Origin of the sequence: Vibrio ostreae, assembly GCF_019226825.1 — a bacterium.
GTDB classification, from domain to species: domain Bacteria; phylum Pseudomonadota; class Gammaproteobacteria; order Enterobacterales; family Vibrionaceae; genus Vibrio; species Vibrio ostreae.
Genome location: NZ_CP076643.1, coordinates 1,787,551 through 1,845,221 on the forward strand (window position 1 = coordinate 1,787,551; position 57,671 = coordinate 1,845,221).

At 51.8% G+C, this 57,671-nt stretch carries 51 protein-coding genes, 4 tRNA genes and 2 pseudogenes (1 of these 57 running past the window's edge); 39 read left to right on the plus strand and 18 right to left on the minus strand.

Annotation, left to right across the window (positions count from 1 at the left end; genetic code table 11):
- A protein-coding gene (locus tag KNV97_RS14245) for a SelT/SelW/SelH family protein (RefSeq protein ID WP_136487815.1) crosses the window boundary here: on the plus strand, positions 1-121 show its 3' portion. 158 nt of this gene lie to the left of the window's left edge; the window shows 121 of its 279 coding nt (coding positions 159-279); the start codon falls outside the window, past its left edge; the stop codon is at positions 119-121.
- 3 nt (positions 122-124) lie between these two features.
- Here the strand turns inward: KNV97_RS14245 and KNV97_RS14250 are convergent, their stop codons facing one another.
- The 4 genes and pseudogenes from KNV97_RS14250 to KNV97_RS14265 all read right to left on the minus strand — a co-directional run bounded on the left by KNV97_RS14250 (position 125) and on the right by KNV97_RS14265 (position 2,471).
- The gene (locus KNV97_RS14250) at positions 125-532 is read right to left on the minus strand and encodes a CBS domain-containing protein (protein ID WP_136487814.1); all 408 of its coding nucleotides are present in this window, start codon (positions 530-532) and stop codon (positions 125-127) included.
- Complete coding sequence (locus KNV97_RS14255; protein WP_136487830.1) at positions 529-879, minus strand: P-II family nitrogen regulator; 351 nt, start codon at positions 877-879, stop codon at positions 529-531. The genes KNV97_RS14250 and KNV97_RS14255 overlap by 4 nt, the downstream gene beginning before the upstream one ends.
- Positions 869-1,722: pseudogene (locus tag KNV97_RS14260) on the minus strand (DUF1538 domain-containing protein). Before KNV97_RS14260 ends, KNV97_RS14255 begins: the two are co-directional and overlap by 11 nt.
- Positions 1,723-1,735: 13 nt before the next feature.
- Positions 1,736-2,471, minus strand: a pseudogene (locus KNV97_RS14265) (DUF1538 family protein).
- Positions 2,472-2,660: 189 nt separating this feature from the next.
- Here KNV97_RS14265 and KNV97_RS14270 point away from each other — a divergent pair.
- From KNV97_RS14270 to KNV97_RS14290, 5 genes are all read left to right on the plus strand, one after another.
- The gene (locus KNV97_RS14270) at positions 2,661-3,575 is read left to right on the plus strand and encodes a TIGR01777 family oxidoreductase (RefSeq protein WP_136487811.1); all 915 of its coding nucleotides are present in this window, start codon (positions 2,661-2,663) and stop codon (positions 3,573-3,575) included.
- A 36-nt stretch (positions 3,576-3,611) separates the two neighbouring features.
- Positions 3,612-4,439 carry an SDR family oxidoreductase gene (locus KNV97_RS14275; protein WP_218562177.1) on the plus strand — a complete coding sequence of 276 codons (828 nt, stop codon included), beginning with the start codon at positions 3,612-3,614 and terminating at the stop codon, positions 4,437-4,439.
- Between the two features lie 402 nt (positions 4,440-4,841).
- Positions 4,842-5,696, plus strand: a complete 855-nt coding sequence (locus KNV97_RS14280; RefSeq protein WP_218562178.1) for a co-chaperone YbbN — start codon at positions 4,842-4,844, stop codon at positions 5,694-5,696.
- Positions 5,697-5,937: 241 nt separating this feature from the next.
- Positions 5,938-6,867 (plus strand): SPFH domain-containing protein, encoded by a 930-nt coding sequence (locus KNV97_RS14285; RefSeq protein ID WP_136487808.1) that lies wholly within the window; start codon positions 5,938-5,940, stop codon positions 6,865-6,867.
- Entirely contained in the window at positions 6,864-7,343 is a 480-nt protein-coding gene (locus KNV97_RS14290; protein WP_136487807.1) for an NfeD family protein, read from the plus strand. The genes KNV97_RS14285 and KNV97_RS14290 overlap by 4 nt, the downstream gene beginning before the upstream one ends.
- 76 nt (positions 7,344-7,419) lie before the next feature.
- Here KNV97_RS14290 and cueR read toward each other — a convergent pair whose 3' ends face one another.
- From cueR to zipA, 3 genes are all read right to left on the minus strand, one after another.
- The gene (gene cueR, locus KNV97_RS14295) at positions 7,420-7,845 is read right to left on the minus strand and encodes a Cu(I)-responsive transcriptional regulator (protein WP_136487806.1); all 426 of its coding nucleotides are present in this window, start codon (positions 7,843-7,845) and stop codon (positions 7,420-7,422) included.
- A 221-nt stretch (positions 7,846-8,066) separates the two neighbouring features.
- Positions 8,067-10,076 carry an NAD-dependent DNA ligase LigA gene (gene ligA / locus KNV97_RS14300; protein WP_218562179.1) on the minus strand — a complete coding sequence of 670 codons (2,010 nt, stop codon included), beginning with the start codon at positions 10,074-10,076 and terminating at the stop codon, positions 8,067-8,069.
- Between the two features lie 84 nt (positions 10,077-10,160).
- Positions 10,161-11,087 carry a cell division protein ZipA gene (zipA, locus tag KNV97_RS14305; protein WP_218562180.1) on the minus strand — a complete coding sequence of 309 codons (927 nt, stop codon included), beginning with the start codon at positions 11,085-11,087 and terminating at the stop codon, positions 10,161-10,163.
- A gap of 240 nt (positions 11,088-11,327) precedes the next feature.
- On the opposite strand from zipA, the gene cysZ reads away from it, so the two are divergent.
- The 5 genes from cysZ (at position 11,328) to crr (ending at position 16,215) form a co-directional block, all read left to right on the plus strand.
- On the plus strand, positions 11,328-12,074 hold the full coding sequence (cysZ, locus tag KNV97_RS14310) for a sulfate transporter CysZ (RefSeq protein WP_136487803.1): 747 nt from the start codon (positions 11,328-11,330) through the stop codon (positions 12,072-12,074).
- A 146-nt stretch (positions 12,075-12,220) separates the two neighbouring features.
- Positions 12,221-13,189, plus strand: a complete 969-nt coding sequence (gene cysK / locus KNV97_RS14315; protein WP_218562181.1) for a cysteine synthase A — start codon at positions 12,221-12,223, stop codon at positions 13,187-13,189.
- A gap of 290 nt (positions 13,190-13,479) precedes the next feature.
- Positions 13,480-13,737 (plus strand): HPr family phosphocarrier protein, encoded by a 258-nt coding sequence (locus tag KNV97_RS14320; protein ID WP_136487801.1) that lies wholly within the window; start codon positions 13,480-13,482, stop codon positions 13,735-13,737.
- A 139-nt stretch (positions 13,738-13,876) separates the two neighbouring features.
- A complete protein-coding gene (ptsI, locus tag KNV97_RS14325) occupies positions 13,877-15,601 on the plus strand; it encodes a phosphoenolpyruvate-protein phosphotransferase PtsI (protein ID WP_136487800.1) in 1,725 nt (574 codons plus the stop codon).
- Between the two features lie 104 nt (positions 15,602-15,705).
- Positions 15,706-16,215 carry a PTS glucose transporter subunit IIA gene (gene crr / locus KNV97_RS14330; protein WP_136487799.1) on the plus strand — a complete coding sequence of 170 codons (510 nt, stop codon included), beginning with the start codon at positions 15,706-15,708 and terminating at the stop codon, positions 16,213-16,215.
- A 169-nt stretch (positions 16,216-16,384) separates the two neighbouring features.
- Here crr and KNV97_RS14335 read toward each other — a convergent pair whose 3' ends face one another.
- Positions 16,385-17,536, minus strand: a complete 1,152-nt coding sequence (locus tag KNV97_RS14335; RefSeq protein WP_218562182.1) for a 2-octaprenyl-3-methyl-6-methoxy-1,4-benzoquinol hydroxylase — start codon at positions 17,534-17,536, stop codon at positions 16,385-16,387.
- A 352-nt stretch (positions 17,537-17,888) separates the two neighbouring features.
- Between KNV97_RS14335 and miaB the strand changes: the two genes are divergently transcribed.
- The 5 genes from miaB to lnt all read left to right on the plus strand — a co-directional run bounded on the left by miaB (position 17,889) and on the right by lnt (position 23,565).
- The gene (gene miaB, locus KNV97_RS14340) at positions 17,889-19,313 is read left to right on the plus strand and encodes a tRNA (N6-isopentenyl adenosine(37)-C2)-methylthiotransferase MiaB (protein WP_136487797.1); all 1,425 of its coding nucleotides are present in this window, start codon (positions 17,889-17,891) and stop codon (positions 19,311-19,313) included.
- 127 nt (positions 19,314-19,440) lie between these two features.
- Positions 19,441-20,550: a PhoH family protein gene (locus KNV97_RS14345; RefSeq protein WP_136487796.1), complete on the plus strand. Its 1,110-nt coding sequence runs from the start codon at positions 19,441-19,443 to the stop codon at positions 20,548-20,550.
- A complete protein-coding gene (gene ybeY / locus KNV97_RS14350) occupies positions 20,547-21,011 on the plus strand; it encodes an rRNA maturation RNase YbeY (RefSeq protein ID WP_218562183.1) in 465 nt (154 codons plus the stop codon). The genes KNV97_RS14345 and ybeY overlap by 4 nt, the downstream gene beginning before the upstream one ends.
- 77 nt (positions 21,012-21,088) lie before the next feature.
- On the plus strand, positions 21,089-21,988 hold the full coding sequence (corC, locus tag KNV97_RS14355) for a CNNM family magnesium/cobalt transport protein CorC (protein WP_136487794.1): 900 nt from the start codon (positions 21,089-21,091) through the stop codon (positions 21,986-21,988).
- A gap of 44 nt (positions 21,989-22,032) precedes the next feature.
- Complete coding sequence (gene lnt, locus KNV97_RS14360) at positions 22,033-23,565, plus strand: apolipoprotein N-acyltransferase (RefSeq protein WP_218562184.1); 1,533 nt, start codon at positions 22,033-22,035, stop codon at positions 23,563-23,565.
- A 123-nt stretch (positions 23,566-23,688) separates the two neighbouring features.
- Here the strand turns inward: lnt and KNV97_RS14365 are convergent, their stop codons facing one another.
- Complete coding sequence (locus KNV97_RS14365; RefSeq protein ID WP_218562185.1) at positions 23,689-24,159, minus strand: zinc ribbon-containing protein; 471 nt, start codon at positions 24,157-24,159, stop codon at positions 23,689-23,691.
- Between the two features lie 122 nt (positions 24,160-24,281).
- Here KNV97_RS14365 and leuS point away from each other — a divergent pair, with 122 nt between their 5' ends.
- The 13 genes from leuS (at position 24,282) to KNV97_RS14430 (ending at position 37,254) form a co-directional block, all read left to right on the plus strand.
- Positions 24,282-26,858 carry a leucine--tRNA ligase gene (leuS, locus tag KNV97_RS14370; protein ID WP_218562186.1) on the plus strand — a complete coding sequence of 859 codons (2,577 nt, stop codon included), beginning with the start codon at positions 24,282-24,284 and terminating at the stop codon, positions 26,856-26,858.
- 108 nt (positions 26,859-26,966) lie between these two features.
- Positions 26,967-27,569 carry an LPS-assembly lipoprotein LptE gene (locus KNV97_RS14375; RefSeq protein ID WP_136487790.1) on the plus strand — a complete coding sequence of 201 codons (603 nt, stop codon included), beginning with the start codon at positions 26,967-26,969 and terminating at the stop codon, positions 27,567-27,569.
- A gap of 8 nt (positions 27,570-27,577) precedes the next feature.
- Positions 27,578-28,603 (plus strand): DNA polymerase III subunit delta, encoded by a 1,026-nt coding sequence (gene holA / locus KNV97_RS14380; RefSeq protein WP_218562187.1) that lies wholly within the window; start codon positions 27,578-27,580, stop codon positions 28,601-28,603.
- Between the two features lie 66 nt (positions 28,604-28,669).
- Complete coding sequence (rsfS, locus tag KNV97_RS14385) at positions 28,670-28,987, plus strand: ribosome silencing factor (protein ID WP_218562188.1); 318 nt, start codon at positions 28,670-28,672, stop codon at positions 28,985-28,987.
- Between the two features lies 1 nt (position 28,988).
- Positions 28,989-29,459 (plus strand): 23S rRNA (pseudouridine(1915)-N(3))-methyltransferase RlmH, encoded by a 471-nt coding sequence (gene rlmH / locus KNV97_RS14390; RefSeq protein ID WP_136487787.1) that lies wholly within the window; start codon positions 28,989-28,991, stop codon positions 29,457-29,459.
- 6 nt (positions 29,460-29,465) lie between these two features.
- Positions 29,466-31,355, plus strand: coding sequence for a penicillin-binding protein 2 (gene mrdA, locus KNV97_RS14395; protein WP_136487786.1), 1,890 nt, complete (start codon positions 29,466-29,468; stop codon positions 31,353-31,355).
- Positions 31,352-32,473, plus strand: coding sequence for a rod shape-determining protein RodA (gene rodA / locus KNV97_RS14400; protein ID WP_136487785.1), 1,122 nt, complete (start codon positions 31,352-31,354; stop codon positions 32,471-32,473). The genes mrdA and rodA overlap by 4 nt, the downstream gene beginning before the upstream one ends.
- Positions 32,474-32,475: 2 nt before the next feature.
- Entirely contained in the window at positions 32,476-33,264 is a 789-nt protein-coding gene (locus KNV97_RS14405) for a septal ring lytic transglycosylase RlpA family protein (protein ID WP_136487829.1), read from the plus strand.
- Positions 33,265-33,358: 94 nt separating this feature from the next.
- Positions 33,359-34,534, plus strand: coding sequence for a serine hydrolase (locus KNV97_RS14410; protein ID WP_136487784.1), 1,176 nt, complete (start codon positions 33,359-33,361; stop codon positions 34,532-34,534).
- A gap of 140 nt (positions 34,535-34,674) precedes the next feature.
- Positions 34,675-34,953 carry a DUF493 family protein YbeD gene (gene ybeD, locus KNV97_RS14415; RefSeq protein ID WP_136487783.1) on the plus strand — a complete coding sequence of 93 codons (279 nt, stop codon included), beginning with the start codon at positions 34,675-34,677 and terminating at the stop codon, positions 34,951-34,953.
- A 194-nt stretch (positions 34,954-35,147) separates the two neighbouring features.
- On the plus strand, positions 35,148-35,810 hold the full coding sequence (gene lipB / locus KNV97_RS14420; protein WP_136487782.1) for a lipoyl(octanoyl) transferase LipB: 663 nt from the start codon (positions 35,148-35,150) through the stop codon (positions 35,808-35,810).
- Positions 35,807-36,772: a lipoyl synthase gene (lipA, locus tag KNV97_RS14425; RefSeq protein ID WP_136487781.1), complete on the plus strand. Its 966-nt coding sequence runs from the start codon at positions 35,807-35,809 to the stop codon at positions 36,770-36,772. The genes lipB and lipA overlap by 4 nt, the downstream gene beginning before the upstream one ends.
- Before the next feature lie 155 nt (positions 36,773-36,927).
- Positions 36,928-37,254 carry a hypothetical protein gene (locus KNV97_RS14430; protein ID WP_218562189.1) on the plus strand — a complete coding sequence of 109 codons (327 nt, stop codon included), beginning with the start codon at positions 36,928-36,930 and terminating at the stop codon, positions 37,252-37,254.
- A 217-nt stretch (positions 37,255-37,471) separates the two neighbouring features.
- On the opposite strand, the gene glyA is transcribed toward KNV97_RS14430, so the two are convergent.
- Positions 37,472-38,722 carry a serine hydroxymethyltransferase gene (glyA, locus tag KNV97_RS14435; RefSeq protein ID WP_136487779.1) on the minus strand — a complete coding sequence of 417 codons (1,251 nt, stop codon included), beginning with the start codon at positions 38,720-38,722 and terminating at the stop codon, positions 37,472-37,474.
- Between the two features lie 428 nt (positions 38,723-39,150).
- Here glyA and KNV97_RS14440 point away from each other — a divergent pair, with 428 nt between their 5' ends.
- A complete protein-coding gene (locus KNV97_RS14440) occupies positions 39,151-39,750 on the plus strand; it encodes a YitT family protein (protein WP_218562190.1) in 600 nt (199 codons plus the stop codon).
- Positions 39,751-39,842: 92 nt separating this feature from the next.
- Here KNV97_RS14440 and vexH read toward each other — a convergent pair whose 3' ends face one another.
- Both vexH and KNV97_RS14450 read right to left on the minus strand, forming a co-directional pair.
- Positions 39,843-42,956 carry a vibriobactin export RND transporter permease subunit VexH gene (vexH, locus tag KNV97_RS14445; RefSeq protein ID WP_136487777.1) on the minus strand — a complete coding sequence of 1,038 codons (3,114 nt, stop codon included), beginning with the start codon at positions 42,954-42,956 and terminating at the stop codon, positions 39,843-39,845.
- Positions 42,956-44,008, minus strand: a complete 1,053-nt coding sequence (locus KNV97_RS14450; RefSeq protein ID WP_218562191.1) for an efflux RND transporter periplasmic adaptor subunit — start codon at positions 44,006-44,008, stop codon at positions 42,956-42,958. The genes vexH and KNV97_RS14450 overlap by 1 nt, the downstream gene beginning before the upstream one ends.
- A 274-nt stretch (positions 44,009-44,282) precedes the next feature.
- Here KNV97_RS14450 and KNV97_RS14455 point away from each other — a divergent pair.
- The 4 genes from KNV97_RS14455 (at position 44,283) to KNV97_RS14470 (ending at position 44,876) form a co-directional block, all read left to right on the plus strand.
- Positions 44,283-44,367, plus strand: a tRNA-Tyr gene (locus KNV97_RS14455).
- Between the two features lie 85 nt (positions 44,368-44,452).
- Positions 44,453-44,537, plus strand: a tRNA-Tyr gene (locus KNV97_RS14460).
- 85 nt (positions 44,538-44,622) lie between these two features.
- Positions 44,623-44,707 (plus strand) — tRNA-Tyr (locus KNV97_RS14465).
- A gap of 84 nt (positions 44,708-44,791) precedes the next feature.
- Positions 44,792-44,876 (plus strand) — tRNA-Tyr (locus KNV97_RS14470).
- 128 nt (positions 44,877-45,004) lie between these two features.
- Here the strand turns inward: KNV97_RS14470 and treC are convergent.
- The 4 genes from treC to gmhB form a co-directional block, all read right to left on the minus strand.
- Positions 45,005-46,687 (minus strand): alpha,alpha-phosphotrehalase, encoded by a 1,683-nt coding sequence (gene treC / locus KNV97_RS14475; protein ID WP_218562192.1) that lies wholly within the window; start codon positions 46,685-46,687, stop codon positions 45,005-45,007.
- Positions 46,688-46,778: 91 nt separating this feature from the next.
- Positions 46,779-48,203 carry a PTS trehalose transporter subunit IIBC gene (gene treB / locus KNV97_RS14480; protein ID WP_218562193.1) on the minus strand — a complete coding sequence of 475 codons (1,425 nt, stop codon included), beginning with the start codon at positions 48,201-48,203 and terminating at the stop codon, positions 46,779-46,781.
- A gap of 281 nt (positions 48,204-48,484) precedes the next feature.
- The gene (treR, locus tag KNV97_RS14485) at positions 48,485-49,456 is read right to left on the minus strand and encodes a trehalose operon repressor TreR (RefSeq protein WP_218562194.1); all 972 of its coding nucleotides are present in this window, start codon (positions 49,454-49,456) and stop codon (positions 48,485-48,487) included.
- Positions 49,457-49,484: 28 nt separating this feature from the next.
- Entirely contained in the window at positions 49,485-50,042 is a 558-nt protein-coding gene (gmhB, locus tag KNV97_RS14490) for a D-glycero-beta-D-manno-heptose 1,7-bisphosphate 7-phosphatase (protein WP_136483578.1), read from the minus strand.
- A gap of 357 nt (positions 50,043-50,399) precedes the next feature.
- Here gmhB and metN point away from each other — a divergent pair, with 357 nt between their 5' ends.
- From metN to KNV97_RS14505, 3 genes are all read left to right on the plus strand, one after another.
- On the plus strand, positions 50,400-51,434 hold the full coding sequence (gene metN / locus KNV97_RS14495) for a methionine ABC transporter ATP-binding protein MetN (protein ID WP_136483577.1): 1,035 nt from the start codon (positions 50,400-50,402) through the stop codon (positions 51,432-51,434).
- On the plus strand, positions 51,424-52,101 hold the full coding sequence (locus KNV97_RS14500; RefSeq protein WP_218562195.1) for a methionine ABC transporter permease: 678 nt from the start codon (positions 51,424-51,426) through the stop codon (positions 52,099-52,101). The genes metN and KNV97_RS14500 overlap by 11 nt, the downstream gene beginning before the upstream one ends.
- Positions 52,102-52,179: 78 nt before the next feature.
- Positions 52,180-52,989 (plus strand): MetQ/NlpA family lipoprotein, encoded by an 810-nt coding sequence (locus KNV97_RS14505; RefSeq protein ID WP_136483575.1) that lies wholly within the window; start codon positions 52,180-52,182, stop codon positions 52,987-52,989.
- Between the two features lie 126 nt (positions 52,990-53,115).
- On the opposite strand, the gene KNV97_RS14510 is transcribed toward KNV97_RS14505, so the two are convergent.
- Both KNV97_RS14510 and syd read right to left on the minus strand, forming a co-directional pair.
- Positions 53,116-53,892 (minus strand): Zn-ribbon-containing protein, encoded by a 777-nt coding sequence (locus KNV97_RS14510; protein WP_218562196.1) that lies wholly within the window; start codon positions 53,890-53,892, stop codon positions 53,116-53,118.
- A 3-nt stretch (positions 53,893-53,895) separates the two neighbouring features.
- Entirely contained in the window at positions 53,896-54,441 is a 546-nt protein-coding gene (syd, locus tag KNV97_RS14515) for a SecY-interacting protein (RefSeq protein ID WP_136483573.1), read from the minus strand.
- Between the two features lie 97 nt (positions 54,442-54,538).
- Here syd and queF point away from each other — a divergent pair, with 97 nt between their 5' ends.
- Together queF and KNV97_RS14525 are read left to right on the plus strand one after the other, a co-directional pair.
- Positions 54,539-55,384, plus strand: a complete 846-nt coding sequence (gene queF / locus KNV97_RS14520) for an NADPH-dependent 7-cyano-7-deazaguanine reductase QueF (RefSeq protein WP_218562197.1) — start codon at positions 54,539-54,541, stop codon at positions 55,382-55,384.
- Positions 55,385-55,400: 16 nt separating this feature from the next.
- Complete coding sequence (locus KNV97_RS14525; RefSeq protein WP_218562198.1) at positions 55,401-57,668, plus strand: tetratricopeptide repeat protein; 2,268 nt, start codon at positions 55,401-55,403, stop codon at positions 57,666-57,668.
- Positions 57,669-57,671 lie beyond the last annotated feature (3 nt).

The window sequence follows — 57,671 nt, forward strand, 5'->3', positions numbered from 1 at the left end:
CGGTGAACAGATCTGGGAACGCAAACAGGATGGCGGTTTTCCGGAGGCTAAAGTGCTCAAGCAACGCGTGCGTGATTTGATTGATCCGCAACGCGACCTCGGCCATTCAGACCGTAAATAATCACTATTCCTCATCTCGCGCCATGCCGTTGATCACGATATTATTGTAACTAACCATACCGATGACCCGACCATTTTCGATCACCGGTGCCCGGCTGATACCAAAGCGCTCGAACAGACGGGCGCAATATTTGACGTTCATATCCGGCGAGACCGATAACGCTGGCTTGGTCATGATTTCATAGATGTTGGTCCGCTTGGGCGAACGGTTGGTGGCCAGGACTTTTTTGGCAATATCGTTCATCAGGACAATACCGTACTCATCGTCCTCATGACGTTTATTGACGATTAACGCCTTCACCTGGTGCTGCTTAGCGAGACAGATCCCGTCATGGACCGTGGTTAAACCATCAACCATGACATAAGTATTCGCCATGACATCGCGAACGTGAATATTGTCGTGCCGACTCATAGGTTGTCCTCAATCACTTTGGTTAATGTTTCGACCTGATGCGCGACTCCGACTGCGTCTTCTATATCAATCTGAATCGCAATCCCCTGCCCCGATTCCTGATCAAACTCACCGACTTCGGCGATGGTTTCCAGAATATGGCGCGACAAATGCTCCTCCACCATCAGCAGCACCACATCTTTCTGCACTTCCAGGGTCAGGCCAAAAAAGGTGCGTTTTTTATTGAGCCCCTCGCCACGAGCATTATTAATCACTGTTGCCCCGGTAGCTCCGGCCTCACGCGCCGCGTCCAGCACCTCGTCGGTTTTGCTGTCCTCAACAAATGCGATAATCAGTTTAAACCTCATCATCTTTCTCCTTGCGCAACCTTGCTGCTGTCAGGTCAGGCTGACCAGAAACCGGCGCACTTTGCGCCGCCCGGCGTTCAGCCCTTCGGTTAAGCCACAGGGTTAACTGGGCATAGCCCATCACTGAAATCATCGGAAACAGGCTGGCAAAGGCAATCAAACCAAAACCATCCATCACCGGGCTGCGTCCGGGCACCGTCGACGCCAGTCCGAGCCCAAGAGCAGCCACTATCGGTACGGTCACCGTTGATGTAGTGACCCCACCGGAATCATACGCGAGCGGAACAATCAGCTTCGGGGCATAGAAGGTTTGCACCACCACCACGATATAACCGCCGATAATGTAAAAATGCAGCGCATCGCCGACCACAATCCGATAGCAACCCAGCGTGATCCCGAGCGCAACCCCGAACGCCACGGCCACCCGCAGCCCGTTAACCCGGATACTCCCCCGGACACCTGATTAGCCTTAAGCGCCACCGCGATCAGCGACGGCTCGGCAATCGTGGTACTAAAACCAATCATAAAAGCAAACAGATACACCCAGTAGTAATCAACCCAGTGCAGGCTTTGTCCTGCGCTGAGCCTGAACTGCTGCAAAAACTGCAGATTGGTCAGTTGTTGAGCCATGGTTTTACCAAGCGGAAACAGTGCCAGTTCCAGGCCGAGTAAAAACAGCGACAAACCCAGAATCACATAAATAAAACCCACCGCTATTTTGACCGGATGCGCGACCGGTTTACGCAGCACCACCAGTTGAAAGCCAAAAATAATCACCACAATCGGCAGCACATCGCGCATGGTTGTAGTCAGGGTCTGGATAAATTCCGTGAGTCCTATCATGACGTGCCAGCCTTCATGTCATCATCATCCCGAAGACCATCACAAACATCATCGGCAACAGGGAAGCAAACGCAATCAGGCCGAATCCGTCCAGCATCGGGTTGCGCCCCTTAATGGATGAAGCCAGCCCCACTCCCAGCGCCGTGACCAGAGGCACAGTGATGGTCGAGGTCGTCACCCCACCGGAATCGTAGGCGATACCAATAATAAACGGAGGCGCGAACAGAGTCAGAATCACGACGCCGAGATAGCCAAACGCAATCATGTAATGAATCGGCCAGCCACGCAGAATGCGCAGCACACCAATCACAATCGCCAGTCCAACCGAGAACGCCACCGTCACTCTCAGACCGTGGGCATACTCATCACGCGTCAGCTCACTGTCCGCGATAACGCCTCCGAGCGCGGCGACCCGCGCGGCTTCTTCCGCCACGGCCGTCAGCGCCGGCTCGGCAATGGTGGTACCAAAACCAAGACAAAAGGCGAACACCAACAGCCATACCACACTGCCTTTACGGGCCAGCGCCTGAGCCATCGACTCCCCCAATCGGAAACAGGCCCATTTCCAGGCCGAAGATAAAGAAAGTCAGGCCGAAGACCACCAACACCAGGCCGGTCAGTACACTGACCAGATGGGGCAAAGGCTCCTGCAGCACCAGCAACTGGAAAAAAGCAATCACAGCGATAATCGGCAGCAGGTCACGCAGACTGCCCATTAACGCTTTTAACAGTGCTACTACCCCAGCCATACCTGCTCCGATACAAATAGTTACACTTATGATGGCAAAGGATACATCACACTGATGTGACCCACCCGGCGCCGTGGCGAAAAAGTCAGCAAAGGTTAAAAAACAGAATGTTGGAACTTGAGCCAGATTCCTCTAAGCTGATGAGGCGGACGTGACAGCTATACTTAAACGAGCAAGCAAGGAGGCGACATGAAAATATTGATCACCGGGGGAACCGGCTTTATCGGACGTGAACTGATTAAGCTGCTGATGACTCATGATTTGGTCTGCCTGACCCGCAACTCTCATCACGCCCGCCAGCGGCTTGCCCACGTACATAATGACAAACTGACGTTCATCGAAAGCCTGGACGATCTGCACGATCTCAATCGCTTTGACGCTGTGATCAATCTGGCCGGCGAGCCGATTGCGGATAAACGCTGGACCGAACAGCAAAAGCAGCGTATCTGCGACAGCCGCTGGAATCTGACAGAACGCCTGGTCGAACTGTTTCACGCCAGCACCAAACCCCCTCATGTGCTGATCAGCGGCTCAGCAGTCGGCTATTACGGTGACCAGCAGGAACACCCGTTTGACGAAAGCCTGCAGGTCAGTTCCCAGCGTTTTTCACATCAGGTTTGTGCAACCTGGGAGCAGATCGCTCTGCGCGCCCAGTCGGATCAAACCCGGGTATGTATTATGCGCACCGGTGTCGTTCTGGCTCCGGAAGGCGGAGCGCTGAAAAAAATGCTGCCGCCTTATCGTCTCGGCCTCGGCGGCCCAATTGGTTCCGGCCAGCAATACATGCCTTGGATCCACATGAGCGATATGGTCAAAGCGATTGTTTACGTACTGGAAACCGAACATGCGCAGGGTATTTTTAACTTCAGTGCTCCGCACCCGGTCACCAATCGCAGGTTCAGCCGCTGTCTGGCACAAACGCTAAAACGTCCACATATTTTAACCACGCCCAAGTGGGCCATCCGTCTGCTGATGGGTGAAGCGAGTGAATTGTTGTTTGACAGTATCCGTGCCAAGCCGAAGAAACTGACTGAACTGGGTTTCCAGTTCACTTACTCACGCGTCGAGCCGGCGCTCAAACATCTCCTGCAACATCACGTCTGACGATTTGACCTGAAATAATCCCTGTCTGGAACTTGCATGACCCAATCGATATTAATTACCGGCTGTTCATCCGGTATTGGCTACATGGCTGCGACCGAATTACATCAGCGCGGCTACCAAGTGATCGCCTCCTGCCGCAAAGCAGAAGATGTACAACGCCTGCAGGCTGAAGGCCTGACCTGTATTGAGCTCGACCTCAGTGACGAAGCGAGCATTCGCCGCGGCGTCGAACAGGCCCTGCTGCTGTCGGACAATAAACTGTATGCCGTGTTCAACAATGGCGCCTACGGCCAGCCGGGCGCGTTAGAAGACCTGCCGACCGACGGACTGCGCGCTCAATTTGAAACCAACTTTTTCGGCTGGCATACCCTGACCACGCTGCTGATGCCGCACTTTCGCCGTCAGGGCTATGGCCGCATCGTGCAAAACAGCTCCATTCTCGGTTTCGCCGCAATGAAATACCGCGGCGCCTACAACGCGTCAAAATTTGCGATTGAGGGCTGGAGCGATACTCTGCGCCTTGAACTGCACGGCAGCGATATCCACATCAGCCTGATAGAACCGGGCCCGATAGAAACCCGCTTTCGCGCTAACGCTCTGAGTGCATTTAAACATTGGATCGACATCGACCATTCATTCCACAGCGCCAGTTACCATGCCCAGCTCAACCGGCTCGGTAATGATAAATCCAATAATGCCTTTGTGCTGCCTCCGGAGTCCTGCCTGAAACCTCTGCTGCACGCCCTGAGCTCGCCCAAACCGCGCTTACGTTATCGGGTCACCACTCCGACCAAAGTGTTTGCGCTGTTAAAACGCCTCCTTCCTGGTCGAACTTTGGACAAACTGCTGAATAAAGCAGCGTGAAATTACAATTCTGTCATTAATACGTCACAATCCGATGCAATGATGATGGCCGAATCGTAGGATTCGTTTAACCGATTAATCAGCATTGCATTGGGTACACATCTATGACTTTAAACCAATGGAATTGGCTCGGTGTTGGTATCGCGCTGACACTCTTTCTTGTTTTATAGCGTTCTGATTGAATTGCTTACCGCGCTTTGCGCTTCAACAGCTACCCTTACGGTAGCTGTTTGCTTTTCTGTGACTGCACAGCGCGCGTGACCTCTTTTGCGCAGCGGCCAGCCCTGGCTGTGATTCAGAACCATTTCAGCACGAAAAACTTTACCATCGCCTTGCTATGACTTGTGTTTTCAATTCATGCCCCCATCTATGGCTTAAAGCGCAAGCGTAAAAGGAATCATCATGCAATCACCTCATATTACTGACGTTACCCAACACAATTTCCGCGAAGTTATCGAAAGCTCAGCGTCCCGCCCTATTCTGTTTTACTTCTGGGCACCGATGAGTGAAGAAAGCGTACAACTTATTCCGCAATTGCAGCAGTTAACTCAGCAGTACAATGGTGCATTCCAGCTTGCCCAGCTTAACTGCCAGGACGAGCAAGCCATCGCGTCACAATTTGGTATTCAGGCTCTGCCGACCATCGCGCTGTTTTTCAACGGCCAGCCGGTTGATGGTCTGGGTGGCCCGCAGCCGATTGAAGCGATTCAGGACATGCTTAACCGTCACCTGCCAAGTCAGGATGAACAAAATCTGCAGTACGCACAGCAACTGATCAAAAACCAACAGCACCAGCAGGCACTGACTCTGCTGCTGGCGTTGCCGGAGCAGTGGAAGAGTAAAGGGGATACCAAACTGGCTCTGGCCGACTGCTTCCTGGAAACCGGTCAGTTTGACGCTGCTAAAGCAGAGCTGAGCGCGATTCCGCTCGAATATCAGGACAGCTACTACAAAAGCCTGATCGCAAAACTGGAACTGCATGAACAGGCGGCTGACAGCCCGGAAATCCAGGCACTGGAAACCGCGCTGGCTCAAAACAGCAATGACGCCAAAATCGCTGTCGAACTGGCCACCCAGTACCATCAGGTCAAGCGTGATGAAGAAGCACTTGAGCTGCTGTGGAACTTCCTTAAAAGCGACCTCAACACACTCGATGGTGAAATGAAGAAAGTATTTATGGACATCCTCAGCGCGATTGGCCAGGGGAACAGCGTCGCCGCGCGTTACCGTCGCCAGCTGTACTCTCTGTTGTACTAACTCGGCTGTTGTACTAACTCGGCTTTTGTACTAACTCTGCCCGACGGAGCCCGCAGTACCTCGCCAGGCTGACATCGAATCGATTCCGTCAGCTTGCTCCGTCAGGGAAGCTCACTATGTTTTTGATCATTAAGGCAGGATATCCTGCCTTAATTTTTTCTGGCGGCGATTAATTCATCACATAACATTGCCTATCCTGCCGCTATACTTGTTAATCTTTCACCTTTGCAAGGATAGGAACATGGCAATGGAATCTTTGATTACCATCGGCATTTTTGTCTTCGTCGTTATCGTGTTCATCGCCTCGGCGGTCAAGACGGTACCACAGGGCGATAACTGGACCGTTGAGCGCTTTGGCCGCTACACCCATTCACTCAGTCCCGGTCTTAACTTCATCATTCCTTTCATCGACCGCGTCGGGCGTAAAATTAATATGATGGAGCGGGTGCTGGACATTCCGGCTCAGGAAGTGATCAGTAAAGACAACGCCAATGTGGTGATCGATGCGGTCTGCTTTGTGCAGGTGATTGATGCCGCGCGGGCAGCTTATGAAGTCAATGATCTGGAAAATGCGATCCGCAACCTGACACTGACCAACATGCGTACCGTACTTGGCTCAATGGAACTGGACGAAATGCTCAGTCAGCGCGATATGATCAACACCAAATTGCTGACCATCGTTGACCAGGCAACTAACCCCTGGGGTGTCAAAGTGACCCGGATTGAGATTAAAGATGTCCAGCCTCCGGCGGATCTGACTTCAGCGATGAATGCGCAGATGAAAGCCGAGCGTGAAAAGCGCGCCTCTATCCTTGAAGCCGAAGGAGTGCGTCAGGCGGAAATCCTCAAAGCCGAAGGGCAAAAACAGTCAGAGATCCTCAAGGCTGAGGGGGCCAAACAGGCCGCCATTTTACAGGCCGAAGCCCGTGAGCGCGCCGCTCAGGCGGAAGCCAGAGCCACTGAAATGGTTTCGAATGCCATTGCCCAGGGCGATATGAAAGCGGTCAATTACTTTATCGCTCAGGGCTACACCGAGGCACTAAAAGCCATCGGCAAGGCTGAGAATGGTAAAATCATTATGTTACCGCTGGAAGCGACCGGTTTGATGGGCTCGATTACCGGCATTGCCGAAATGTTTAAACAAACGGATACCCGTAAGGTGGATTCTTGATCGACTGGTTAACCCAATTTAATCACTGGCACTGGCTCGGACTCGGGCTGGCCTTGTTGGCGACCGAGCTGCTCGGGATGGCCGGTTATTGCCTGTGGCTCGGGCTGTCGGCGTTACTGGTGGCCGGGCTGATGCTCGGCATTCCGCTTAGCTGGCAACTGCAATGGTGCAGCTTTGCGGCTTTTTCGCTGGTCACGACCTGGCTGTGGTGGCGCCGTCAGCTCACTCACGACAAGCGCAGTGATGCCAGCCGAACACTCAATCAGAAGCAGAAACAGTTGATCGGGCGCAGCGCAACGGTCGCAGAAGATGTACCGGTTGGCCAGTTTCGTCTCCAAATTGGCGACAGTACCTGGATAGCAGAATGCGATACGCCGCTCAGCGCCGGACAGAGGGTCGAAGTCATTGCCGTCGATGGCACGGTACTGAAAGTCCGCCTACAACACGTCAGCCTACACCAACCCGCTGATCACTGAACTGTGCCTTTCCGCACCGTTATCCGGCCGCAACAGTGATGACGACAATAAAAGTGATCACGACAATAAAGACACTTTAGCCATCAGATGAGGCTGCCAGTGAATGCTGGCAGCAATGCCCTTTGAGATTATCGATGATTGGGCACTCACTGTTTTCATCGCCGGGACACTCATTCACCCACTCTTCAAGCTGCTGCTTAATCAGGGTCAGCTCTTCCAGTTTTCTGCTCACCTGCTCCAGCTTGAGCTGGGCCTTTTCTTTGACCGCATGGCTGGTGCGCTGCGGGTTATTGGCCAGGGCCAGCATCGCCTTACATTCGTCGAGGGAGAAACCGACGCTCTTGCAGCGCGCTATCAGCAACAGATCATCCACATGACTCTGATTGTACTGACGATAGCCATTGCCAGAACGCACAGGGGCGGCAATCAGCCCTTTCTCTTCATACAACCGCACCGACTTAGCCGTCAGGCCGGTTTTTTTTGCCACTTCACTGATGTTCATCTTTCCTCCGTCGGGGCACTGCAGACAAATAGCCACTTGTCTGCAACGTAACCACTTGCCTCCAGCGGCTGCGGCCAAATCCGGCACACAGTAACAAACAAAAAGGAGACAGGGTTAAACCATGCCTCCTTCCGGGGGTAATTGCAATGATTTGGCTCAGGTTACCGGCCAGGCGGCTTATCGCGCTTAACCCGTTCACGCAGGTAACCAGACCAGCACCATCAGCGGATCATATCAATCAGATCCTGTTCGCCACGCACTTCAATGCCAAGTTCCTGCGCTTTGGCCAGCTTAGAGCCCGCCGCTTCACCGGCAAACAGAATATCGGTTTTCTTCGATACGCTGCCGGTTACCTTAGCACCCAATGCCTGCAAAGCCGCTTTGGCATCACTGCGTGACAGCTGTGACAGGGTCCCGGTCAGAACCACCACTTTACCGGCCAGCGGCTGCGGCGTATCTTCGCTTTTCGCTTCGATATCCGGCCAGGTAATACCGAGATCGATAAGATCGCGCACTACGTTCTGGTTGCGTTCCTGAGTGAAGAAAGCATGGACATGGCTGGCGACTATCATACCGACATCCTGCACTTCAATAAGCGCTTCCACCGGCGCCTGCATGATGGCGTCCAGATTGTAGAAATGGTGCGCCAGGTTCATTGCCGTGGCTTCACCGACTTCACGAATCCCTAATGCGTACAGGAAACGTGGCAGTGTGGTCTGTTTGGCCGCCTGCAGCGCATTGACAATATTCTGCGCCGATTTTGGCCCCATGCGCTCCAGAATCGTCAGCTCCCCAGCGCGCAAGCGGAACAGATCCGCTGGCGTGGTGACCATCTCTTTGTCCACCAGCTGTTCGATCACTTTATCGCCCAGACCATCGACATCCATCGCTTTACGCGACACAAAATGTTTCAGCGCCTCTTTACGCTGCGCCTGGCATACCAGGCCACCGCTACAGCGTGCAACCGCTTCACCTTCTACCCGCTCAATGTCTGACTGACACACCGGGCACTGGGTCGGAAACACGATATCGCGTGCGCTGTCAGGGCGCATTTCATTCACCACCGACACAATCTGCGGGATCACGTCACCGGCACGGCGGATGATCACCGTGTCGCCGACTTTAACGCCGAGACGTTCAATCTCATCCGCGTTGTGCAGGGTCGCATTACTGACCGTGACCCCGCCGACAAACACCGGCTCCAGTTTCGCTACCGGAGTAATGGCACCGGTACGCCCGACCTGGAATTCCACATCATTGAGCAGCGTCATCTCTTCCTGAGCCGGGAACTTATAGGCAATCGCCCAGCGCGGCGCGCGGGCCACAAAGCCCAGCCGCTCCTGCAGGTCAATCGCGTCGACTTTGATCACCACGCCGTCAATTTCGTAGGCCAAATCGGCACGACGCGTCATGATGTCCTGATAGTACGCTTTCACCTCTTCCAGCGAATCGACCCGTTTGGTTTCCGGGCTCATCGGTAATCCCCAGCCTTTCAGCTGCAGAAAACGCTCATAATGGCTACCGACCAGTTCACCGCCTTCAATCACCCCCACGCTGTAGGCATAAAATGCCAGCGGGCGCTTGGCGGTAATGCGCGAGTCGAGCTGGCGCAGGCTGCCTGCCGCCGCGTTACGCGGGTTCACAAACACTTTTTCGCCTTTTTTCAGCGCAGCGGCATTCATTTTGTCAAAGCCGGCTTTCGGCATAAACACTTCGCCACGGACTTCAATCCGGGTTGGCCAGCCACTGCCGCTCAGACGCAGTGGAATCGATTTAATGGTACGTACATTCTCGGTAATGTTTTCACCGGTCGCGCCATCACCACGGGTCGCCGCACGTACCAATACACCATCAACATACAGCAGGCTGACCGCCAGGCCGTCCAACTTAGGTTCACAACAGAAACGGGCCGATTTGGCCGCCGGAACGCGATCACTCATGCGGCGATAAAAGCTGTCCAGCTCGCCGTCATCGAATGCATTATCGAGCGACAACATCGGAATATCATGGGTCACCGGCTCAAAACCGCTCAACGGTGCACCGCCGACACGTTGGCTGGGTGAGTCCGGCGTGATCCAGTCCGGATGCTCAGCTTCAATATCCAGCAGCTCACGCATCAGACGATCGTACTCGGCGTCCGGAATGGTCGGGGCATCTTCGACGTAATAACGTATCGCATGATCATGCAGTATTTCTTTAAGCTCTTGTAAGCGTTGCTCTACGTTTTGCATTGCGTTTCTCTCGCAGTCAATCAGGTTCTATCATGAAAAAAGGCCCCGACACGGGGCCTTTCTTAACCAAACAAGGTTATGGAATCAATTATGTGCTGTCCGGTTCCGAAAGTCAGTAATTTGCTTACGGTAAGCGGCCAGGCGATCCGGTGTCATCAGGTTGCGCGCGTCATCGAGGACGTTGCCGCCCATATCATCGGCGATCTGCTGGGCCGTTTTCAGCATCAGCTTAAAGTTATGATCCGCTTCACCGAAGCATGGCAAGGTCATAAAGAATGAAATGCCCTTGGTGGTGAATTCTGCCGGATCATCGTGTTTCAGCGTCCCGGGATGCATCATGTTCGCGACACTAAACAGCACCTTGCCGGTACCGGACAAATCAGCATGGCGATGAAAAATATCCATTTCGCCGTACAACAGGCCGTTCTGCTGCATACTATCGAACAGCTTAGTACCAACAAAGGGTTCGTTGCCGGCACAATGTACATTCAACACGATAACCTGCATCTCATCCTGGGCCGGTTCTGCGGCCTGAGGAGCCGGTTCTGGCTGCGCTTGAGGCTCCTCTACCACAGGTTCAGCATCGACACCTGCTCGCGCAGTGCTGAACATCGGCTCGGATGGTGCTTCATAGACAGTCACAGGCTCTGGCTGGGCTTCATCAACTGGCGCAGTTTCAGGCGCTTGAAATTCTGAGCGCACCTCACTCTGCTCTGTCAGCGGTTCTTCAGCAGCGGTGTAGCCACCGATCAGAGGATCCACCTCAGGCTCATCTTTAATCCCGAAGTCCGGCTGGTTGCGATCCTTACGAATGATTTCATAATCATCTTCCGGAGCAAAAGCACGCGCTGCCGCTACTTCATCTTCTTCAGGCTCTACGTCAATCCGGCCAAGTGGTTTATCACCAAACTTAGACTTCCCTTCTTTTTTACTGGTCCACAGACCATGAAATAGCAAAGCGGCTATCGCTAGCGCGCCAACAATAATGAGTACGAATCGCAATTCCTGCATCTTAAACTCTCAGTTTCTCGATTTTTGATGTCCTGAGCTTCAACGCTTGTCGTTAACGTTGCCAAAGGTAGGTTTTATCGGCTTATCAGTTTACTTTACCAAAAGTCAGCCCCTGTTTAGAACAACTTAATGTTAAAAGGTGCGTTAATGGTGTGATTTTTACCACGCTTTTCTTCCTCTGTTGCTCAGTTACAATAGAATGCAACTTTCACCGCTGGCAAATCGTATACGGAATACACTATGCAAAATCATAAGCGCTCAGGCTTTGGCTATTTTTTCTACGGCCTGGAACTGGCTTTATCACCCGGCATCCGCCGATTCGTGATTATGCCACTGTTGGCTAATATCCTCTTAGTTGGTGGCGCCCTGCTCTATCTGTTTTCACACCTCGACAGCTGGATTAATCAATGGATGGGACAAATCCCGGACTGGTTGTCCTGGCTGAGTTACATTCTGTGGCCGCTGTTGGTACTGACCATTCTCGCCACCTTCTCCTACTTTTTCAGCACGCTGGCTAACTTTGTCGCCGCACCGTTTAACGGTCTGCTGGCAGAAAAGGTTGAAGAAAAACTCACCGGTCACACGATTAATGACGAGGGTATACTGGCCGTCATCAAAGATGTGCCACGCATCATGGCACGGGAATGGCGTAAACTGCTTTATACCTTACCCAAAGCCATCGGTCTGTTTCTACTGCTGCTGATCCCGGCCCTTGGCCAGACCCTGGGGCCGATTCTGTGGTTTTTATTTACCGCCTGGATGCTCGCCATTCAGTACTGCGACTATCCGTTTGATAACCATAAAGTCGCATTTAATGACATGCGTAATAATTTGAAACAAAAACAGGGCAAAGCGTATGGCTTCGGCATGCTGGTGTCGGTTCTGACAACGATTCCGATCATCAACCTATTTGTCATGCCGGTAGCGGTTTGTGGCGCGACCGCGATGTGGGTCAGCGAGTTTAAAGGGCATTATGTGACCCGATAGACATTTTGGCGGTGAAAGCCGCCGATACCTATAAGTTATAACTTTTTAATCCTTTTACCTTTTTAACCGAGCACATATTCTCTAAATCGTATCCGCAACGTATCGACTTATCGATAGCAAAACATGCGAAATGAAGGAACATCACAATGAGCAAAATTTACGAAGACAATTCTCTTACTATTGGTAACACGCCACTGGTTCGTCTGAACAAAGTCAGCAAAGGTAACGTACTGGCTAAAGTTGAATCACGTAACCCAAGCTTCAGTGTTAAATGCCGTATCGGCGCCAACATGATTTGGGATGCAGAGAAGCAAGGTAAACTGAAACCAGGCATCGAACTTGTGGAACCAACCAGTGGTAATACAGGTATTGCTCTGGCCTTCGTTGCTGCAGCGCGCGGTTACAAACTGACGCTGACTATGCCTGAGTCAATGAGTCTTGAGCGCCGTAAGCTGCTGAAAGCGCTGGGTGCAAACCTAGAGCTGACTGAAGCGGCTAAAGGCATGAAAGGCGCGATTGCTAAAGCGGAAGAAATTGTCGCCAGCAACCCTGAAAAATACCTGTTGCTGCAGCAGTTCGATAACCCGGCTAACCCACAGATTCACGAAAAGACCACAGGTCCTGAAATCTGGGAAGCGACTGACGGCCAGGTTGACGTATTCGTTGCTGGTGTTGGTACCGGTGGTACTCTGACGGGTACCAGTCGTTACATCAAAGGCGAGAAAGGCAAAGCCATCACTTCTGTTGCAGTAGAACCGGCTGAATCTCCGGTCATTACGCAAGCACTGGCAGGCCAGGATATTCAACCAGCTCCACATAAAATCCAGGGTATCGGTGCCGGATTCATCCCTGGCAACCTGGATTTGGACCTGATTGACCGTGTTGAAACTGTGACTTCTGAAGAAGCGATCGAGATGGCTCGTCGTCTGATGGAAGAGGAAGGTATCCTGGCTGGTATCTCATCTGGCGCAGCCGTTGTTGTTGCTAACCGCCTTGCAGAACTACCTGAATTTGAAGGAAAAACTATCGTAGTTATCCTACCAAGCTCAGGCGAACGTTACCTGAGCACTGCCCTGTTCGCCGGCATTTTCTCTGAGAAAGAAAACCAGCAGTAATATGTGGTGAAATCAAATTTTGGTTTAAAAAAGCCCCCTTGAGGGGCTTTTTTGTTGATCCTAGCCTCACCTTTGGTAATATCAGGCATGTTTTATTTCTAGCTTCAAAATAAAGAAGCAGACAAGATTAGATTCAATGGCTGAGTGTCAACAAGGCGATTGATTATTTTTATACCAGTATCAGTTCTGACACGAAAAGCTCGTAGCTCAACTAGCAGAAACGAGCTGATACGGTTAAGCTAATTCTGGTTAATAAACTTACAAAAAATAAATTAATTGGGGTATAAAACATGTACGAGAAGCAAGTAGAAATCACTGCAGAAAACGGTCTTCACACTCGTCCGGCTGCTCAGTTCGTTAAAGAAGCTAAAGCATTCGACGCGGACATCACTGTGACTTCTAACGGTAAAAGCGCTAGCGCGAAAAGCCTGTTCAAGCTACAGACTCTGGGTCTGGTTAAAGGCACTGTAGTGACTATCTCTGCAGAAGGTGCACAAGCTCAACAAGCTGTTGACCACCTGGTTGCTCTGATGGATCAACTACACTAATTCGCACCATTCCTGTCAAAGCCATTTTGTTCCCGCAAAGTGGCTTTGTTGGAAATAGGCTCTAGAATTAGCTACATATATCGTTAGCACAAACGTCCACTTATCTCCCGTTTACAGTTGACCAATTTAAGGTAAGGCTATGATTTCAGGCATCCTAGCATCTCCAGGTATTGCTATTGGTAAAGCACTACTACTTCAAGAAGATGAAATTGTCCTAAATACAAACACCATTTCTGACGCTCAAGTTGAAGCTGAAGTTGCGCGTTTCTACGACGCACGTAACAAATCTTCTGCACAACTTGAAGTTATCAAACAAAAAGCCCTTGAGACTTTTGGTGAAGAAAAAGAAGCCATCTTTGAAGGCCATATCATGCTGCTTGAAGATGAAGAGCTAGAAGAAGAAATTTTAGCCCTCATCAAAGACGAAAAACTGTCAGCAGACAACGCGATTCACACTGTGATTGAAGAGCAGGCAGCTGCGCTTGAGTCACTGGATGACGAATACCTGAAAGAACGTGCTACAGATATCCGCGATATCGGTACACGCTTCGTGAAAAACGCCCTGGGCATCAACATTGTATCGCTGAGCGACATCAATGAAGAAGTGATCCTGGTGGCTTACGACCTGACTCCGTCAGAAACTGCACAAATCAACCTGGACTACGTTCTGGGCTTTGCATGTGATATCGGTGGTCGTACGTCTCACACCTCAATCATGGCTCGTTCTCTGGAACTGCCAGCGATCGTAGGTACTAACGACATTACTGCTCAAGTGAAAAACGGCGACATGCTGATCCTTGACGCGATGAACAACAAGATTGTCGTCAACCCAAGCGATGCTGAACTGGAAGAAGCGAAAGCAGTAAAAGCCGCATTCCTGGCTGAAAAAGAAGAGCTGGCGAAACTGAAAGACCTGCACGCTGAAACCACAGACGGCCACCGCGTAGAAGTGTGCGGTAACATCGGTACAGTGAAAGACTGTGACGGCATCATCCGCAACGGCGGTGAAGGCGTTGGTCTGTACCGTACAGAATTCCTGTTCATGGACCGTGACGCACTGCCAACGGAAGAAGAGCAATACAAAGCTTACAAAGAAGTAGCAGAAGCGATGGCTGGCCAGGCTGTGATTATCCGTACTATGGATATCGGCGGCGACAAAGACCTGCCATACATGGATCTACCAAAAGAGATGAACCCGTTCCTGGGCTGGCGTGCCGTACGTATCAGTCTGGACCGTCGTGACATCCTGCGTGACCAGTTGCGTGGTATCCTGCGTGCATCAGCACACGGTACTCTGCGTATCATGTTCCCGATGATCATCTCAGTTGAAGAAATCCGTGAACTGAAAGCAGCGATTGAAGAATACAAAGCTGAACTGCGTGCTGAAGGCCATGCATTCGACGAAAACATCGAAATCGGTGTGATGGTTGAAACCCCGGCAGCAGCGGCAATTGCCCCTCACCTGGCAAAAGAAGTTGCTTTCTTCTCTATCGGTACCAACGACCTGACCCAGTACACACTGGCAGTAGACCGTGGTAACGAAATGATTTCTCACCTCTACAACCCGCTGTCTCCGGCTGTTCTGACTGTGATCAAGCAAGTTATTGATGCATCACACGCAGAAGGCAAATGGACCGGTATGTGTGGTGAATTGGCGGGTGATGAGCGCGCTACACTCCTTCTGTTAGGTATGGGTCTGGATGAGTTCTCAATGAGCGGCATCTCTATTCCTAAAGTGAAGAAAGTGATTCGTAACACCAACTTCGCTGAAGTGAAAGCAATGGCAGATGAAGCACTGTCTCTGCCAACTGCAGCAGAAATCGAAGCTTGCGTTGAAAAATTCATCGCGAAAAACTCTCAATAATCTGCTAATACCAATAACATAGACGACTAAAAGTAGTCGTCTATTGTTAGTGAGTGGTATACTATACTTCACAGAATATATTAAAACGTTAGGAGCATGACACAATGGGTCTGTTTGACAAACTTAAGAAGCTAGTCTCTGACGACAGCGCTGACGCGGGTGCAATTGAAATCATCGCACCTCTTTCTGGTGAAATTGTAAACATCGAAGACGTGCCAGATGTCGTGTTTGCTGAAAAAATCGTTGGTGACGGTATCGCTATCAAGCCTACTGGCAACAAGATGGTAGCTCCTGTTAACGGTACTATCGGTAAGATTTTCGAAACGAACCACGCATTCTCTATCGAGTCTGACGATGGCGTTGAACTGTTTGTTCACTTCGGTATCGACACCGTTGAGCTGAAAGGCGAAGGCTTCAAACGTATCGCTGAAGAAGGTCAGTCAGTGAAAGTGGGCGACACTATCATTGAATTCGATCTGGCTCTGCTGGAAGAGAAAGCGAAATCAACTCTGACTCCTGTTGTTATCTCTAACATGGACGAGATCAAAGAGCTGGCTAAACTGTCTGGTTCGGTAAATGTTGGTGAAACTGCTGTACTGCGTGTAACTAAGTAAGCGGTTTGCAAAGCATTCAAAAAAACGCTGCCATCGCAGCGTTTTTTTTCGTCTTTAATTTAGGGGGTTGCTTACATGTTAGGTCTTTGCTGACATGAATGCGTGAGCCGCGCCCCTCAACCAGGCCGCACCACAACAGGGTTACCGCCTGAATTATTCTGGCTGAGGTTTATAACCCCAGCGCGTAACGCAGTACCTGCTGCTTCACCGGCCCGGCATTGTCCGCCAGTTTCAGCGCCGCATTGCGCACCCACTTGAGCGGAGTGTGGTCATTACTGAATGCGGCATAGAAGAAGTCCATGCCACTTTGCATTAACAGGTTATCGCCCCGCCGCTGACGCTGGTAACGCTCAAACTGTGCCTGGGTCAGTTCATCATGCCCGGCGGTTGCCTCCAGCAGGGCTGCGACATCCTTAAAGCCGAGATTCACGCCCTGCCCCGCTAACGGATTGATAGTATGCGCTGAATCGCCAACCAATACACAATGATTGCTGACATAGGTTTGCGCATGACGCCGGGTAAGCGGGAACGAGCCGTGCTGTAACACTTTAATATCCCCCAGCTCCGGCGGGAAATGACTCAGTATCTCTGCACGCAACTGAGCCGGACTCATATGGCTAAGCTGCTTGATACGCGCCGGGCTGTCATACCACACCAAGGAGCCCTGACGACCGTTGAGCGGCAAAAATGAACGCGGGCCGGACGGGAAGAATTGCTGCCAGGTGATATCCTGCTGCGCCAGCTCGGTTTCGACATTAATCAGCATGCAGTGCTGGCGGTAATCCCAGGCGGTGATGCCAATACCGGCCAGGCTGCGCACCCTTGAGTTTGCGCCGTCCGCACCGATAATCCACTGACACTTCAGCTCAGTACCGGATTGCAGTGTGAGGGTCTGGCTGTCGCCAAACTCAATCGAGGCCAGTTTATCCGGACACAACAAAGTCAGATTCGGATAAGCACTAAAGGCTTGCCACAAACCCAGTTGAATCACCCGGTTTTCCACCATGTAGCCCAGTTGCTGCAGCCCCAGCGCCTCGCTGGAAAAACGAGTGCGGCATTCGGGATGCTCCCAGGTCTCAAGACGGCGATAAGGGCAAACCCGCATCGCACGGATACTGTCCCAGGCGCCCAGTGCTTGCAGTAAATCAACCGAAGTTTGCGAGATAGCAGAAATACGAACATCCATGGGCTGATCATCGTTAAACGCAGCAGGCTGATGCCCGTCCACAACGGCCACCCGACGCCCCTGCTGGGCAAAGCCGATGGCAGCTGCCGCACCGACCATACCACCGCCAATGACTACTATGTCAAAATCGTTCATATCTACTGCTTCTACCTGACTGAATCGTAAAAACTAAGTCTACCACACAACCACTGTTTGGTCGGGTTGCGAGCGACAAAATATGACCATAAACAGCGGTTTGCTAAAGCATGGGGCAAGGTTGGTTTTCCTCTCGGCTCAAATTCCCTGCCCGGCAGAGAGGCAAAGCCAGTCACCACAACGGCTGGGGGGTGAGAATGACTGGTCAGCTCCGGTTGAAACCAGTACAATACGCCGCTTAGCACCCAAGTGGTGGCTAATTTTTAACCAAGTCTGGCAAAAATATCCAGACGTCACTGGAAACACTGGGCGATTTGCTCCCTTAATTTAAACTAACGACCGAGCGAAGAACATGAGTAAAAAACTGCTAATCAAAACCTGGGGCTGCCAGATGAATGAGTACGATTCATCAAAAATGGCCGACCTGCTTAACGCTGCGAACGGCTATGAGCTAACTGAAGAGCCAGAGGAAGCAGACGTACTTCTACTTAATACCTGTTCGATTCGCGAAAAAGCGCAAGAGAAAGTATTCCACCAGCTGGGCCGCTGGAAAACACTGAAAGACAAAAAGCCAGGCGTCGTAATTGGCGTGGGTGGCTGTGTCGCGACTCAGGAAGGCGATCATATCCGTGACCGCGCACCGTTTGTCGATGTTATTTTTGGCCCGCAAACTCTGCACCGTCTGCCAGAGATGATCAAACAATCTCAGTCAGATCATGCACCGGTGATGGATATCTCCTTTCCGGAAATCGAAAAATTCGACCGTCTGCCAGAGCCGCGTGCTGAAGGCCCGACCGCTTTCGTCTCTATCATGGAAGGCTGTTCTAAGTACTGTACTTACTGTGTGGTACCTTACACCCGTGGTGAAGAAGTCAGCCGCCCGATGGATGACGTGCTGTATGAAATTGCGCAACTGGCAGAGCAAGGCGTACGTGAAGTCAACCTGCTGGGTCAGAACGTAAACGCTTACCGCGGCCCGATGCATGACGGTGAAATTTGTTCATTTGCCGAGCTGCTGCGTCTGGTTGCGTCAATCGATGGTATTGACCGTATTCGTTTCACCACCAGCCACCCGCTGGAGTTCACTGACGACATCATCGCTGTATACGAAGACACCCCTGAGCTGGTGAGCTTCCTGCACCTGCCGGTGCAAAGCGGTAGTGACCGTATCCTGACCATGATGAAACGTCCGCACACCGGTATCGAATACAAGTCTATTATCCGTAAGCTGCGTAAAGCGCGTCCGGATATTCAGATCAGTTCTGACTTTATCGTTGCGTTCCCCGGCGAATCTGACAAAGACTTCCAGGACACCATGAAACTGATCCGCGATGTCGATTTCGATATGAGCTTTAGCTTTATCTTCTCGCCTCGCCCGGGAACACCAGCAGCGGATTACCCTTGTGATCTGACGGAAGAGACCAAGAAAGCACGTCTGTACGAGCTGCAACAGCAGATCAACAGCCAGGCGATGCGTTACTCACGCCTGATGATGGGTACCCAGCAACGTATTCTGGTTGAAGGTCCGTCGAAGAAAAACCTGATGGAACTTCGTGGTCGTACCGAAAACAACCGTGTAGTAAACTTCGAAGGACCGGCTGAGCTGATTGGCCAGTTTGTCGATGTCAACATTGTTGATGTGTTCCCGAACTCTTTGCGCGGTGAACTCGTAAGAACAGAAAAAGAGATGAACTTGCGTGTCGTGACTTCTCCTTCAGAAATGATGGCGAAAACACGCCGTGAAGATGAGCTGGGAGTAGCTACGTTTACTCCTTAAGTTTCAGTAACCCAAGACCGGCAAGATTTCGCGCAGAAACTCGCATTTCGTGCTGACTTGGGTATACACTGTCATGAGACGCCCGGTCAAAATCGGGCGTCTGAAAATGACATACTGAGAGGTTAAATTGAGCAATAAAATCGTTACTTTAGAGATAGATCTCGAACCTTCCGATAACCGCCGTCTTGCCAGTCTGTGCGGTCCTTTCGATGACAACATCAAGCATTTAGAACGTCGTTTAGGCGTTGAAATCAACCACCGTAGTAACTACTTCACGATTGTAGGTAAAGCACATACTGCGACTGCCGCGCTCGACATTCTGAAGACTCTGTATGTCGACACTGCGCCGGTCCGCGGCCAAATCGCCGACATTGAACCGGATCAGATCCATCTGGCAATCAAAGAGTCCGGCGTACTGGAACAGAGCACCGAATCGGAGCTGGTTACGCACGGCAAAGAAGTGTTTGTCAAAACCAAAAAAGGCATCATCAAGCCACGTACGCCAAATCAGGCTCAGTACCTGGTCAACATGGTGACCCACGATATCAGTTTTGGTATTGGCCCGGCCGGTACCGGTAAAACCTACCTGGCGGTTGCAGCAGCGGTTGATGCCCTGGAACGTCAGGAAATCCGTCGCATTCTGCTGACTCGTCCGGCGGTTGAAGCGGGTGAGAAACTGGGCTTTCTGCCCGGTGACCTGAGCCAGAAAGTCGACCCTTACCTGCGTCCGCTCTACGATGCGCTGTTTGAGATGCTCGGCTTTGAACGGGTTGAAAAACTGATTGAACGTAACGTCATTGAAGTGGCTCCGCTGGCTTACATGCGCGGCCGTACCCTGAACGATGCGTTTATCATTCTCGACGAAAGCCAGAACACCACCGTCGAACAGATGAAAATGTTCCTGACCCGGATCGGCTTTAACTCGCGCGCTGTCATCACAGGTGACGTGACCCAGATCGACTTGCCACGCGGTGCTAAATCGGGCCTGCGCCATGCAATCGAAGTACTGAGCGAAGTCGAGGAGATCAGCTTCAACTTCTTCCTCGCCGACGACGTTGTGCGTCACCCAGTGGTGGCTCGTATCGTCAACGCCTATGAGAAGTGGGAAGCCCAGGATCAGAAAGAGCGTAAAGAGTACGAGAAACGCCGTCGTGAAGAGCGTGAATCTAAACTGCTCGAGCAGCAGAAAGCTGAGCTGACAAGCTCAAGCGCCCTGGAAGAGTCTGGTGAGTCATGAGTATCGAACTTGATTTACAACTGGCCGTCGAGGATGAAACCGGGCTGCCGTCGTGTGACGATTTTGCCACCTGGCTGAGTGCAGCCGTCACGCCGTTTCAGCCTCAGGCTGAAGTGACGGTGCGCATCGTCGATGAACAAGAGAGCCACCAGCTCAACCTCGAATACCGCGGCAAAGATAAGTCCACCAACGTGCTGTCTTTTCCGTTCGAAGTGCCGCCCGGTATCGAAATGGATTTGCTCGGTGATCTGGTGATTTGCCGCCAGGTCGTTGAACGCGAAGCAGAAGAGCAAAATAAGCCTCTGCTAGCACACTGGGCCCATATGGTTGTACATGGCAGTCTTCATCTGCTAGGTTATGACCATATCGAGGATGACGAAGCTGAAGAGATGGAGTCCCTCGAAACAGAAATCATGCAGAAAATGGGGTTTGAAGACCCATATCTGGCCGATAAAATCTAGTTTTCCGCTGCCATAACGGCGCGGTTAACTTAATGTGAGCTATCACACATCTGATAGCGTTACCGAATAGAGAAACAATGAACGAAGATAATTCGCCCTATTCTTCCGAAGGAAACAAAGAAAAATCGGACGGTCCGAGTAGAAAGTCCTTCTTTGAGCGCCTAGGTCAGTTATTTCAGGGAGAACCCAAGGATCGTCAGGAACTGGTTGACGTGATCCGCGACTCTGAAGTCAATGACCTGATTGACCATGACACCCGCGATATGCTGGAAGGGGTTATGGAAATTGCCGAAATGCGGGTTCGTGACATCATGATTCCCCGCTCACAAATGGTCACCGTCGAGCGTACCGATAACCTGGACTCGCTGGTCGCCTTGATTACCGATGCGCAGCATTCGCGTTATCCGGTCATCAGCGAAGACAAAGACCATGTGGAAGGCATTCTGCTTGCGAAGGACTTACTCAAATACTTAGGCTCGAACAGCTCCCCGTTTGACATCGAAGAAGTGATCCGCCCGGCGGTGGTGGTGCCTGAAAGCAAACGCGTCGATCGTCTGCTGAAAGAGTTCCGTGAGGAACGATATCACATGTCGATTGTCGTAGATGAGTTCGGGGGGGTTTCCGGCCTGGTGACCATTGAAGATATTCTGGAAGAAATCGTTGGCGATATCGAAGACGAAACCGACGATGAAGAGCAACTGGATATTCGTAAGCTCAGCAAACACACCTATGCGGTGAAGGCGCTGACCACCATCGAAGAATTCAACAATACCTTCGGTACCCGCTTCAGTGATGAAGAAGTGGATACGGTAGGCGGCCTGGTGATGACGGCCTTTGGCCACCTGCCAAGTCGTGGTGAAATCGTGGAAATCGATCGCTACAACTTCAAGGTAACGGCTGCTGATAATCGTCGCGTGGTTCAACTTCAGGTAACCATCCCCGATATGGAAGCTCTTCCGGAGATCAGCGAAGAGTAGTTCAAATCTCTCTTACTTCGGTAAGAGCATCAGAAAAGTTGCAGATGACGAATACAATTCATCGCCTTATGCGGCCGCTTGCGGCCGCTTTTGTTGGCGCCCTCACTACCCTGGCTTTCGCTCCTTATCAACTCTGGCCTGTGGCCATTCTCAGCCCGCTGCTGCTGTTATTGCTGCTCCATAAACAATCCGTCAAAGGCGCTGCGCTGATTGGCTATTGCTGGGGCCTGGGACAGTTTGGCATCGGTATTAACTGGGTTCATATCAGCATTGATACCTTTGGTGGTATGCCCAAAATCGCCAGTGTGTCCCTGATGTTACTGTTAGTCGGCTACCTGGCTATCTATCCGGCGCTGTTCGCCTGGGCGCTCAATCGCTTTTTCCCGACCTCGGGTCGTGGCCGCTTATTACTTGCCGCTCCCGCGCTCTGGCTGGTCAGTGACTGGTTACGCGGCTGGGTGATGACCGGCTTTCCATGGTTGTGGCTTGGTTACAGTCAGATAGACAGTCCGCTCGCCAATTACGCGCCGCTCGGCGGGGTGGAACTGCTGACGCTGATGGTGATGCTGTCCGCTGGCGCACTGGCCCTGACGCTACTGAGTAAAAGTAAAACCCTGCTGCTGATCCCGGCGGTTATCTTTGCTGCCGGCTACGGGCTCAATGCCGCGCGCTGGGTCAAACCGGACACGGACAAAACCACCAAGGTAGCCTTGATTCAGGGCAACATACCTCAGGCACGTAAATGGCTGCCAAGCGAACGCTGGCCAACCATTATGAAGTACACCGACCTCACCCGTGAAAACTGGGATGCGGACATTATTATCTGGCCGGAAGCCGCCGTGCCGGCCTTCGAGTTTGAGCTGACTTCCTACCTGCACAACCTTGATGCGGCAGCACGCCTCAACCACAGTACCATCATCACCGGCATTCTGAATCAGACCGATGACAAGCAGTATTACAATAGCGTGCTGGCCCTGGGTGATACCCCACAAGGCGAATACCAGTACGATGTGTCCCGGCGTTTCCATAAGCATCACCTGTTGCCATTTGGTGAGTTTGTTCCGTTTGAAGACCTGCTGCGTCCGCTGGCGCCGTTCTTCAACCTGCCGATGTCTTCATTTACCGCGGGTGACTATATCCAACCGAATATTATCGCCAGTGGCCATGCCCTGACGCCAGCACTGTGTTACGAAATCATCTTCAACGAGCAGGTACGTGCCAACACCACCGACGACACCGACTTCCTGCTCACCCTGTCCAACGATGCCTGGTTTGGCCGCTCGATTGGCCCGTTACAACATATGGAAATTGCTCGTATGCGCGCGCTGGAACTGGGTAAACCGCTGATTCGTGCCACTAATAACGGCGTGACCGCTGTGACTGACTACCGTGGTCAAATCACCGCCCAAATCCCGCAGTTTGAGACCGGCGTGCTGCGTGCCGAACTGGTGCCGACCCGTGGCCAGACGCCATATCATGCTCTGGGCAGTTGGCCGCTGTATATGTGGACTGCCCTGGCTATGCTGGCCGGCCTGTTGCTGCAACGCCGCCGTCACCATCCTGATGCAGATAGCTGACCATCAAAAACACTAAGAGCCCCGTCGGGGCTCTTAGTGTTTTTGCGTGTTACCGGAACGGATTCTTGTCGTATCACCAGGCTCTTGTCAGGACATCAGGCTCGGTGTCCGCACGAGCAAGTGCTAAGGCTTAAACGGCTGACGACTGAAAGCGGTCGCGCCGCAGCGGGTACAAGGGACAATTTCGGTCGGGTGATTGTATTCCATCCGATGGCCGCAGCTGTCGCACACCAACACGCCCAGTCCAATCATGTCCCCGGCTTTGTACAACCCCTGATGCTCGAGATCCTGAAACAGCTCGACCCACTCCACTTTGGTGCGATCGGTAATATCCAGCAGGCCCTGCCAGATGGAGTTGGTGATCATCAGATAAAACGGGCTGCTTTTTTCCTCTTCATAACTGTCAGCGAACTCTTTAAGGTCAGCTTTTATGTAAGCGGAAATCAGCGCCAGCTCATCTTTGGTCAGGTCATTGGCGGCGGCCACGACTTTGCCGGAAGTGTCCAGAATATGATCGACTTCTTGCGGACTCTTCTTGAGGGTTTCGACCACCTCTTCAACTAAAGCCTCGTAACCCGTTTTTTGTTTTGGCATATGTCACCTCTATCAAACCCGATTGGCTATTGTTGTGCTCCCTTGCTTTAGGTATTCTATGACGATCTATTAGTATCTGTTCAAACTGAACTCACAAATTCCAAGATAACCGGATATCATCGATGCAAGAGCAATACAACCCGCAAGATATTGAACAAAAAGTTCAACAGCATTGGGACGACAACAAGACCTTTGTTGTAAGTGAAGACCCAAATAAAGAAAAATTCTACTGTCTCTCAATGTTCCCGTACCCAAGTGGCCGTCTGCATATGGGTCACGTGCGTAACTACACTATCGGTGATGTGGTCTCTCGTTTCCAGCGTCTGCAAGGCAAAAACGTCATGCAACCAATCGGCTGGGATGCTTTCGGTCTGCCGGCAGAAAACGCTGCAGTCAAAAACAACACTGCGCCAGCGCCGTGGACCTACGAAAATATTGAATACATGAAAAACCAGCTCAAACTGCTGGGTTTTGGCTACGACTGGAACCGCGAATTTGCGACCTGTCGTCCGGAATACTACCGTTGGGAACAAGAGTTCTTCACCAAGCTGTACGAGAAAGGCCTGGTTTATAAGAAGACGTCTTCCGTTAACTGGTGTCCGAACGACCAGACCGTTCTGGCCAACGAACAAGTTGAAGACGGCTGCTGCTGGCGTTGTGATACCCCGGTAGAGCAAAAAGAAATCCCGCAGTGGTTCATCAAGATCACGGCATACGCGCAAGAGCTGCTGGATGATCTGGATAATCTGGATGGCTGGCCGGAAATGGTGAAAACCATGCAGCGCAACTGGATTGGCCGCTCTGAAGGTGTGGAACTTAAGTTTGCAGTCAAAGATCAGGCGCAGGATCTGGAAGTGTACACCACACGTCCGGACACCCTGATGGGTGTGACGTACGTCGGCATCGCTGCCGGTCACCCGCTGGCAACGAAAGCGGCTCAGAGCAACCCTGAACTGGCGGCTTTCATCGAAGAATGTAAAAACACCAAAGTCGCTGAGGCTGAACTGGCGACGATGGAGAAGAAAGGCATGGCAACCGGCCTGACGGCGATTCACCCGCTGAATGGTCGTGAAGTACCGGTTTACGTGGCTAACTTCGTGCTGATGGACTACGGTACAGGCGCGGTGATGGCAGTACCTGCCCACGACCAGCGTGACTACGAGTTCGCCACTAAGTATAACCTGGAGATCATCCCGGTCATCAAACCCGTTGACGGCAGCGAGCTGGACATTTCGGCTGAAGCGTACACCGAGAAAGGTGTGCTGTTTGACTCAGGTGAGTTCGATGGTCTGGAATTCCAGGCCGCGTTCGATGCGATCGCAGCCAAACTGGAAGCAGAAGGTAAAGGGGTCAAAACCGTTAATTTCCGTCTGCGCGACTGGGGTGTATCCCGTCAGCGTTACTGGGGTGCGCCAATCCCGATGGTCACCACTGAAGACGGTGAAGTTCATCCGGTTCCGGCTGACCAGCTGCCGGTCATTCTGCCGGAAGATGTGGTAATGGACGGCGTCACCAGCCCGATCAAAGCGGACAAAGAGTGGGCGAAAACCACCTTTAACGGTGAACCGGCTCTGCGTGAAACCGACACATTCGATACCTTCATGGAATCGTCTTGGTACTACGCGCGCTACTGTAGCCCGCAAGCCGATGACATCCTGGATCCGGAAAAAGCGAACTACTGGCTGCCGGTTGACCAGTACATCGGTGGTATCGAGCACGCGTGTATGCACCTGCTGTACTCACGTTTCTTCCACAAACTGCTGCGTGATGCCGGGTATGTGACTTCTGACGAGCCATTTAAACAGCTGCTGTGCCAGGGTATGGTGCTGGCCGATGCGTTCTACTACACCAACGAGAAAGGCACCAAAGAGTGGGTTTCTCCGACGGAAGTGAAAGTAGAACGTGACGCGAAAGGGCGCATCGCTTCTGCTGTCGACGGCGAAGGCCGCAACGTTGCACACTCAGGCATGATCAAAATGTCTAAGTCGAAAAACAACGGTATCGACCCGCAGGAAATGGTCGACAAATACGGTGCAGACACCGTACGTCTGTTCATGATGTTTGCTTCACCGGCGGATATGACGCTGGAGTGGCAGGAATCAGGCGTTGAAGGTGCCAACCGCTTCCTGAAACGCGTCTGGAAACTGGTGCGTGAGCACGCAGAGAAAGGCGCAGCCGGCGCGGTTGACGCGGCAGCACTGAACGCAGACCAGAAAGCGCTGCGTCGTGATGTCCACAAAACCATCGCCAAAGTGACCGATGATATTGCCCGTCGTCAGACCTTCAACACCGCAATTGCAGCGATCATGGAGCTGATGAACAAGCTGGCGAAAGCACCACAGGAAGAGGCTCAGGATCGTGCAATTCTGGATGAAGCACTGAAAGCGATCACGCTGATGCTGTACCCGATTGCACCGCACATCTGTTTTGAAATGTGGAATGCTCTGGGTCAGGCAGACATCGACAGCGCGGCATGGCCAACCTTCGATGAAGCGGCTCTGGTTGAAGACGAAAAACTGATCGTTCTGCAGGTTAACGGTAAGCTGCGCGGCAAACTGACGGTAGCGGCGGACGCGACGAAAGAGCAAGTCGAAGAGCTTGGTCTGAAAGACGAAAACGTGCTGAAGTTCACCGACGGCAAAACCATTCGCAAAGTTATCTATGTTCCGGGCAAACTGCTGAACATCGTTGCGAACTAATTCCGTCTCTGACGGTCTGTAAACAGGGCTTTGGCCCTGTTTACTTATCTCAGCCCATCATGGTGGTGGGCTGAGATAAGTAAATCCATTTCATGAGAAAGTAGCCCCATGCGTTTGACATTGTCATCTACATTGAAGTTATCACTGGTTGTTCTGACCGCCTCCCTGCTCAGTGCCTGCGGTTTTCACCTGCGTGGTGACTACGATGTTCCGGAAGAACTGAGCACGATGTCGGTCACCAGTTACGACCAATACAGCACCTTTACCCGTTTAGTGAAAGGTCAGCTGCGCCTGAATGAAATCGCCCTGGTCAGCCCGAGCGAAAATGTGCCAAACCTGCATCTGCTGAGTGAAGGCATCAGCGAGCGCACTCTGTCGCTGTACCAAAACGCACGCACGGCAGAAAAAGAGCTGACCTTCCGCGCCTCTTACCGTGTTCTTATTCCTGAGCTGGGTGAAAAAACCTTCTCCACCAGCGTGACCCGCAGCTACCTGGATAACCCGCTGACTGCACTGGCAAAATCGGTCGAACGCGACATGATTGAAGATGAAATGCGCAAACTGGCCGCGAGTCAGATTGTGCGTCAGATGGCACGTCTTAAAGCCTCGATCGAATCCGGTCATATGGACGATCCGCAAACCGGTGATACCCATTCGGATTACCAGGTCAACACCGTTCAAGAGCCAGCCGCTGCCGGCAACACTCAGTAGGCAGTCTGATGAGATTGTATGCTGACAAACTGGCCGACGCGCTGCAAAAGTCGCTGCTGCCGGTTTATCTGGTGTTCGGCAACGAGCCTTTGCTGATTCAGGAATCGCGCAGCGCGATTGAACAGCAGGCGCGCAGCCAGGGTTTTGAGGAAAAACATCGTTTTCAGATCGATGCCAGCCTCGACTGGAACGAAGTGTATGACTGCTGCCAGTCAATGAGCCTGTTTTCCAGCCGTCAGTTGATCGAGCTGGAAATTCCCGAGGCGGGTCTGAATGCCGCCGCAGGTAAAGAGCTGGCCAAGCTGGCTGACAGCCTCAATCCGGATATTTTGCTGGTCATCGTCGGTCCGAAACCGACCCGGGCGCAGGAAAACAGCGCCTGGTTTAAGGCGCTGAGTGCGCACGGCGTGATGGTCAACTGCCTGACGCCCGACATCAGCCGCCTGCCCCAGTTTGTTACCACGCGCTGCCGGGCGTTAGGTTTACAGCCCGACGCCGAAGCGGTTCAAATGCTGGCACAGTGGCACGAAGGTAACCTGTTTGCCCTGGCCCAGAGCCTGGAGAAACTGCTCCTGCTTTACCCGGATCGCCAGCTCACTCTGGTGAGACTGGAAGAGTCGCTCAGCCGCCATAACCACTTTACACCGTTTCACTGGATTGATGCGCTGCTGGAAGGCAAAGCCAACCGTGCTCAGCGCATATTGCGCCAGCAAGCGGCCGAAGGCGTGGAGCCGATTATCCTGATGCGAACAGCACAAAAAGAGCTGTTTCAGCTGCTGCAGATGCGCCAGGCGATGAACAGTCAGCCTATCGGTAGCCTGTTTGATAAATATCGTATCTGGCAAAACAAACGTCCGTTATACGCCGCCGCTCTGCAACGTCTGTCAGTGCAGCATCTGCAACATCTGGTGCGCTTACTTGCCCAATGCGAAATTGTGGCAAAAACTCAATATGAACAGTCGCCCTGGCCGTTATTACACCAACTGAGCCTGGAGTGCTGTGTTCCGCAGGCAAACTTACCCTTGCCTGCCTGAAGCGTGCTATAGTGCCGCGCTTTTTTCATATCTTGTTATCGTTATTTATTTCAGAGGAACATTCCCTTGCAACGTGAAGAACTCAAAGACTTTCTTGCCGACAAAGCCGACGACATGAAAGCGGTCGACATTATTACCCTGGATGTGATCGGTAAATCCAGCGTCACCGATTACCTGATCATCTGTACCGGGACGTCGAAAAGACACGTTGCGTCCATTGCTGACCATGTGGCCAGCGAAGCCAAAAAAGCCGGCATTGAACCGCTGGGCATTGATGGCGAGAATGAAGGCGAATGGGTCGTGGTCGATATGGGATCAACCATGCTGCACGTGATGCAGGAACAACAGCGCGAGATGTACCAACTGGAAAAACTCTGGAGCTAAGGTGAAGATTCAACTGATCGCCGTTGGCACCAAAATGCCCAAGTGGGTCGAAGAGGGTTTTCAGGAATACCGTCGCCGCTTCCCGCATGATATGCCACTGGAACTGGTGGAAATCAGCGCCGGTAAGCGGGGCAAAAACGCCGACATTGCAAGAATTCTGCAAAAAGAAGGCGAAGCCATGCTGGCAGCCGTGCCAAAGGGTAACCGAATTGTTACTCTTGACATTCCCGGTAAGCGTTGGGACACCGAACAACTGGCGCAACAGCTGGAAAGCTGGAAACTGGATGCCCGGGATGTATCGATCCTGATTGGTGGCCCGGAAGGTCTGGCACCGGCGTGTAAAGCCGCCGCAGAGCAGAGCTGGTCATTATCACCGTTGACCCTGCCCCACCCACTGGTGCGAGTTGTGATGGCAGAAAGCCTGTACCGCGCCTGGAGTATTACCGCTAATCACCCTTATCACCGAGAATAGAGACTGATGTTACGTAAGCGTAACCCTATTCGAGACTATCTGGCAGAAGCACGGTTATTTCGTAACCGTGCTATTGTATCTTTTGTCGGCATTGTCTTGATGATGGGGATACTGGTCGCCAACCTGTACAACATCCAGGTGAACCAGTATCAGGATTATAAAACCCGTTCCAATGATAACCGCATCAAAGTCGTCCCTATCGCTCCCAACCGCGGCCTGATATACGACCGCAACGGTGTTTTGCTGGCTGAAAACCGCCCTGTCTTTAACCTGGAAATCATCCCGGAAAAAGTCAAAGACATGGACGACACCATCACGCGCTTACAACAGATTCTGCAAATCACGCCGGAACAAATCGCCGCGTTTGACAAAGAGCGTCGTCAAACCCGCCGCTTTAATTCGGTGCCGCTGCTGACCCAGCTGACTCAGCAGGAAGTGGCCAAATTTTCCGTTCAACAGTACAAGTTTCCCGGCGTGTCGGTGACAGCCAACCTCAAGCGCTTCTACCCGTACGGCGAAGTGCTGACCCACGTGCTCGGTTACGTATCACGAATCAATGACCGCGACATGCGTCGTCTTGAGCAAGAAGGCAAAGAAGCCAACTACCAGGCTACGCGTGATATCGGTAAGCTCGGCATCGAACGTTACTACGAAGATGTGCTGCACGGCACCGCCGGTTACCAGGAAGTGGAAGTCAACAGCCGCGGCCGTATCATCCGCACTCTGAAATACGTTCCGCCTACGCCGGGCAAAGATATCGTCCTCAATCTCGATATCGATCTGCAAGTCTATGTGCATAACCTGCTGGAAGGCCGTCGTGGCTCAGCCGTGGTGCTGGATCCGAAAGATAATGGCGTACTGGCCATGGTATCGAGTCCGAGCTACGATCCGAATGCGTTTGTGCACGGCATTTCAAGCAAGGCGTACAGCGCGCTGCTCAACGACAAAAACCGCCCGCTGGTTAACCGCACCACTCTCGGGATTTATCCGCCAGCATCAACAGTCAAACCCTTTATCGCGGTGTCGGCACTGGAAGAAGGCGTCATTACACCCAACACCACCCGCAATGACCCGGGTTACTGGCGCATTCCAAACTCGAAAACCCGTCCGTTCCGTGACTGGTCCCGCTGGGGACACGGTACAGTGAATGTGACCAAAGCACTGGAAGAATCGGTCGATACTTTCTTTTATCAGGTCGCGTATGACATGGGCATCGACCGCCTGTCGACCTGGATGATGAAATTCGGCTTTGGCGACTACACCGGTATTGATATCCACGAAGAAAGTACCGCTAACATGCCTACGCGTGAGTGGAAAATGGCCCGCCACCGCACGCCTTGGTATCAGGGCGACACGATACCGGTGGGTATCGGCCAGGGTTACTGGACCGCGACCCCGATGCAAATCGCTAAGGCGACCTCGGTGCTGGTCCATCACGGTGAGGTGATTGCGCCGCACTTGCTGCGTTCAACCATCAACAATGGTGACAAATTCTCGACCCAGAAAGAGACCGAATACACCACCTATCCGCCGATCACCGGTGTACCGGACAAATACTGGAATATCGCCATCGAAGGCATGCACCTGGTCAACCACGGCAGCCGTGGTACCGCACGCCGCGCCTTTTACGGCTCTGAATACCAGAGTGCCGGTAAGTCCGGTACTGCTCAGGTATTTGGCCTGGCGGAAGGCCAGAAATATAACGCCGACGAACTGGCCGAGCATCTGCGCGACCATGCGCTGTACACCAGTTTTGCGCCGGTCGATAACCCGCAGGCGATTGTCACCATAGTGCTGGAGAACGCCGGTGGCGGCTCAAGTCATGGTGCACCGGTTGCCAGACAGATCTTTGACCACATTATTCTCAAGAAAGACGATAAGGCAAAACAGGAATGAAACTCGATCCTTCTACCGGCCGGAACCGGGCCTTTTTCGAACGCTTGCATATCGACCTGCCGCTGCTGCTGGGATTGCTGGTCGTGATGGGATTTGGCCTGGTGGTGATGTACAGTGCCAGCGGCCAGAGCCTGGCGATGATGGATCGTCAGGCAATGCGTATGGTGCTGGCGCTGGCAGTGATGATCGGCTTGGCCCAGTTGCCACCGCGTACCTACGAGCGCCTGGCACCGGGACTGTTTTTTGTCGGCGTGATCCTGCTGCTGGGAGTACTGTTTTTTGGTGAAGTCTCCAAAGGTGCTCAGCGCTGGCTGAATTTGGGCTTTGTCCGTTTCCAGCCATCGGAATTACTCAAACTGGCGGTGCCTTTGATGGTGGCACGCTATATCGGCAAGCGTCCGCTGCCGCCGAGTTTTCAGACTCTGATGATTTCGGCTGTCATGGTGTTCTTTCCAACCATACTGATCGCCAAACAGCCCGACCTCGGCACCTCGATTCTGATCGCCGCCTCCGGAGTGTTTGTTATCTTTCTGGCTGGTATCAGCTGGAAAATTATCGTCGCGGCGGCCATGGCGGTCGGTGCGTTTGTGCCGGTGCTGTGGTTTTTCCTGATGCACGAGTATCAGAAAACCCGGGTACGTACTCTGTTTAACCCGGAGTCCGACCCGCTCGGTGCCGGTTACCACATTATCCAGAGTAAAATTGCTATCGGTTCGGGCGGGATTTCCGGAAAAGGCTGGCTGCACGGCACCCAGTCCAACCTGGAATTCTTACCTGAACGACATACTGACTTTATCTTTGCAGTAATCGCCGAAGAATGGGGCATGATAGGCATTCTTGCGCTATTGGCAGTTTACTTATTTATTATTGGCCGCGGACTCTACCTGGCAAGCAACGCACAAACCGCATTCGGTCGCATGATGGCCGGCAGTATTGTGCTAAGCTTTTTTGTTTATGTGTTTGTAAACATCGGGATGGTAAGCGGTATTTTGCCGGTAGTGGGTGTACCTCTTCCACTGATCAGCTATGGCGGTACTTCTATGGTCACCCTCATGGCAGGATTTGGTATTCTGATGTCAATCCATACCCATAGAAAAGCGTTTTCGAAGGCAAACTAATGATGCACTCCAAGCTCCTTGTTACCTTTTGCTGCGCCGCAATCCTGGCCGGCTGTAGTACCACCCCATCCGGGCGCTACGAGATCGACGATGATGTGGCGCCTGATACGCCAATGTCGGTCGATCATATTGAAGATGCCAACCCGCAGTACGAACCGTACAGTCTCGGAGGCAACAAAGATTACACCCTACGCGGTGTCAATTATCAGATTGAAAAACAGACGTCGGGCTTTAAACAGCGCGGCAAAGCGTCCTGGTACGGTAAAAAGTTTCATGGTCACCTGACCTCAAACGGCGAAATTTATGACATGTACTCAATGAGCGCTGCGCATAAAACCCTGCCGCTGCCGAGTTATGTCAAAGTGACCAATCTGGATAATGGCAAATCGACCGTGGTGCGGGTCAATGACCGCGGCCCTTTCCACTCCGGGCGCATCATAGATTTAAGTTATGCCGCAGCGTATAAAATCGGTGTGGTTCAGGCCGGCACCGCGAATGTAGAGATCGAGGTGATTGCCGTCAACAAAAGCAGTGATGCCAAGCCGAAATCCGGTGCACCTCAGTACATCATTCAGGTGGCATCTTCACAAAATGAACAAAGAGTGCGAACTTTAGCGCAAGAAATGGGTCAAAGCCTTTCAGTGCAAAGTTTTGTCGAGAGTATTGACCAAAGCCATCGCCTGTTTCTGGGACCGTTCAGTGATTACACACAAACACAGGACACCCTCGAAAAGGTGAAAGCTCTGGGGTACGATACTGCCTTTATTAAAAAGCACTCAGTCACGCAATAATGGCATCCCAAGCCCGACCTGATTGGTCAGGTCTGGTTTGAGAAGTCGTTTCTGTTAATATAACGAACAATTAATTAAACAATTCGCATTCATCATGAAAAAAACCATCCTAAATTCTGTTTTAGCGTCTTCAATTGCGCTTTCCGCTACGTTCACCAGCACAGCTAACGCTTCTCCTGTCGTAATTCCAGATGCGCCACAGATCGCGGCAAAAGGTTTTGTACTGATGGACTATCATTCAGGCAAAGTTCTTGCCCAGAAAGAAATGAATACCAAGCTGTCTCCAGCCAGCCTGACCAAAATGATGACCAGCTACGTCATCGGCCAGGAACTGAAGCGCGGTAACATTTCTAACGATGATGACGTCACTATCAGCCGTAATGCCTGGGCGAAGAACTTCCCGGAATCATCAAAGATGTTCATCGAAGTCGGCACGACGGTCAAAGTACGCGATCTGAACCAGGGCATCATTGTTCAGTCAGGTAACGACGCCTGTGTCGCAATGGCAGAACACATTGCCGGCTCAGAAGATGCGTTCGTCGATCTGATGAACGCCTGGGGCAGCAGCCTGGGTATGAAAGATACCCACTTTGCCAACGTGCACGGCCTGGACAACGCGGACCTGTACACCACGCCTTACGACATGGCGCTGCTTGGTCAGGCTCTGATCCGTGACGTTCCGAACGAGTACAAAATCTACTCAGAGAAGAAATTCACTTACAACGGCATCACTCAGTACAACCGTAACGGTCTGCTGTGGGATAAAAGCATGAACGTGGACGGCATCAAAACCGGTCACACCACCAACGCAGGTTTTAACCTGGTCAGCTCGGCAACCGAAGGCAAGATGCGTCTGGTTGCCGTTGTTATGGGCACCAAAGACATGAACGCACGTAAATCAGAGAGCAAAAAGCTACTGAGCTACGGCTTCCGTTTCTTTGAAACCGTTGAACCACACAAAGCGGGCGAAACTTTCGTCAACGAAAAAGTATGGATGGGTGACAAGTCAACGGTTGCTCTGGGTGTAGGCGAAGACACTTACGTCACTCTGCCACGCGGCCAGGCGAAAGATCTGACTGCCAGCTTCGTGCTGGAAAAAGAGCTGAAAGCTCCTATCCAGAAAGGCGAAAAAGTCGGTACTCTGTACTACCAGGTAAACGGTGAAGATGTAGCACAACGTCCTCTGCTGGCGCTGGAAAACGTCGAAGAAGGTAGCATGTTCAGCCGTCTGTGGGACTACATTGTCCTGCTATTCAAAGGCTTGTTCTAAACCGACCGGCAGTGAGCCGTAAGGTGTAAACCTGTCAGACAAAGCCGCCAGCAGGCGGCTTTTTTGCGTGACTTGAGATCGCTGTCAATAGGCTGTACTATTCGACACCGTTATTGAATACCAAACTTGGAGTTTCCAATATGTTGACCATCAACTCTGATGCAAAATTGAAAGACCTGCTAGAGTTCCCATGCTCGTTTACTTACAAAGTGATGGGTCATGCGAAACCTGAGCTGCCAGAGCTTGTGTTGGAAGTTATTCAGCGCCATGCTCCAGGTGATTACAGCCCACGCGTCAAACCAAGCGGCAAAGGCAACTACCACTCAGTGTCAGTGACTATCACTGCAATTTCAATTGAGCAGGTAGAAGTGCTGTACAAAGAGCTGGGCGATATTGAAATCGTACGCATGGTACTGTAAGCGGCTCAATCTGGATTTATTTGATATATTCAATTTTTTTTGAAAGCAGCCACTGGCTGCTTTTTGTTTATTTATCAATAAATTAAAATAGTTACATAAATTTCAGGGTCAAAAATAGTGCTTCGATCTGTAGTTCAAAACGCTGAACACGTTTATAATCCCAGCACTTTATATATCACTGACGGACTTCTACGATGGATAACCAGCTTGTTGTCAGACGATTAGGTCGACAGGATTACCATCCTGTTTGGCAGGCAATGCATGACTTTACCGATCAACGCGATGACAGCACCTGCGATGAAGTATGGCTTGTCGAACACAACCCGGTGTTCACCCAGGGTCAGGCCGGTAAAGCCGAACACCTTCTCAACACTGGTGACATTCCGGTTGTACAAAGTGATCGTGGCGGCCAGGTGACTTATCACGGTCCCGGTCAGATCGTCGCTTACTTCCTGATTAATCTGCGTCGTAAGAGCCTCGGAGTACGAGAACTCGTCACTGATATTGAGAACCTCGTAATTAACACGTTAAAAGCTTACAATATCGACTCTGCCGCGCGCCCGGATGCTCCTGGCGTTTATGTCGATGGTAAAAAAATCTGCTCACTCGGTCTTAGAATTCGTAAAGGCTGTTCGTTCCATGGTTTAGCGCTCAACGTCAACATGGACCTCTCTCCTTTTCAGCGTATCAACCCATGCGGTTACCAAGGTATGCAAATGGTGCAAGTGAGCGATTTAGGCGGCCCGGGTGATATCGCGGACGTCGAGCAACAACTCATAAAAGAACTCGTCAGCCTGTTTGGTTACGAACAAGTAGAATTCAGCACTGAAGCACCTGTCATAGGTAAGAAAGCATGAGCAAACCAATCCAAATGGAAAAAGGCGTAAAATACCGTGACGCCGACAAAATGGCATTAATTCCAGTTAAAAACATGCCTGCCGAGCAGAAAGAAATCCTGCGTAAACCGGAATGGATGAAAATCAAACTGCCTGCGGACAGTCAGCGTATTCAGGACATCAAGTCAGCAATGCGCAAAAATAATCTCCATTCTGTGTGTGAAGAAGCATCCTGCCCTAACCTGGCCGAATGTTTTAACCACGGTACTGCAACCTTTATGATTCTGGGTGCTATCTGTACCCGTCGTTGTCCATTCTGTGACGTTGCCCATGGCCGTCCTCTGACTCCGGATGCACAAGAGCCGCACAAACTGGCTCAGACCATCAAGGACATGAAGCTGAAATACGTGGTGATCACCTCAGTGGATCGTGATGACCTGCGTGACGGCGGTGCTCAGCACTTCGCGGACTGCAACCGCGAGATCCGTGCTCTGAACCCTGAAATCCGCATTGAAACCCTGGTTCCTGACTTCCGTGGTCGTATGGATGTGGCGCTGGATCTGCTAAAAGATAACCCGCCAGATGTATTCAACCACAACCTGGAAACTGCACCGCGCCTGTACCGTAAAGCGCGCCCTGGTGCCAACTACAAATGGTCACTGGAACTGCTGCGTAAGTTCAAAGAGATGCATCCGGACGTTCCGACCAAATCAGGCCTGATGATGGGTCTGGGCGAAACCAAAGAAGAGATCGTCGAAGTACTGAAAGATCTGCGCGCTCACGGTGTGACTATGCTGACTCTGGGTCAGTATCTGGCTCCGAGCCGTCACCACCTGCCGGTAGAACGCTATGTGCCGCCATCGGAGTTTGATGAGCTGAAAGACATCGCACTGGAGCTGGGCTTCACTCACGCGGCCTGTGGCCCGTTCGTCCGTTCGTCTTACCATGCGGATCTGCAAGCGAAAGGCATGGAAGTCAAATAATTTCCCGCCTTTGCTTTAAAAACCGGCTTAAACGCCGGTTTTTTTATTTCTGCACATCAGCCGGCAACGACAGCGCTTGAGATGGGCAGAGAAAATAGTCTACACTTTGCGCAACTATGTATATACGGACATGATGTCCTGTAAGGATGACCAGAATGACCAAACTGAGCCTGCTGGCTATGGTAGCAGTGGCGACAGCATCCGGCTGTGCGTCGAATACCACACAGGACAACTATCGCGAAGCCTCGTTTGAACTGTGCAACACAGAAGTGAACATCTACTCACTCAGTGACGACGGACGGGTGCGGATTGTCTGTGCCGACGGCGCTAAATTCGCCCTGCAGCAAGAGAGTACACTAGAAACCATGCGTGATATTAATATCGACTACTGTGATGGTGAAGGACTGGGTAAATTCAGCGAAAGCAACAGCTACTATCTGTTCAAATGTAAATCCGGCACTCTGCTGAGCATTGCCAAGTAATCCGGCGTGCTATCTGCCCGTGATACGTTTTGTCTATGGGACATGTTGTCTATGACACATCTGTCCGGGCGACGGACATAATCAGCGCCACTGAAGCACCTGTATTGAATCAACCTCAGTACCGGTACTTAAAAAAGATATAAAAAAGGCCTGCATCATGCAGGCCTTTAACGTAGATGGGCTCATTTACGCGTTAGCGTAACTGGCTTATCGGCACTTAAGCGTAAACTGGCAGACGTTTACAGATTTCCAGAACTTTCTGTTTGGTTGCTTCGATCACAGACTCATCGTTGATGTTGTCCAGAACGTCACACATCCAGTCAGCCAGGTTCTTCGCATCTTGCTCAGTGAAACCACGACGAGTGATCGCCGGAGTACCAACACGGATACCAGAAGTCACGAACGGGCTGCGTGGGTCATTTGGCACTGAGTTTTTGTTGACAGTGATGTTTGCTGCACCCAAAACGGCGTCTGCTTCTTTACCTGTGATGTTTTTATCAATCAGATCAACCAGGAACAGGTGGTTTTCAGTACCGTTAGAGACGATCTTGTAACCGCGCTCCTGGAACTGAGCAACCATAGCTTTCGCGTTTTGTACGACACGCTGTTGGTATGCTTTGAATTCAGGTTCCATCGCTTCTTTGAACGCGACGGCTTTACCAGCGATCACGTGCATCAGAGGGCCACCCTGACCACCAGGGAATACCGCTGAGTTCAGCTTTTTGTACATCTCTTCACCAGCGTTTGACAGGATCAAACCGCCACGTGGGCCAGCCAGTGTTTTGTGAGTTGTCGTAGTCACAACGTGTGCGTGAGGGATTGGAGTCGGGTATACACCCGCAGCAATCAGACCCGCTACGTGCGCCATGTCGACAAACAGGTACGCATCCACTTTATCTGCGATTTCACGCATGCGTTTCCAGTCAACGATTTGTGAGTAAGCAGAGAAGCCACCGATGATCATCTTCGGTTTGTGCTCCAGAGCCAGCGCTTCCATTTCGTCGTAGTTGATTTGGCCGCTTTCGTCGATACCGTAAGGAATGACGTTGTAGTGCTTACCAGAGAAGTTAACTGGTGAACCGTGAGTCAGGTGCCCACCGTGCGCCAGGCTCATACCCAGAACTGTATCGCCCGGATTCAGCAGAGCCATGTAAACTGCGCTGTTTGCCTGAGAGCCAGAGTGAGGCTGAACGTTGGCGTATTCACAGCCAAACAGCTGACACGCACGGTCGATAGCCAAAGATTCTGCTTTGTCGACGTACTCACAGCCGCCGTAGTAACGCTTGCCTGGGTAACCTTCAGCGTATTTGTTAGTCAGCTGAGAACCTTGCGCTTCCATGACACGCGGGCTGGTGTAGTTCTCGGAAGCGATTAGCTCAATGTGTTCCTCTTGGCGAAGAGTTTCTTCTTGGATTGCTGCGAATAGCTCCGCATCATAATCAGCGATATTCATATCACGCTTTAGCATCTGTATCTCCTGACTCAGATTGTACTGAAATTGGCAAAAAACTGCACAATGAACCCAACGCAAACGTTTTCGTCACTCTAATGGCGCGCATTCTACATAATTTGATCTGTTGCTTAAAGTCCAAATTGCAGAAAATATCATGCAGTTTTTTCATAATGACAGACGAAGTGTTTTATCTTCCCGCAAAGGAAGTGTTCCTGACTTCGGGTTAAGGCCCACCATAGCATAAAAAGCGTGCTCCAGAAGGAGTTCCGCCCCACCACGTAGACCCGCCTCACAGTCTGCTTCGTCAAAGTGTCAATTTTATGCTTTACACCCTGTAAAGCGTTAATTACATAGGTTTACCTCAAATTTCCCCGCCTCGCTACCGAAATGATCAGCTTTTCTTTACTATCCGGAGCATTATCGGCCACTAAAATTTAAAGTTGATGGAAAAACACACACGTAAAGAAGATTGGATCGCGATGCTGACCGGTACCTTCCTGGTTGCCCAGGGAGTATTCTTACTCCAGGCCGGTCAGTTATTAACCGGAGGCGCTGCAGGACTGGCTTTATTACTCAGTCAAATCCTGCCTCTGTCGTTCGGCTGGCTGTTCTTTTTAATTAACAGTCCGTTTTATCTGCTGGCCTGGAAGCGTTTCGGCCACCAATTTGCCATCAACAGCGCAATGTGTGGTGCACTGGTATCAGTATTGACCGACCATCTTGCACTGGTTATCAGCTTCAGCAATGCCGAGCCGGCATTCTGCGCACTGGCTGGCGGCGTCCTGATGGGGCTAGGGATGCTGATTCTGTTTCGTCATCGCGCCAGTATCGGCGGCTTTAACGTACTGTGCCTGTATATCGACGATAAATTTTCGATTCCGGTGGGGAAAAGCCAGATGGCGATGGATTGCGTGATCCTGGCGGTCTCGATGTTCTTCGTTCCAGGGCAGACCATCCTCACCTCCATTTTTGGTGCCGTGATGCTCAACCTGGTGCTGGCAATGAACCATAAACCCAAACGCTATATTGTCACCTATCGTTAGCGCCCTGCTGCGCAGAGCAATGAGCCCGCATTACGCGGGCTCATTGATGACACCATGACGGCTACCTTGTGCAAGGCTCACGCAGAGCAAGATTACTCATGAGTTGAACGCGAGCGGACATCATACCCCAGTTCACGTTGCAGCTCGGCTTCCACATGACCAGGCGCCGCCGTTGAGCGGGCAATTAACTGGTACATCGCCGGTATCACAAACAGGGTCACCAGGGTTGAGAAGCCCATGCCAAAGAAAATCACCGTACCCACCGATACCCGGCTCTCATAACCGGCACCAGTAGAGAGGATCAGCGGTATTGAGCCAGCCAGCGTGGTAAACGCCGTCATCAGGATCGGGCGTAAACGTCTTGCCGCCGCATCGACTACCGCCTTTTCAAAGGCCAGACCACGGTCACGCAGCTGGTTGGCAAACTCAACGATCAGAATACCGTTTTTGGTCACCATACCAATCAGCATGATCATGCCGATCTGGCTGTAGATGTTCATGCCCTGACCCATCAGATAAAGGCCGATAAAGCCGCCAAACACGCCCATCGGGACGGTAAACATCACCACCAGAGGGTTGATAAAGCTTTCAAACTGCGCCGCCAGCACCAGATAAGCCACCAGCAAAGCCAGAGCAAACACCACCGCCACACTGGACTGGTTTTCTTTAAAATCTTTCGACTCACCGGAGTAACTGATGGAGATATCGCTCGGCAGTTGCTTGATCGCCTGCTGATCGAGAAAATCGAGCGCGTCACCTAAGGTATGCCCATCGGCCAGGTTGGCAGTAATCGTGATCGATTTCTGCTTGTTATAGTGCGAGAGGCGAATCGATGATGCCACTTCGTCGATTTTGGTCACCGTATCCAGCGTCACCAGATCACCAGATGAGGTACGCATATAGATTTGCGTCAGATCGGTCGCATTATTAAAGCTGTTCTCATCACCACGCAGATAAACATCGTACTCCTGACCACGTTCCAGGAACGTAGTCACACTCTTACCACCCAGCATCACTTCCAGAGTATCGGAAATATCCTGTACACTGATACCGAGCTCAGCTGCGCGCTGACGGTCCACCGTCACCACCAGCTCGGGCGTTTTTTCCGAATAGTCAGTATCCACCCCGGTCATCACACCGGACTGACGCGCCTGCTCTTCCATCACGTCGGCCCATTTTTGCAACTCAGCGTAATCCGAGCCTCCGAGAACAAACTGGACCGGCTCGTTTGAGCCGCCGCGGAAACCGGGCATAAACGGGAACACCCGCACATCCGGAATACCGGCCAGCGCCTGCCGCACCAGGCCTAACCCGTTCTGAGCAGTCACAGTACGCTCTTTCCAGTCTTCCAGAATCATGATGACAAAACCGGTCTGGTCGCCGGCATTACCGCCAAACGCCGGCGACTGAATGCTGAATGACTTGAGAAACCCCTGTCCGAGCATCGGCATCAGACGCTCTTCAACCAGATCCATGTTGGCCGCCATGCGGTTATAACTGGTCGCATCCGCGCCACGCACAAACGCAAAAATCACCCCGCGATCTTCCGATGGCGTCAATTGAGCCGGTACCATTTGATTCAAACCGTAACTACCACCGATACAGGCCAGGATCACCAATGGAGCGGCCCACTTCAGGTTCAGGGCATGCGCCAGCCAGGCGCGATACCCCGACTCAAGCTTGCTGAACAGATGATCGACCGCGCGGTTAAAGCGGTTGGATTTCACATTGGCGCGCAGAATTTTACTGCCCAGTACCGGCGTCAGGGTCAGAGCAATCAGGGAGGAGAATATCACTGACATCGCCAGCAGCACGGAGAACTCGGTAAACAACAGGCCGACCATGCCATCCATAAACGAAATCGGCAAAAACACCATCACCAGCACCATGGTGGTCGCGATTACCGCAAATCCCACTTCACGCGCCCCTTTGAAAGCGGCTAGCAAGGGCTTCTCGCCCTGTTCAATATGGTGGTAGATATTCTCCATCACCACTATCGCGTCATCCACCACCAGTCCAATCGACAGGATCAGCGCCATCAAAGTGATCAGGTTGATAGAAAAACCAAAATAGTAAGCGGCAATAAATGAGGAGATCAGTGACACCGGTACCGTCACTGCCGGAATTAACGTCGCGCGCGCCTGACCAATAAAAATGTACAACACCAGAATCACCAGTGCGCCGGTAATAAACAGGGTACTGAACACCTCTTCAATCGAACGGTCAATAAACACCGTCGAGTCATAGTCAATCGCCAGGCGGGTCCCTTCCGGCAGGAACTGCTGAATGTTAGCCACCGCAGCATGGACCCGATCAGCGACATCGAGCGGATTAGCATCAGACTGCGGAACGATGCCCATACTGACGTTGACCACGCCATCGCTCTTAAAGGTCGAGTTTTCGTTCTCGGCCCCAATAAACACATCGGCCACGTCACGCAGATAAATCGGGCTGCGTCCGCTGGCATGCTTGACCACCAGATCCTGAAAGTCTTCGGGTTTCTGGTAACTACGCGCAGTGCGCACCGACATCACGGTCGAGTCGTTGCGCACTTCACCACCCGGGCTCTCGAGGTTTTCGCGGTTTAGTGCATCGGCAATATCGGAGGTCGTAACGCCCCGCCCCGCCATCAGCTCAGGCTTGAGGCGCACATACATCACCTTGTACAAACCGCCGGACACATCGACCGAACTGACTCCGGAGATCAGACTGAAACGATCAATCAGTACCCGGTCGATATAATCGGTCAGTTGAGTACGGTCCATCACGGTCGAACTGAGGTTAATGTAAACCGAAGCTTCACCGGAGCCGTTATTCTTAAACACTTCCGGATCATCAGCCGAATCCGGTAACCAGCGCTGGGCACGGGCCACCGCATCACGCACATCACTGATGCCGGTATTGAGGTCATAACCGAGCTCAAATGTCACCGTAATCCGAGACATGCTGTTACGGGTAATCGAGGTGATTTCATCGATCCCGCTGATGCCCGCCAACTGGTCTTCCAGCACGGAAGTAATCTGGTTTTCGATGATGGTCGCCGAAGCGCCTTCATAACGGGTTGAAATCGACACCACCGGACTTTCAATATCCGGCATCTCACGCACTGCGAGTTTGGAAAAGGAAACCATACCGAACACGCACAGCAGCATACTCAGTACGACCGCTGCAACCGGTCTTTTTACCGAGACATCAGACAGCCACATTACAGTTCACCCTCTTTTGTCACCGGTTGACCGGAGACATCCACTTCTGTAATGGTCGCGCCATCTCGCATATTGACGATGCCCTGCACCACAATGTGCTGGCCAATTTCCAAACCATCTTCAATCACCACTTCATTCTCGATTCGCGCGCCGAGATGCACTTCACGCCGGCTGACGATGTTGTCGTCACCAACCACATACACATAACGCTTAGTGCCAGAGTATTCAAGCGCTTGAACCGGAATGATTGGCGCATTGATCGGGGCAAAATCAAGTTGGGCCGACAACAGCATGCCAGGTTTGAGTAAGCCTTGCGGATTCGCGAAATGAATCCGGACCCGCAGGTTAAGCGTTTCCTGATTGATGCGCGAATCAATCGCCACCACGTGGCCTTCAAACATCTCACCCGGCCACGCATTGGTGCGCCCGAGCACTTTCATGTCTTTCTGTAACTTGGAGAGATAACGCTCCGGCACCTGTAAATCGAGCTGCATCAGAGCAAGGTTATCGAGAGTCAGCAATTCTTCGCCGGCACTGACCAGTTTGCCGCGGCTGAAATCGATAAAACCGACCGTGCCGCTAAACGGCGCGGTAATACGCAGATCTTCCAGATTGGCCTGGGCAGCGTTGAGACGCGCCTGGGCGATTTCGACGCTGGCGCGCTGGGCGTCAATTTCGGTCTGGGTAATGGCGTTGCGCTTCACCAGTCGCTCAAACTCGCGCAGTTTACGCTGCTCATCACGCAGATACGCCGCGGCTTCGGTCACCGCTGCACGCGCTTTATCATCATTGAACTGGACCAGCAGTTGATCTTTTTTGACCTGCTGATTGGCTTTCACCGCGATAATATCGACTTTACCGGTCACTTCCGGGGCAATATCAACCGATTGATCCGCTTTTAGCTTGCCGACCAGTGACAGTGATTGAGAAACCGGGTGTGCCTCTACGCTTTCAATCACCACAGGTATAGCGCGCGAGGCCCCGAAGGCAGACAACGGCTGAACAGTAAGGGCAGTAAGTAGGGTAACAAATAGACGAGTTGTTTTTTTCATAATAATGATCGATATATTGAATCTTATTATATTGTAACCGCTAATCTTTTTTTTAACGTCAACTAACGTAAAGATAGCTGGCAAAACTGTAAGCAATCCGCGCCAAAATGCTGTTTTATTAGCTTCTTTGACGAAAAAGCCAGCATTCGATTCAAAAACATAAAAAAAGGGTTTACAGAGAGAGCGAGTTTGATAATATGCGCTCCGCACTTGAGCGACGAGTTGGGAAAACGTCACTTAAGCTTATTCCGGTAGAGAATAAGAAAAACACCCTGGAGGGGTTCCCGAGTGGCCAAAGGGAGCAGACTGTAAATCTGCCGGCTCCGCCTTCGATGGTTCGAATCCGTCCCCCTCCACCATATTCTTCTCGTAAGAGAAAAACTTGATTGATGCGTTGGGAAAACGTCAGTCAAGCTTATTCTGATAAAGAATAAGAAAACCCCTGGAGGGGTTCCCGAGTGGCCAAAGGGAGCAGACTGTAAATCTGCCGGCTCCGCCTTCGATGGTTCGAATCCGTCCCCCTCCACCATATTTCTCTTTAAGAGAAACCCCCTTGTTTGATGCGTTGGGAAAACGTCATTCAAGCTTATTCTGTGAAGAATAAGACCACCCCTGGAGGGGTTCCCGAGTGGCCAAAGGGAGCAGACTGTAAATCTGCCGGCTCCGCCTTCGATGGTTCGAATCCGTCCCCCTCCACCATATTTCTCTTTAAGAGAAACCCCTTGTCTGATGCGTTGGGAAAACGTCAGTCAAGCTTGTTCTGTGAAGAATAAGACCAACCCTGGAGGGGTTCCCGAGTGGCCAAAGGGAGCAGACTGTAAATCTGCCGGCTCCGCCTTCGATGGTTCGAATCCGTCCCCCTCCACCATATACAAAAAAGCCAGCTCATTGAGCTGGCTTTTTTGTTTTCAGCCACCGCTTCTTTTCAACCACATCGTGGCGAATCAGGCATCCAGCGACAGAATGCCTTTTATTTTACTTACTCAGAGACGTCCGCTACTCAAGCAAAATCACCCGGGTTTCATACGCGCGCAGAGTCTGCTGCTGAGTGACAGCTTGTTCCTCCAGCTGCGCATAATTGCCCAGCAGATAGCGCGCCCGCTCTAAATTCAGCGTCTCGGCCAGTTCGCACTGTACCGCATCGGCATAATAGTTGTTAAGGCAAATCAGGGTTTGCGTCGATGAGCGGCGCTGATAGGCAAAAATAGCCGGATGATCCGGTAGTAAGTCCTGGTAATCGCCCGTGGTAATCACCGGCACTTGCTTACGCAGTTCAATCAGACGCTGATAAAAGTAAAACACCGAATCCGGATCAGCCAGCGCCTGCTCTGCATTAATGGAGGGATAGTTGATCGCCACATCCAGCCACGGCTGCCCCTGACTGAACCCTGCATGAAGAGCATCGCGCCACTGCATCGGCGTGCGCGAGTTATCCCGTGATTTCTGCGCCAGAATCGCCATCATCTCCTGATGGGAAGTCTCTCCGTGGCGTACCATCAGATCATACATATTGATACTTTCCACATCGCGGTACTGCTCCAGGCGGGTATACCCCGGATTAGTCATGCCAATCTCTTCACCCTGATAAATATAAGGCGTGCCCTGCATCATATGAATCGATGCGGCCAGCATTTTGGCGGCTTCAACCCGGTACTGACCATTATCACCAAAGCGGCTGACCACCCGTGGCTGATCATGATTACACCAGAATAGCGCGCCCCAGCCTTGTCCGTTAAGCCCGCTCTGCCAGTGATTAAAAATCTGTTTGAGCTGCACAAAGTCAAACGGTGCACAGGCCCATTTATTGCCATCCGGATAATCGACTTTAAGATGATGGAAATTGAACACCATGGATAACTCGCGTCCATCAAGTGCTGAATATTGCTGGCAATGCTCTAAAGTGGTTGATGACATCTCACCCACCGTCACGCTGCCATAACGCTGGAACACATCACGGCTGATCTCCTGCAGGTACTGATGTACTTTAGGGCCATCGGTATAGAACCGCCGTCCGTCACCGCGCTCATCATCAACAAAGTCCTGCTGTTTGGAGATAAGGTTAATCACATCAAGCCGGAAACCATCGACCCCTTTTTGCGCCCAGAAACCGATCACCGCTTTGACTTCCTCACGCACCGCTGGGTTCTCCCAGTTGAGATCAGCCTGTTCGGTTGCAAACAGGTGCAGATAGTATTCCTTGGTCGCTTCATCCAGCGCCCAGGCACTGCCACCGAATTTCGACTGCCAGTTGTTCGGTTCGCGCCCGTCTTTAGGCGCCTTCCAGATATAGTAGTCACGATACGGGCTGGATTTGTCACCCAATGCCGCCTGAAACCAGGCATGCTCGGTCGAGGTGTGATTCACCACAATATCCATGATGATACGAATACCGCGCTGGTGTGCCTGCGCCAGCAACTGGTCAAAATCCTGCATCGTGCCGAACTGCGGATTGATGGCGTAATAGTCGGAAATATCGTAACCATTATCGACCATGGGCGACTGATAGACCGGCGTCAGCCAGATGGCATCAATGCCCAGCAACTGCAGATAGTCGAGCTTACTGATAATACCGCGCAGATCGCCGGTTCCCTTAGCGCCGCTGTCACAAAAGCTTTTCGGATAGATTTGATAAATCGTGGCGGTTTTCCACCACTCAGCATCGCCCTTATTGCTTGTCATACTCTTAACTCACTTACCTGAAAAATAAAAAATCCGCTATCAGGCTGAACGATAGTGACCACTCAACCTGAGTCACTGATGCCTGAGTCACTTATGCCTGCGCCACCGTCAGCTCGCCCTTGGCTTTAGCGCGCTTATACATCAGTAGAGTCAGCGCCACCGGCACCGCGACCGCAATTAACATCGCCAGTAAAAACACCATCCAGTACTGCGGCTGAATCGACAAAATACCAGGCAGACCACCAACCCCTATACCGTTTGCCATCACCCCAAAGCTGCCGCACACTGCAGCGGCTAGTGCGCTGCCGATCATGGCGCACAACATCGGAAACTTATATTTGAGGTTGATGCCGTACATGGCAGGCTCAGTAACGCCCAAATAAGCAGAGATCGCCGCCGGTACAGAAATATCCCGCTCGCCCTCTTTTTTGCTGATCAATATGATGCCGACCACCGCCGAGGCCTGGGCAATATTCGACAGGGCAATCAAAGGCCAGATAGGCGTGCCGCCGAGATCCTGCATGAGCTGCAGATCAACTGCGTTGGTGGTGTGGTGAATACCAGTGATCACCAGTGGCGCATACAAAAAGCCAAACAGCATCGAACCGATGACGGCAAAGTCACCGGTCATGGCTGCTTTAGCTGCGATACCAACCCCGTCACCGAGCATGCGCCCAAACGGGCCAATGATGGCGTGAGCCAGCAGCACCGACAGGAGGATAGAAATAAACGGTACCACCACTAAATAGAGGTAAGCCGGGACAATGCGTTTGAGGTTGGTTTCAATCAAAGCCAGCATCACACCGGCCAGAATGGCCGGAATCACCTGCGCCTGATAACCGACCTTATCAATCACAAACCAGCCAAAATCCCACGCTTCCGGCACCTGCTTACCAATCAGATAGGCGTTCATCAGTTGCGGTGACACCAGGGTTATCCCGAGCGTGATGCCCAGAATCGGTGTACCGCCGAGTTTTTTTACTGTCGACCAACAAACCCCGACCGGCAGGAAGAAAAAGATGGCCTCACCAATCAGCCACAGGAAGGAATGGACGCTGGCCCAGAACTGACTGATTTCAACCAGGGTTTTGCCATCAAACATACGGATGTCGCCGATGACATTACGAAAGCCCAGAATCAGACCGCCAGTAATGATAGCCGGCAGCAGGGGCACAAAAATCTCGGCCAGATGGGAAATTCCCCGCTCCAGCATGTTCATGTTCTGGCGTGCCGCCTGCTTGGCCTCATCTTTGGAAGCTTCAGTCTGGCCACTCTGTTGCAGCAGCAGCTTATACACCTGATCAACCTCAGTGCCAATCACGACCTGAAACTGACCGGCATTGGTAAAGCAACCTTTGACCATGCTCAGCGCTTCCAACTGCTTACTGTCTGCTTTCGCTGGTTCATTGAGCACAAAACGCAGCCGGGTCAGGCAGTGCGTTACGCTGGCAATATTCTCTTTGCCACCGACCAGCTCGATAAGACGCGCAACGTCTTGTGTCGCTATCTTACTCATATCCTCGTCCACCTTATTGGTTAAGTTCTTTTATCGTAATTAGGTTTTTTATAATAGTTCAATTGCATATGGGAACATTCCCATTGCGATGTAAAGAATAGTGACATAAGCAGAAAGAAAGCAGAATGGGACTGTTCCCATTAATTGAAAACGATCACATCCGGGGTAAGAGCGATGGATAAAAAAGCGATCTTGGTCGGATCGGGAGCCGGCCGCAGAAGGAAAAATGAACCTCAGAATGCCACCCGCACAGCAGGCGGCAGGGTGAATCGCTAAAAGGGTTAATGGCTGGAAGGGTTAAATATCGTCGTCGCTGGTGCCTGGGTCAGATGAACACATTGGCTGATTTCACCCCGTAAGTGCTGAATCAGCAATCGGGCTGCCTGCTCTCCGGCTTCGCGATACCCGGGATCAACGCTGTACACCTTAGGAAACAAAAACGACAGCAGTTCATTGCCACCCACTCCGGTCACTGCCACGTCTTCACGCTGACACTCCTGCAGGCGTTTAATGACCCCCATGGCAATACTGTCGCTGGCACAAACAATCGCTTGGGTCTCGGCGGTCAGCACTTTGTCGACCAACTGATAAGCACTGTGATGATTCAGTTGCCCAGTCTGATAATTGGCCGCATAGCCGTGCTCGGCACACCATTCAAGATAGGTATTAAGTCGCAGCGCTCCGGTGGTCTTATCTCCCGGGTCGACCCCGATATAAGCAATCCGGTTGAACTGCTGCTGCTCAAGATGAGCCAGCGCCGCGCGAATCACGCCGCAATTATCATAATTAATCGAAGAGACGCTGGCGCTGTCCATCGCAATCACGACGGCGCGATTATGCCATGGCGCCAGACTGACCATATCCAGCCCGGTAAAACCAAACACGATGACCCCGTCAACGTTACGCCTGGCCAGCACCTCGAGATGTTCACTTGTTTTAGCACGGTCGAACTGGCTTTCCATGATCACGACATCGTAGCCATATTGATAGAGTATCGGCAGCATACTGCTGACTGAGCGGTTTTCTGAAGGCGAGTCGAGGCGGGAAATAATCACACCCACCACTTTCTGCCGTCCGCCACGCATCGACTGGGCGGACTTGGATGGCACATAACCGTGTTCGGCAATCACCTGCTCTACTCTGGCACGGGTTTCCGGTTTCACTTTCGGATCCCGAGTCAGAACCCGGGACACCGTCGATTTACCAACCCCAGACAGTTTGGCAATATCCAGAATGGTGAGCTTTTTACTCATAGCAGGTCCAATGCAGTAAACCGGCTTATCAGCCGCGTGACTGCAGATACTCAGGCACGCTGCTGATGCTATCCAGTACAGCATCCGCCAGCGCTTCGCCTTGCTCGGTGACCGGTTTGCCGGTGCGCACCAGAATCTTAGTCCCCACGCCAGCGGCGGCGGCGGCCATCAGGTCTTCTGCTTTATCCCCTACCATGACCGAGTTCGCCATATCGATTTTGAGAAAATCACGCGCCGAGATGAACATCCCCGGTTTTGGCTTACGACAGTCGCAGTCTTCTTTATATTTACCTACGCCATGTTCAGCATGGTGCGGGCAATAATAGATACCATCAAACTCGACGCCGTTGTCAACGAAGTTCCAGTCCATCCACTGTGTCAGCGACAGAAAACGATCTTCACTGAACTTGCCGCGGGCAATCCCCGACTGGTTCGTCACCAGCACCAGCATGTAGCCCATGGCTTTTAGCTTTTTCGTTGCTTCGAACACACCGTCGATAAATTCAAAATCGTGCTCATCATGCACGTAGCCATGGTCAACGTTAATCACGCCGTCACGATCTAAAAACACAGCAGGTTTTGCCAAAATATTGCTCTCAAATAAGGTAGATAACTGGTTTTGATTATACCCGAGTCACCTCAAGATGCGAGTTTGATTGCACCGGTTATCAGCGGGCTCCCCGACAGCGCGCTGAGCCATCATATGCGCCTTATTTCTTTCCCTGCTATTTAATCACTTTCCCGTATTACATCGATCACTTTTTCGGAGTTAAAATTGGCCCATTTAGACGTCTAGACGTCAAAATATCGATTGACTTGATTGTCGATAAACCATAGCATCGTCTCCCCAGTGAGAGAGAGTTCAAAATTTTATACTGTTAATCACGGAAGGGCTCAGGATTATGAGCGTCGTCCGGTTCAGTATCCCTGCACAGGTTTAAACATGATTGAAATTAGTCACGTAAATAAAGTGTTCTACCAAGGTGATAAGGAAATTCACGCCTTGAAGGACATCAATCTTAAAATCGCACAAGGCACAATCTTCGGTGTTATCGGTTCTTCAGGTGCAGGGAAAAGTACTCTGATCCGTTGTGTCAACATGTTGGAAACTCCAACCGACGGCAGCGTGATTGTCGACGGTGTCGATCTGACTAAACTGAATTCAAAACAACTGTCGGAAACCCGCCGTAATATCGGCATGATTTTTCAGCACTTCAATCTGCTGTCATCGCGCACTGTGTTTGGCAACATCTCCCTGCCACTTGAACTGGCAGGCAAAGATGAACAGTACATCGAGCGTAAAGTCACTGAACTGCTGAAACTGGTTGGTCTGGCAGATAAACGTGATACCTACCCGGCTAACCTGAGTGGTGGTCAGAAGCAACGTGTGGCGATTGCCCGTGCCCTGGCTTGTGATCCCAAAGTGCTGCTGTGTGACGAAGCAACCAGTGCACTGGATCCGGCAACCACCCAGTCGATTCTGGAGCTGCTGAAAGAGATTAACCGCAAACTGAACATCACCATGCTGCTGATCACGCACGAAATGGACGTGGTAAAAAGCATCTGTCACGAAGTGGCGATCATCGGTGGCGGTGAACTGGTTGAGAAAGGCAGTGTAGGTGACATTTTCGCCCACGCCAAAACTGAACTGGCGAATAAATTTATCCGCTCAACACTGGATCTGTCGATCCCGGACGATTACCAGGCACGCCTGAATGAGCAGCGCGTGGCAGGCAGCAGCCCACTGGTTCGCCTTGAGTTCACCGGTGCGACTGTCGATGCACCACTGATGTCACAAATCGCACGTAAATATAATATTGATGTCAGCATTCTGAGTTCAGACATCGATTATGCCGGCGGCGTTAAATTCGGCATGATGGTAGCTGAAATTTTCGGCACCGAAGCCGACAGCGTTGCAGCAATGCAATACCTTCGCGATCACAAAGTAAAAGTAGAGGTTCTTGGTTATGTCCTTTGATGTTGTAAGCAGCTGGTTGTCACTCAACGGTGATCTTCTCCTAACTGCAACCTGGGAAACCGTCTACATGGTCGCCGTAGCAGGTATCGTTGGCTTTGTTTTTGGTATTCCTCTGGGTGTGATTCTGCACACCAGCAAGAAAGGCGGATTACTGGAAAACCCACGCCTGAACAAGGTATTGGGTGCTATTGTTAATATCGGTCGTTCGGTACCTTTCTTGGTACTGATGGTCGCTATCATTCCTGTGACCAAAATTATTGTCGGCACCTTTATCGGTACCACAGCCGCCATCGTTCCGCTGACTATCGGTGCTATCCCGTTTGTCGCGCGTCTGATTGAAGGCGCGCTGCTGGAAGTACCAAGCGGTCTGGTTGAAGCGGCTCAGTCAATGGGGGCAACCCCGATGCAGATCATCAGCAAAGTGCTGCTGCCGGAAGCCATGCCAACCATCATTAACTCAATCACCATCACGCTGGTGACTCTGGTCAGCTACTCAGCAATGGCCGGTACTGTCGGTGGCGGTGGTCTGGGTGACGTGGCAATCCGTTACGGCTTCCACCGTTACGACATCTCAGTGATGACAGTAACAGTAGTAATGCTGATTGTGCTGGTACAAATTATTCAGTCGGTCGGTGACAACCTGGTGCGCCGCGTCGATCACAGATAAACCGTTCTTTTCGTAAACACAACATAGTTACGTTAACCAACACAGATACGTTAAAAAGTTTATAACAAGGAGAATATTATGAAATTTAACCTTAAAGGTTTACTGGCTATCGCAGCCGCTGCATCAGCGCTGGTTCTGGCTGGTTGTGGTGATAAAGCCGTGGACAACAGCAAAGTAAAAATCGGTGTAATCGCCGGTGCTGAAGCTCAGGTTGCTGAAGTGGCTGCTAAAGTTGCCAAACAGAAATACGACCTGGATGTAGAACTGGTTACGTTCACTGACTACGTTACACCAAACGCGGCTCTGGATGACGGTTCTATCGACGCGAACGCATTCCAGCACAAACCATACCTGGACAAGCAAATTGCTGACCGTGGTTACAAACTGGCAATCGTAGGCAACACTTTTGTATACCCAATCGCAGCCTACTCAAAGCAAATCACCTCAGTTGACCAACTGCAGGACGGCGCACGTATCGCAGTACCAAACGATCCAACTAACCTGGGCCGCTCTCTGATCCTGCTTGAGCAGCAAGGTCTGATCAAACTGCGTGAAGGCGCGGGTCTGGAAGCGACAGTACGTGACATCGCAGAAAACCCGAAAAACTTCCGTATTGTTGAACTGGAAGCCCCTCAGCTGCCACGTTCACTGGACGACGTTGAACTGGCGATCATTAACAGCACATTCGCAAGCTCAATCGGCCTGACACCAGAAAAAGATGGCGTGTTCGTCGAAGACAAAGAGTCTCCATACGTCAACCTGCTGGTTGCTCGTCAAGACAACGTCAATGCTGAAAACGTACAGAACTTCCTGAAAGCTTACCAGACTGACGAAGTAAACAAAGCGGCTTCTGAAATCTTCAACGGTGGCTCAGTCAAAGGCTGGTAATGCCTGCCTGGCACTGGCGTAGCAAATAGCGAAAATGCAGTAGCAAAGACAAAAAAGGTTGGCTTCGGGCCAACCTTTTTTATTGCGTGCAATCTCTGCTGCTGCCGTCAGATAGCCTGCCCCTGGCTATTTCAGGTGATCCCAGGAGATATTGGAGACAATCCGGCAACTGTTGCATTTGAAGTGAAAAATATCATGCAGCGGCTCTGCAAGCAGCCATTCCCCGCCGCATTTCGGGCACGGCCTGGCCTTTTCGTCAGCCAGACTGCTGCCGCCGACCCGGTACTGGTAATAGTAAGTCGGCACCTTGGTCAGGTACTCAATCCGGCCGCGCAGATCCCAGCCACGGCGGAACAGATCGCTGTCGGCGTCGCAGATTTCATGCAGCGCAGCGAACTCCGCCTTGCAGCCGCCCGCCATCTGGATTTCATCACACGCCTGCCACTCGGTCTGCCATTTGATCACCGCTTTGTGGTCACCGTTCAGGGTTGGTTCATTGCGATAAAGCGGGATCGGCAGCAGACTCTCGCCGCTGCGCAGCGGTGAACAGGTATGCACGTAAGTGGTATACAGCACCTGCCAGCCCGGCGTTTCCTCTTCGGCTGCCTGCTCTGAATTGATGTCCCGCCCCAGCAGGCGCACTTTCGGAGCCAGCAGGCTGGCTTGAGCCAGACGACCAATACACACCTTAACAAAATCAGAATGATTTTTCGGGTGCAGACTCTCCTGCTCCGGACACACGGCGCGGACAAAAAATTCGCCGTCTCCCAGCACTATAGGAAATTCACGCCCCAGCACCTGACCGTTGTAGCGCAGCGCGTCCATCAGACCATTCACGGCCTTATCCACGGCACTGATGGTGGTGTTATCAAAGCATTCAAACTGAAGTTCAACCACAAACATAACTTATACCGCCGGCTCTAACTGGGTTAAAAACTCGGCCACATCACAGCTCAATACCTGGCGTTTATCCGTGCCCAGCGTTTCCCGAATCACCTGGCCGGTCAGATTACAGATAGAGATCACGTCCATCTCGTCCTCTGTGGTCGCGATAAACACAGTTGGTTTTTGTTTCAGACGACGCTGCATCACCAGATGCCCCAGGATATTCTCCTGCAGACGGGCGAAATCTTCATCGCTCCACACCTGAAGCAGAGTCAGCGCTTCACCGCGCCAGGTTGCCGGCATATCAGCGGCAAACTGAGAACCGTAAAAATGGCCAATATCTTCATGTAAGGTCAGTTCCATACCACGCTCGACATTCGCCAGATCCACCGGCGTCTCACGCTCGACCGGTTGCCACTCGACACCATCGGCCAAAGTGCGCACCACACACTGAGAAGCCAGACCAAGCAGCTCCTCGTTGTAGGGCAGACTCTGGTGCTTATGCTGCACTGCATCAAGATAGCGTTGACTGAATGAGAATAAAGCCCGGGCCACGGAATGTGCCATGAAGTTCTCCATTGTTGAGTTAGTCGCGCCTGCCAGATGACACACGCGGCGGTATTGCGTAGAATTCCGGTTATTCTAATCGAATTGACTGTAAAGTATGAGCAAATATTCTGACGCAAAAGAACTGGCGGGTTTAACCCTGGGTAAAACCACCGAATACGCCAATCAGTACGACCCGTCTCTTTTGCAACCAGTGCCGCGTAGCCTGAACCGAGACGACCTTAACCTCGGCGATACGCTGCCGTTTCAGGGCTGTGACATCTGGACCTTGTATGAACTCTCGTGGCTGAATGACAACGGCCTGCCTCAGGTTGCGATCGGCGAAGTTGCCATTCCGGCCACCAGCGCCAATCTGATCGAGTCCAAGTCATTCAAGCTTTACCTGAACAGTTTCAACCAGACCCGTTTCGCCGACTGGCATAGTGTGCAGCAGTGCCTGGTCAAAGATCTCTCCGCCTGTGCCGGCGAAAGCGTCACGGTAGATGTCAAACCGCTCAGCGCCTACACCGCGCAGCCAATTGTCACCATGCAGGGCGAATGTATCGACGAGCAGGACATCGCGATCACCCGCTACGATTTTGACGCTAGCCTGCTCAATGGTGCCAGCAGCGATGAGATTGTTGAGGAGACCCTGCACAGCCACCTGCTCAAGTCCAACTGCCTGATCACCAACCAGCCGGACTGGGGCAGCGTCGAAATCGCTTACCGCGGGCCAAAAATCGACCGCGAAGCTCTGCTGCGTTACATCGTCTCATTCCGTGAACACAACGAGTTTCACGAGCAGTGTGTCGAGCGTATTTTCACCGACATCACCCGTTACTGTAAGCCGGAGTCACTGACGGTACAGGCGCGTTATACCCGCCGTGGCGGACTGGATATCAACCCATTCCGTTCCACGCAGCAGGCCGCACCTGCGCACAACCAACGTATGGCTCGTCAATAAAAGGATTTCGGACAGCATGACTCGTTTTCGCTGGCAGCACTGGCTGGGGCTAACCCTGCTCTGTTTTGCAACCTGGTCTCAGGCAACCATTTACTCGTCTCCGACACTGAATGAAGCAAACGGCCTGGTGGAGATCTCTCCCAAGCAGGCCAAAGCACTCGCGACCGACTATCTCACCCAGCGAAAACTGGCTGATAAAGTGGAAAAAACACCGTCCACTATCAGCCGCGACGAGACCGACAGCCGGGTGCGTACACCCGGCAGTACTATCGATGCGATGAAAATCATTGCCAAAGCGCAGTACCAGCTTGGTTTTCCGCACATGGCATTCCAGGTCCTGGAGGAAGCACGTCAGCTGGCCCAGCAGTATCAGCTGGCCTATCTCGAGCTCGACGTCGACACCCTGCTGGTACGTCTGCAATGGATGGATGACGGCGATGCTTCTGCTGCGCGGGAAAAACTGCGTGACATCGCCAAACGCTACGAAGCGCTGGAAAATTCCGATCAACTCGCCAAGGGCATCAATTACAAGATGACCATGCTGCGTGCGGAAATCGCCTCACGCGCCAACGATGTTGAGCTGGCTGACCGTCTGTTTGCCGAAGCCAAGCCGTATATTGACAGCCTTCCGTCGCCGCAACAACAAATCGAATATCATCTTGAAGTGGGCCAGCATTACCTGACTCACGAGCGCTACAATCTGGCCCTGTCTGAATTACTGATGTCGTACTGGAGTGCGATTGAAGATAACGACGGTGCCCTGTTGGCGAAAACCAACACCTTATTGGCCCAGCTGTTCTATGAACGCCGCGTGCTGGATAAAACGCTGGTTCATCTGTCCCAGGCGGCTGATTTTTACGACAACTACGACAAATCGCCGACTCTGGCTGCGGTACTGAAACGTATGGGCGACGTCTACTTCCTGCAAGGCAAATATAACCTCGCTCTGGTGCATTACTTTAACGTCATCGACCATGAGAGCGGTGACAACAATCTGCACAGCGTGATAGAAGTGCGCCTCAGTCTGGCTGCCACTTACCTGCAACTATTCAACTATCCGCTCGCCGAGCAGTATCTGGTGCGAGCGGAAGATATGCTCAGCTACACCGATATTCCGCTGCTTAAAGGCCGGGCTGCATTGCTCAAAGCCGGCCTGGCTTACCATCAACAGCAGAGCAGCAAGGTGATTGAACAGGCTCAGCAGGCGCTGTCTATCAGCCATGATGTCGGCGATCTGGCGATGGAAGAGCAGGCTTATCACCTGCTGTCACTGGGTTATGAACAACGTGGCGACTATGCCAACGCATTAAGCAGCGTCAAACACAGCAACTCAATCGCCAAGATCCGCCAGGAAAAGCTCAATCAAATCAGTGAAGATGCTTTCCGCCAGCAGAAAGAGTTTGTCGAGCAGACACTGCATCTGGTCGGCCAGGAAAAAGAGCTGCAGGATACCAAGCGCGAATACAGTAAATTCCAGAAAATCGCCTTTGCCCTGTTTATTGCCAGCGCAGTGTTTTTCCTGATTGTGCTGCGCCGCGGCTACCTGCTGCAACGCCAGAAAGAAGAGATTGCCGAGCTCAATACCAACCTGTATACCCACTCGCGCTCACGACTGCACAATCTGCGTATGCTCAACTCCAAACTGTTATCAACGCTGGAAAAAAGCAGCCAGAGCTATGAACAGTGGCATATCAGCGAGCTGATTCATGAACCGCTCAACGACCGCTTACGGTTCGCCATGATTGATGTGCCTTTCCTGCGTAATATGTACCTGCAGCACGGCTACAGTGCCGGACTTGAGCTCGAGCACGCCTTTGGCGAGTTTATTAAATCCAAGCTGGGCGAAGACGCGCGCTTGTACCACTTCTCTGATGCCAACCTGCTCTACATCGAACCGTGCAGCGACCGCGATCAACCACCGGAAGTACTGTGCAATAAGGTCCAGGACTGGATGCAGGAGTTTCAGCCGGAGAGGCCGCTCAACCGTACCATCCGGATGGGCATTGCCGATTATCCTTTCCTGCCGCGCGCTTATACCGCGATTAATGATAAAGAGTTACTCGATATTTTGCTGATGGCCGCCAGCGTAGCGCGTGAGCTGAGTATTCGCGAAAACAGCAGCCACTGGGTCTATCTGCGTGCGATTGATAACGCGCCAGCGGCCAGTTTTGCCTCAAACGATATTCGTAAATCATGCAAGCACGCCATCAACCAAGGGCTGATCAAAGTCCATTCTTCGTTCAAAAATGAGGAAATCATCAAAAAACTTTTAAAAGATGGGTAAAAG

Bases quoted from the DNA above. Each gene is read 5' to 3' on its own strand.
- KNV97_RS14250 (WP_136487814.1), bottom strand. From the start codon at position 532: ATGAGTCGGCACGACAATATTCACGTTCGCGATGTCATGGCGAATACT.
- KNV97_RS14255 (WP_136487830.1), bottom strand. From the start codon at position 879: ATGAGGTTTAAACTGATTATCGCATTTGTTGAGGACAGCAAAACCGAC.
- KNV97_RS14270 (WP_136487811.1), top strand. From the start codon at position 2,661: ATGAAAATATTGATCACCGGGGGAACCGGCTTTATCGGACGTGAACTG.
- KNV97_RS14275 (WP_218562177.1), top strand. From the start codon at position 3,612: ATGACCCAATCGATATTAATTACCGGCTGTTCATCCGGTATTGGCTAC.
- KNV97_RS14280 (WP_218562178.1), top strand. From the start codon at position 4,842: ATGCAATCACCTCATATTACTGACGTTACCCAACACAATTTCCGCGAA.
- KNV97_RS14285 (WP_136487808.1), top strand. From the start codon at position 5,938: ATGGCAATGGAATCTTTGATTACCATCGGCATTTTTGTCTTCGTCGTT.
- cueR (WP_136487806.1), bottom strand. From the start codon at position 7,845: ATGAACATCAGTGAAGTGGCAAAAAAAACCGGCCTGACGGCTAAGTCG.
- ligA (WP_218562179.1), bottom strand. From the start codon at position 10,076: ATGCAAAACGTAGAGCAACGCTTACAAGAGCTTAAAGAAATACTGCAT.
- zipA (WP_218562180.1), bottom strand. From the start codon at position 11,087: ATGCAGGAATTGCGATTCGTACTCATTATTGTTGGCGCGCTAGCGATA.
- cysZ (WP_136487803.1), top strand. From the start codon at position 11,328: ATGCAAAATCATAAGCGCTCAGGCTTTGGCTATTTTTTCTACGGCCTG.
- cysK (WP_218562181.1), top strand. From the start codon at position 12,221: ATGAGCAAAATTTACGAAGACAATTCTCTTACTATTGGTAACACGCCA.
- KNV97_RS14320 (WP_136487801.1), top strand. From the start codon at position 13,480: ATGTACGAGAAGCAAGTAGAAATCACTGCAGAAAACGGTCTTCACACT.
- ptsI (WP_136487800.1), top strand. From the start codon at position 13,877: ATGATTTCAGGCATCCTAGCATCTCCAGGTATTGCTATTGGTAAAGCA.
- crr (WP_136487799.1), top strand. From the start codon at position 15,706: ATGGGTCTGTTTGACAAACTTAAGAAGCTAGTCTCTGACGACAGCGCT.
- KNV97_RS14335 (WP_218562182.1), bottom strand. From the start codon at position 17,536: ATGAACGATTTTGACATAGTAGTCATTGGCGGTGGTATGGTCGGTGCG.
- miaB (WP_136487797.1), top strand. From the start codon at position 17,889: ATGAGTAAAAAACTGCTAATCAAAACCTGGGGCTGCCAGATGAATGAG.
- ybeY (WP_218562183.1), top strand. From the start codon at position 20,547: ATGAGTATCGAACTTGATTTACAACTGGCCGTCGAGGATGAAACCGGG.
- corC (WP_136487794.1), top strand. From the start codon at position 21,089: ATGAACGAAGATAATTCGCCCTATTCTTCCGAAGGAAACAAAGAAAAA.
- lnt (WP_218562184.1), top strand. From the start codon at position 22,033: ATGACGAATACAATTCATCGCCTTATGCGGCCGCTTGCGGCCGCTTTT.
- KNV97_RS14365 (WP_218562185.1), bottom strand. From the start codon at position 24,159: ATGCCAAAACAAAAAACGGGTTACGAGGCTTTAGTTGAAGAGGTGGTC.
- leuS (WP_218562186.1), top strand. From the start codon at position 24,282: ATGCAAGAGCAATACAACCCGCAAGATATTGAACAAAAAGTTCAACAG.
- KNV97_RS14375 (WP_136487790.1), top strand. From the start codon at position 26,967: ATGCGTTTGACATTGTCATCTACATTGAAGTTATCACTGGTTGTTCTG.
- holA (WP_218562187.1), top strand. From the start codon at position 27,578: ATGAGATTGTATGCTGACAAACTGGCCGACGCGCTGCAAAAGTCGCTG.
- mrdA (WP_136487786.1), top strand. From the start codon at position 29,466: ATGTTACGTAAGCGTAACCCTATTCGAGACTATCTGGCAGAAGCACGG.
- rodA (WP_136487785.1), top strand. From the start codon at position 31,352: ATGAAACTCGATCCTTCTACCGGCCGGAACCGGGCCTTTTTCGAACGC.
- KNV97_RS14405 (WP_136487829.1), top strand. From the start codon at position 32,476: ATGCACTCCAAGCTCCTTGTTACCTTTTGCTGCGCCGCAATCCTGGCC.
- KNV97_RS14410 (WP_136487784.1), top strand. From the start codon at position 33,359: ATGAAAAAAACCATCCTAAATTCTGTTTTAGCGTCTTCAATTGCGCTT.
- ybeD (WP_136487783.1), top strand. From the start codon at position 34,675: ATGTTGACCATCAACTCTGATGCAAAATTGAAAGACCTGCTAGAGTTC.
- lipB (WP_136487782.1), top strand. From the start codon at position 35,148: ATGGATAACCAGCTTGTTGTCAGACGATTAGGTCGACAGGATTACCAT.
- lipA (WP_136487781.1), top strand. From the start codon at position 35,807: ATGAGCAAACCAATCCAAATGGAAAAAGGCGTAAAATACCGTGACGCC.
- KNV97_RS14430 (WP_218562189.1), top strand. From the start codon at position 36,928: ATGACCAAACTGAGCCTGCTGGCTATGGTAGCAGTGGCGACAGCATCC.
- glyA (WP_136487779.1), bottom strand. From the start codon at position 38,722: ATGCTAAAGCGTGATATGAATATCGCTGATTATGATGCGGAGCTATTC.
- KNV97_RS14440 (WP_218562190.1), top strand. From the start codon at position 39,151: ATGGAAAAACACACACGTAAAGAAGATTGGATCGCGATGCTGACCGGT.
- vexH (WP_136487777.1), bottom strand. From the start codon at position 42,956: ATGTGGCTGTCTGATGTCTCGGTAAAAAGACCGGTTGCAGCGGTCGTA.
- KNV97_RS14450 (WP_218562191.1), bottom strand. From the start codon at position 44,008: ATGAAAAAAACAACTCGTCTATTTGTTACCCTACTTACTGCCCTTACT.
- treC (WP_218562192.1), bottom strand. From the start codon at position 46,687: ATGACAAGCAATAAGGGCGATGCTGAGTGGTGGAAAACCGCCACGATT.
- treB (WP_218562193.1), bottom strand. From the start codon at position 48,203: ATGAGTAAGATAGCGACACAAGACGTTGCGCGTCTTATCGAGCTGGTC.
- treR (WP_218562194.1), bottom strand. From the start codon at position 49,456: ATGAGTAAAAAGCTCACCATTCTGGATATTGCCAAACTGTCTGGGGTT.
- metN (WP_136483577.1), top strand. From the start codon at position 50,400: ATGATTGAAATTAGTCACGTAAATAAAGTGTTCTACCAAGGTGATAAG.
- KNV97_RS14500 (WP_218562195.1), top strand. From the start codon at position 51,424: ATGTCCTTTGATGTTGTAAGCAGCTGGTTGTCACTCAACGGTGATCTT.
- KNV97_RS14505 (WP_136483575.1), top strand. From the start codon at position 52,180: ATGAAATTTAACCTTAAAGGTTTACTGGCTATCGCAGCCGCTGCATCA.
- KNV97_RS14510 (WP_218562196.1), bottom strand. From the start codon at position 53,892: ATGTTTGTGGTTGAACTTCAGTTTGAATGCTTTGATAACACCACCATC.
- syd (WP_136483573.1), bottom strand. From the start codon at position 54,441: ATGGCACATTCCGTGGCCCGGGCTTTATTCTCATTCAGTCAACGCTAT.
- queF (WP_218562197.1), top strand. From the start codon at position 54,539: ATGAGCAAATATTCTGACGCAAAAGAACTGGCGGGTTTAACCCTGGGT.
- KNV97_RS14525 (WP_218562198.1), top strand. From the start codon at position 55,401: ATGACTCGTTTTCGCTGGCAGCACTGGCTGGGGCTAACCCTGCTCTGT.